At 51.8% G+C, this 54,493-nt stretch carries 80 protein-coding genes (1 of these 80 cut by a window edge); 74 read left to right on the top strand and 6 right to left on the bottom strand.

The genetic code is table 11. The features are described from left to right. The 27 genes from Q0785_RS19030 to Q0785_RS18900 form a co-directional block, all read left to right on the top strand. A protein-coding gene (locus Q0785_RS19030) for a DUF5309 family protein (RefSeq protein ID WP_366522851.1) crosses the window boundary here: on the top strand, positions 1-488 show its 3' portion. Its footprint begins 451 nt before the window's first position; the window shows 488 of its 939 coding nt (coding positions 452-939); its start codon lies beyond the left edge, outside the window; the stop codon is at positions 486-488. A 65-nt stretch (positions 489-553) separates the two neighbouring features. After that, positions 554-790, top strand: a complete 237-nt coding sequence (locus Q0785_RS19025) for a hypothetical protein (RefSeq protein ID WP_298833971.1) — start codon at positions 554-556, stop codon at positions 788-790. A 13-nt stretch (positions 791-803) separates the two neighbouring features. Further along, positions 804-1,196 carry a hypothetical protein gene (locus Q0785_RS19020; RefSeq protein WP_298833968.1) on the top strand — a complete coding sequence of 131 codons (393 nt, stop codon included), beginning with the start codon at positions 804-806 and terminating at the stop codon, positions 1,194-1,196. Continuing rightward, positions 1,197-1,517 (top strand): hypothetical protein, encoded by a 321-nt coding sequence (locus Q0785_RS19015; RefSeq protein WP_298833965.1) that lies wholly within the window; start codon positions 1,197-1,199, stop codon positions 1,515-1,517. Then, the gene (locus Q0785_RS19010) at positions 1,517-1,933 is read left to right on the top strand and encodes a hypothetical protein (protein ID WP_298833962.1); all 417 of its coding nucleotides are present in this window, start codon (positions 1,517-1,519) and stop codon (positions 1,931-1,933) included. Before Q0785_RS19015 ends, Q0785_RS19010 begins: the two co-directional genes overlap by 1 nt. Positions 1,934-2,079: 146 nt before the next feature. Further along, positions 2,080-2,505, top strand: a complete 426-nt coding sequence (locus Q0785_RS19005) for a hypothetical protein (protein WP_298833959.1) — start codon at positions 2,080-2,082, stop codon at positions 2,503-2,505. A gap of 18 nt (positions 2,506-2,523) precedes the next feature. Beyond that, positions 2,524-3,564, top strand: a complete 1,041-nt coding sequence (locus Q0785_RS19000; protein WP_298833953.1) for a phage tail sheath subtilisin-like domain-containing protein — start codon at positions 2,524-2,526, stop codon at positions 3,562-3,564. Between the two features lie 13 nt (positions 3,565-3,577). Further along, the gene (locus Q0785_RS18995) at positions 3,578-4,003 is read left to right on the top strand and encodes a phage tail tube protein (RefSeq protein ID WP_298833950.1); all 426 of its coding nucleotides are present in this window, start codon (positions 3,578-3,580) and stop codon (positions 4,001-4,003) included. Between the two features lie 100 nt (positions 4,004-4,103). Beyond that, positions 4,104-4,475 carry a hypothetical protein gene (locus Q0785_RS18990; RefSeq protein WP_298833947.1) on the top strand — a complete coding sequence of 124 codons (372 nt, stop codon included), beginning with the start codon at positions 4,104-4,106 and terminating at the stop codon, positions 4,473-4,475. 189 nt (positions 4,476-4,664) lie between these two features. After that, positions 4,665-6,749: a hypothetical protein gene (locus tag Q0785_RS18985; RefSeq protein ID WP_298833944.1), complete on the top strand. Its 2,085-nt coding sequence runs from the start codon at positions 4,665-4,667 to the stop codon at positions 6,747-6,749. Next, entirely contained in the window at positions 6,749-7,429 is a 681-nt protein-coding gene (locus Q0785_RS18980; protein ID WP_298833941.1) for a LysM peptidoglycan-binding domain-containing protein, read from the top strand. The genes Q0785_RS18985 and Q0785_RS18980 overlap by 1 nt, the downstream gene beginning before the upstream one ends. Further along, positions 7,429-9,396: an NlpC/P60 family protein gene (locus tag Q0785_RS18975; protein ID WP_298833938.1), complete on the top strand. Its 1,968-nt coding sequence runs from the start codon at positions 7,429-7,431 to the stop codon at positions 9,394-9,396. Before Q0785_RS18980 ends, Q0785_RS18975 begins: the two co-directional genes overlap by 1 nt. Positions 9,397-9,408: 12 nt before the next feature. Beyond that, positions 9,409-9,750 carry a DUF2577 family protein gene (locus Q0785_RS18970; protein WP_298833936.1) on the top strand — a complete coding sequence of 114 codons (342 nt, stop codon included), beginning with the start codon at positions 9,409-9,411 and terminating at the stop codon, positions 9,748-9,750. Then, a complete protein-coding gene (locus Q0785_RS18965; RefSeq protein WP_298833933.1) occupies positions 9,750-10,178 on the top strand; it encodes a DUF2634 domain-containing protein in 429 nt (142 codons plus the stop codon). Before Q0785_RS18970 ends, Q0785_RS18965 begins: the two co-directional genes overlap by 1 nt. Beyond that, positions 10,179-11,249 (top strand): baseplate J/gp47 family protein, encoded by a 1,071-nt coding sequence (locus tag Q0785_RS18960; RefSeq protein WP_298833930.1) that lies wholly within the window; start codon positions 10,179-10,181, stop codon positions 11,247-11,249. Then, positions 11,236-11,922: a putative phage tail protein gene (locus tag Q0785_RS18955; protein WP_366522850.1), complete on the top strand. Its 687-nt coding sequence runs from the start codon at positions 11,236-11,238 to the stop codon at positions 11,920-11,922. Before Q0785_RS18960 ends, Q0785_RS18955 begins: the two co-directional genes overlap by 14 nt. Further along, positions 11,919-13,946: a hypothetical protein gene (locus Q0785_RS18950; RefSeq protein WP_298833924.1), complete on the top strand. Its 2,028-nt coding sequence runs from the start codon at positions 11,919-11,921 to the stop codon at positions 13,944-13,946. The genes Q0785_RS18955 and Q0785_RS18950 overlap by 4 nt, the downstream gene beginning before the upstream one ends. 87 nt (positions 13,947-14,033) lie before the next feature. Beyond that, positions 14,034-15,431 (top strand): O-antigen polymerase, encoded by a 1,398-nt coding sequence (locus Q0785_RS18945; protein WP_298833920.1) that lies wholly within the window; start codon positions 14,034-14,036, stop codon positions 15,429-15,431. Positions 15,432-15,517: 86 nt separating this feature from the next. Further along, positions 15,518-16,360, top strand: coding sequence for a phage tail protein (locus Q0785_RS18940; protein ID WP_298833917.1), 843 nt, complete (start codon positions 15,518-15,520; stop codon positions 16,358-16,360). Between the two features lie 15 nt (positions 16,361-16,375). Next, positions 16,376-16,774: a hypothetical protein gene (locus tag Q0785_RS18935; RefSeq protein WP_298833914.1), complete on the top strand. Its 399-nt coding sequence runs from the start codon at positions 16,376-16,378 to the stop codon at positions 16,772-16,774. Further along, positions 16,767-16,898 (top strand): XkdX family protein, encoded by a 132-nt coding sequence (locus Q0785_RS18930; RefSeq protein ID WP_298833911.1) that lies wholly within the window; start codon positions 16,767-16,769, stop codon positions 16,896-16,898. The genes Q0785_RS18935 and Q0785_RS18930 overlap by 8 nt, the downstream gene beginning before the upstream one ends. Before the next feature lie 12 nt (positions 16,899-16,910). After that, entirely contained in the window at positions 16,911-17,261 is a 351-nt protein-coding gene (locus tag Q0785_RS18925; protein ID WP_298833908.1) for a hemolysin XhlA family protein, read from the top strand. Then, positions 17,258-17,761, top strand: coding sequence for a hypothetical protein (locus tag Q0785_RS18920; RefSeq protein ID WP_298833905.1), 504 nt, complete (start codon positions 17,258-17,260; stop codon positions 17,759-17,761). The genes Q0785_RS18925 and Q0785_RS18920 overlap by 4 nt, the downstream gene beginning before the upstream one ends. A 1-nt stretch (position 17,762) precedes the next feature. Further along, positions 17,763-18,044 carry a phage holin family protein gene (locus tag Q0785_RS18915; protein ID WP_298833902.1) on the top strand — a complete coding sequence of 94 codons (282 nt, stop codon included), beginning with the start codon at positions 17,763-17,765 and terminating at the stop codon, positions 18,042-18,044. Position 18,045: 1 nt separating this feature from the next. Then, positions 18,046-19,104: an N-acetylmuramoyl-L-alanine amidase gene (locus Q0785_RS18910; protein WP_298833899.1), complete on the top strand. Its 1,059-nt coding sequence runs from the start codon at positions 18,046-18,048 to the stop codon at positions 19,102-19,104. Positions 19,105-19,193: 89 nt separating this feature from the next. Next, positions 19,194-19,613, top strand: coding sequence for a hypothetical protein (locus Q0785_RS18905; RefSeq protein WP_298833896.1), 420 nt, complete (start codon positions 19,194-19,196; stop codon positions 19,611-19,613). Between the two features lie 31 nt (positions 19,614-19,644). Next, on the top strand, positions 19,645-19,821 hold the full coding sequence (locus Q0785_RS18900) for a hypothetical protein (protein ID WP_298833893.1): 177 nt from the start codon (positions 19,645-19,647) through the stop codon (positions 19,819-19,821). Positions 19,822-19,936: 115 nt separating this feature from the next. On the opposite strand, the gene Q0785_RS18895 is transcribed toward Q0785_RS18900, so the two are convergent. Continuing rightward, a complete protein-coding gene (locus Q0785_RS18895; RefSeq protein ID WP_298833891.1) occupies positions 19,937-20,188 on the bottom strand; it encodes a helix-turn-helix transcriptional regulator in 252 nt (83 codons plus the stop codon). Positions 20,189-20,441: 253 nt separating this feature from the next. Between Q0785_RS18895 and Q0785_RS18890 the strand changes: the two genes are divergently transcribed. The 18 genes from Q0785_RS18890 (at position 20,442) to Q0785_RS18810 (ending at position 30,988) form a co-directional block, all read left to right on the top strand. Continuing rightward, entirely contained in the window at positions 20,442-20,609 is a 168-nt protein-coding gene (locus tag Q0785_RS18890; protein WP_298833888.1) for a hypothetical protein, read from the top strand. A 140-nt stretch (positions 20,610-20,749) separates the two neighbouring features. Continuing rightward, positions 20,750-21,292, top strand: a complete 543-nt coding sequence (locus Q0785_RS18885) for a MerR family transcriptional regulator (RefSeq protein ID WP_298833885.1) — start codon at positions 20,750-20,752, stop codon at positions 21,290-21,292. A 322-nt stretch (positions 21,293-21,614) separates the two neighbouring features. Then, on the top strand, positions 21,615-22,412 hold the full coding sequence (locus Q0785_RS18880; RefSeq protein WP_298833882.1) for a helix-turn-helix domain-containing protein: 798 nt from the start codon (positions 21,615-21,617) through the stop codon (positions 22,410-22,412). 168 nt (positions 22,413-22,580) lie between these two features. Then, positions 22,581-23,246 (top strand): hypothetical protein, encoded by a 666-nt coding sequence (locus Q0785_RS18875; RefSeq protein WP_298833878.1) that lies wholly within the window; start codon positions 22,581-22,583, stop codon positions 23,244-23,246. After that, a complete protein-coding gene (locus tag Q0785_RS20400) occupies positions 23,225-23,572 on the top strand; it encodes a helix-turn-helix domain-containing protein (RefSeq protein ID WP_366522849.1) in 348 nt (115 codons plus the stop codon). The genes Q0785_RS18875 and Q0785_RS20400 overlap by 22 nt, the downstream gene beginning before the upstream one ends. A gap of 322 nt (positions 23,573-23,894) precedes the next feature. Continuing rightward, a complete protein-coding gene (locus Q0785_RS18870; protein WP_298833875.1) occupies positions 23,895-24,308 on the top strand; it encodes a hypothetical protein in 414 nt (137 codons plus the stop codon). Next, a complete protein-coding gene (locus Q0785_RS18865) occupies positions 24,305-24,610 on the top strand; it encodes a hypothetical protein (protein ID WP_298833872.1) in 306 nt (101 codons plus the stop codon). Before Q0785_RS18870 ends, Q0785_RS18865 begins: the two co-directional genes overlap by 4 nt. A 109-nt stretch (positions 24,611-24,719) precedes the next feature. After that, positions 24,720-24,896 (top strand): hypothetical protein, encoded by a 177-nt coding sequence (locus tag Q0785_RS18860; protein ID WP_298833869.1) that lies wholly within the window; start codon positions 24,720-24,722, stop codon positions 24,894-24,896. Continuing rightward, positions 24,893-25,264: a hypothetical protein gene (locus Q0785_RS18855; RefSeq protein ID WP_298833866.1), complete on the top strand. Its 372-nt coding sequence runs from the start codon at positions 24,893-24,895 to the stop codon at positions 25,262-25,264. Before Q0785_RS18860 ends, Q0785_RS18855 begins: the two co-directional genes overlap by 4 nt. A gap of 21 nt (positions 25,265-25,285) precedes the next feature. Next, on the top strand, positions 25,286-26,062 hold the full coding sequence (locus tag Q0785_RS18850) for an ATP-binding protein (protein WP_298833863.1): 777 nt from the start codon (positions 25,286-25,288) through the stop codon (positions 26,060-26,062). Next, positions 26,062-26,262 (top strand): hypothetical protein, encoded by a 201-nt coding sequence (locus Q0785_RS18845; protein ID WP_298833860.1) that lies wholly within the window; start codon positions 26,062-26,064, stop codon positions 26,260-26,262. The genes Q0785_RS18850 and Q0785_RS18845 overlap by 1 nt, the downstream gene beginning before the upstream one ends. Then, complete coding sequence (locus Q0785_RS18840; RefSeq protein WP_298833857.1) at positions 26,252-26,620, top strand: hypothetical protein; 369 nt, start codon at positions 26,252-26,254, stop codon at positions 26,618-26,620. The genes Q0785_RS18845 and Q0785_RS18840 overlap by 11 nt, the downstream gene beginning before the upstream one ends. After that, positions 26,614-26,985 carry a hypothetical protein gene (locus Q0785_RS18835; RefSeq protein ID WP_298833854.1) on the top strand — a complete coding sequence of 124 codons (372 nt, stop codon included), beginning with the start codon at positions 26,614-26,616 and terminating at the stop codon, positions 26,983-26,985. The genes Q0785_RS18840 and Q0785_RS18835 overlap by 7 nt, the downstream gene beginning before the upstream one ends. Further along, positions 26,982-27,683 (top strand): hypothetical protein, encoded by a 702-nt coding sequence (locus tag Q0785_RS18830; RefSeq protein ID WP_298833851.1) that lies wholly within the window; start codon positions 26,982-26,984, stop codon positions 27,681-27,683. The genes Q0785_RS18835 and Q0785_RS18830 overlap by 4 nt, the downstream gene beginning before the upstream one ends. Then, on the top strand, positions 27,680-27,874 hold the full coding sequence (locus Q0785_RS18825) for a hypothetical protein (protein WP_298833848.1): 195 nt from the start codon (positions 27,680-27,682) through the stop codon (positions 27,872-27,874). Before Q0785_RS18830 ends, Q0785_RS18825 begins: the two co-directional genes overlap by 4 nt. A gap of 339 nt (positions 27,875-28,213) precedes the next feature. Next, complete coding sequence (locus Q0785_RS18820; RefSeq protein ID WP_298833846.1) at positions 28,214-29,551, top strand: DnaB-like helicase C-terminal domain-containing protein; 1,338 nt, start codon at positions 28,214-28,216, stop codon at positions 29,549-29,551. A gap of 65 nt (positions 29,552-29,616) precedes the next feature. Then, positions 29,617-29,985: a hypothetical protein gene (locus Q0785_RS18815; protein WP_298833843.1), complete on the top strand. Its 369-nt coding sequence runs from the start codon at positions 29,617-29,619 to the stop codon at positions 29,983-29,985. Positions 29,986-30,022: 37 nt separating this feature from the next. Next, positions 30,023-30,988, top strand: coding sequence for a toprim domain-containing protein (locus Q0785_RS18810; RefSeq protein WP_298833840.1), 966 nt, complete (start codon positions 30,023-30,025; stop codon positions 30,986-30,988). A gap of 153 nt (positions 30,989-31,141) precedes the next feature. Here Q0785_RS18810 and Q0785_RS18805 read toward each other — a convergent pair whose 3' ends face one another. Both Q0785_RS18805 and Q0785_RS18800 read right to left on the bottom strand, forming a co-directional pair. After that, positions 31,142-31,351 carry a helix-turn-helix transcriptional regulator gene (locus Q0785_RS18805; protein ID WP_298833996.1) on the bottom strand — a complete coding sequence of 70 codons (210 nt, stop codon included), beginning with the start codon at positions 31,349-31,351 and terminating at the stop codon, positions 31,142-31,144. Between the two features lie 16 nt (positions 31,352-31,367). Continuing rightward, the gene (locus tag Q0785_RS18800) at positions 31,368-31,571 is read right to left on the bottom strand and encodes an XRE family transcriptional regulator (protein ID WP_298833837.1); all 204 of its coding nucleotides are present in this window, start codon (positions 31,569-31,571) and stop codon (positions 31,368-31,370) included. 129 nt (positions 31,572-31,700) lie between these two features. Between Q0785_RS18800 and Q0785_RS18795 the strand changes: the two genes are divergently transcribed. The 20 genes from Q0785_RS18795 (at position 31,701) to thyX (ending at position 47,840) form a co-directional block, all read left to right on the top strand. Next, positions 31,701-32,849: an AimR family lysis-lysogeny pheromone receptor gene (locus Q0785_RS18795; protein ID WP_298833834.1), complete on the top strand. Its 1,149-nt coding sequence runs from the start codon at positions 31,701-31,703 to the stop codon at positions 32,847-32,849. Positions 32,850-32,862: 13 nt separating this feature from the next. Further along, on the top strand, positions 32,863-33,021 hold the full coding sequence (locus Q0785_RS18790; protein ID WP_298833831.1) for a hypothetical protein: 159 nt from the start codon (positions 32,863-32,865) through the stop codon (positions 33,019-33,021). Positions 33,022-33,285: 264 nt separating this feature from the next. After that, positions 33,286-33,846 (top strand): sigma-70 family RNA polymerase sigma factor, encoded by a 561-nt coding sequence (locus Q0785_RS18785; RefSeq protein WP_298833828.1) that lies wholly within the window; start codon positions 33,286-33,288, stop codon positions 33,844-33,846. Between the two features lie 37 nt (positions 33,847-33,883). Beyond that, positions 33,884-34,090: a hypothetical protein gene (locus Q0785_RS18780; protein ID WP_298833825.1), complete on the top strand. Its 207-nt coding sequence runs from the start codon at positions 33,884-33,886 to the stop codon at positions 34,088-34,090. Next, positions 34,087-34,629 (top strand): hypothetical protein, encoded by a 543-nt coding sequence (locus tag Q0785_RS18775; protein WP_298833822.1) that lies wholly within the window; start codon positions 34,087-34,089, stop codon positions 34,627-34,629. The genes Q0785_RS18780 and Q0785_RS18775 overlap by 4 nt, the downstream gene beginning before the upstream one ends. Positions 34,630-34,872: 243 nt before the next feature. Beyond that, positions 34,873-35,019, top strand: a complete 147-nt coding sequence (locus tag Q0785_RS18770) for a hypothetical protein (RefSeq protein WP_298833819.1) — start codon at positions 34,873-34,875, stop codon at positions 35,017-35,019. A 786-nt stretch (positions 35,020-35,805) separates the two neighbouring features. Next, positions 35,806-36,579, top strand: coding sequence for a hypothetical protein (locus tag Q0785_RS18765; RefSeq protein ID WP_298833817.1), 774 nt, complete (start codon positions 35,806-35,808; stop codon positions 36,577-36,579). Further along, positions 36,579-37,004, top strand: coding sequence for a hypothetical protein (locus tag Q0785_RS18760; RefSeq protein ID WP_298833814.1), 426 nt, complete (start codon positions 36,579-36,581; stop codon positions 37,002-37,004). Before Q0785_RS18765 ends, Q0785_RS18760 begins: the two co-directional genes overlap by 1 nt. A 194-nt stretch (positions 37,005-37,198) precedes the next feature. After that, a complete protein-coding gene (locus tag Q0785_RS18755; RefSeq protein WP_298833812.1) occupies positions 37,199-38,188 on the top strand; it encodes a hypothetical protein in 990 nt (329 codons plus the stop codon). A 38-nt stretch (positions 38,189-38,226) separates the two neighbouring features. Continuing rightward, positions 38,227-40,365, top strand: a complete 2,139-nt coding sequence (locus tag Q0785_RS18750; protein ID WP_298833810.1) for a DNA polymerase — start codon at positions 38,227-38,229, stop codon at positions 40,363-40,365. Beyond that, a complete protein-coding gene (locus Q0785_RS18745; RefSeq protein ID WP_298833807.1) occupies positions 40,362-40,643 on the top strand; it encodes a thioredoxin family protein in 282 nt (93 codons plus the stop codon). The genes Q0785_RS18750 and Q0785_RS18745 overlap by 4 nt, the downstream gene beginning before the upstream one ends. Continuing rightward, the gene (locus Q0785_RS18740; RefSeq protein ID WP_298833805.1) at positions 40,643-41,137 is read left to right on the top strand and encodes an HNH endonuclease; all 495 of its coding nucleotides are present in this window, start codon (positions 40,643-40,645) and stop codon (positions 41,135-41,137) included. The genes Q0785_RS18745 and Q0785_RS18740 overlap by 1 nt, the downstream gene beginning before the upstream one ends. Continuing rightward, complete coding sequence (locus Q0785_RS18735; RefSeq protein ID WP_298833802.1) at positions 41,134-42,147, top strand: hypothetical protein; 1,014 nt, start codon at positions 41,134-41,136, stop codon at positions 42,145-42,147. Before Q0785_RS18740 ends, Q0785_RS18735 begins: the two co-directional genes overlap by 4 nt. Next, a complete protein-coding gene (locus tag Q0785_RS18730) occupies positions 42,144-42,668 on the top strand; it encodes a hypothetical protein (RefSeq protein WP_298833799.1) in 525 nt (174 codons plus the stop codon). Before Q0785_RS18735 ends, Q0785_RS18730 begins: the two co-directional genes overlap by 4 nt. Next, a complete protein-coding gene (locus tag Q0785_RS18725) occupies positions 42,665-42,829 on the top strand; it encodes a hypothetical protein (protein WP_298833796.1) in 165 nt (54 codons plus the stop codon). The genes Q0785_RS18730 and Q0785_RS18725 overlap by 4 nt, the downstream gene beginning before the upstream one ends. 151 nt (positions 42,830-42,980) lie before the next feature. Continuing rightward, positions 42,981-43,334 (top strand): class Ib ribonucleoside-diphosphate reductase assembly flavoprotein NrdI, encoded by a 354-nt coding sequence (nrdI, locus tag Q0785_RS18720; RefSeq protein WP_298833794.1) that lies wholly within the window; start codon positions 42,981-42,983, stop codon positions 43,332-43,334. Next, positions 43,327-45,426, top strand: a complete 2,100-nt coding sequence (nrdE, locus tag Q0785_RS18715; RefSeq protein ID WP_298833789.1) for a class 1b ribonucleoside-diphosphate reductase subunit alpha — start codon at positions 43,327-43,329, stop codon at positions 45,424-45,426. Before nrdI ends, nrdE begins: the two co-directional genes overlap by 8 nt. 17 nt (positions 45,427-45,443) lie before the next feature. Then, positions 45,444-46,412 (top strand): class 1b ribonucleoside-diphosphate reductase subunit beta, encoded by a 969-nt coding sequence (gene nrdF, locus Q0785_RS18710; RefSeq protein ID WP_298833783.1) that lies wholly within the window; start codon positions 45,444-45,446, stop codon positions 46,410-46,412. 62 nt (positions 46,413-46,474) lie between these two features. Continuing rightward, positions 46,475-46,912 carry a dUTPase gene (locus tag Q0785_RS18705; RefSeq protein WP_298833780.1) on the top strand — a complete coding sequence of 146 codons (438 nt, stop codon included), beginning with the start codon at positions 46,475-46,477 and terminating at the stop codon, positions 46,910-46,912. Positions 46,913-47,063: 151 nt separating this feature from the next. Continuing rightward, positions 47,064-47,840: an FAD-dependent thymidylate synthase gene (thyX, locus tag Q0785_RS18700; RefSeq protein ID WP_298833777.1), complete on the top strand. Its 777-nt coding sequence runs from the start codon at positions 47,064-47,066 to the stop codon at positions 47,838-47,840. Positions 47,841-47,864: 24 nt separating this feature from the next. Here the strand turns inward: thyX and Q0785_RS18695 are convergent, their stop codons facing one another. After that, positions 47,865-48,083, bottom strand: a complete 219-nt coding sequence (locus tag Q0785_RS18695; protein ID WP_298833775.1) for a hypothetical protein — start codon at positions 48,081-48,083, stop codon at positions 47,865-47,867. 90 nt (positions 48,084-48,173) lie between these two features. On the opposite strand from Q0785_RS18695, the gene Q0785_RS18690 reads away from it, so the two are divergent. Both Q0785_RS18690 and Q0785_RS18685 read left to right on the top strand, forming a co-directional pair. Beyond that, positions 48,174-48,950 (top strand): N-6 DNA methylase, encoded by a 777-nt coding sequence (locus Q0785_RS18690; protein WP_298833772.1) that lies wholly within the window; start codon positions 48,174-48,176, stop codon positions 48,948-48,950. 467 nt (positions 48,951-49,417) lie between these two features. Then, a complete protein-coding gene (locus tag Q0785_RS18685; protein ID WP_298833993.1) occupies positions 49,418-49,669 on the top strand; it encodes a DUF3310 domain-containing protein in 252 nt (83 codons plus the stop codon). Here Q0785_RS18685 and Q0785_RS18680 read toward each other — a convergent pair. Then, a complete protein-coding gene (locus Q0785_RS18680; RefSeq protein WP_298833769.1) occupies positions 49,641-50,063 on the bottom strand; it encodes a hypothetical protein in 423 nt (140 codons plus the stop codon). The two genes, Q0785_RS18685 and Q0785_RS18680, sit on opposite strands and share 29 nt — an antisense overlap. A gap of 83 nt (positions 50,064-50,146) precedes the next feature. Between Q0785_RS18680 and Q0785_RS18675 the strand changes: the two genes are divergently transcribed. The 7 genes from Q0785_RS18675 to Q0785_RS18645 all read left to right on the top strand — a co-directional run bounded on the left by Q0785_RS18675 (position 50,147) and on the right by Q0785_RS18645 (position 53,906). Continuing rightward, the gene (locus Q0785_RS18675; protein WP_298833766.1) at positions 50,147-50,845 is read left to right on the top strand and encodes a site-specific DNA-methyltransferase; all 699 of its coding nucleotides are present in this window, start codon (positions 50,147-50,149) and stop codon (positions 50,843-50,845) included. After that, entirely contained in the window at positions 50,842-51,186 is a 345-nt protein-coding gene (locus tag Q0785_RS18670) for a sigma factor-like helix-turn-helix DNA-binding protein (protein WP_298833763.1), read from the top strand. The genes Q0785_RS18675 and Q0785_RS18670 overlap by 4 nt, the downstream gene beginning before the upstream one ends. Continuing rightward, positions 51,183-51,422: a hypothetical protein gene (locus Q0785_RS18665; protein WP_298833760.1), complete on the top strand. Its 240-nt coding sequence runs from the start codon at positions 51,183-51,185 to the stop codon at positions 51,420-51,422. The genes Q0785_RS18670 and Q0785_RS18665 overlap by 4 nt, the downstream gene beginning before the upstream one ends. Then, the gene (locus Q0785_RS18660) at positions 51,422-51,826 is read left to right on the top strand and encodes a hypothetical protein (protein WP_298833757.1); all 405 of its coding nucleotides are present in this window, start codon (positions 51,422-51,424) and stop codon (positions 51,824-51,826) included. Before Q0785_RS18665 ends, Q0785_RS18660 begins: the two co-directional genes overlap by 1 nt. Positions 51,827-52,046: 220 nt before the next feature. Beyond that, complete coding sequence (locus Q0785_RS18655; RefSeq protein WP_298833754.1) at positions 52,047-52,928, top strand: hypothetical protein; 882 nt, start codon at positions 52,047-52,049, stop codon at positions 52,926-52,928. Positions 52,929-53,274: 346 nt separating this feature from the next. Beyond that, positions 53,275-53,433: a hypothetical protein gene (locus tag Q0785_RS18650; RefSeq protein WP_298833751.1), complete on the top strand. Its 159-nt coding sequence runs from the start codon at positions 53,275-53,277 to the stop codon at positions 53,431-53,433. A 95-nt stretch (positions 53,434-53,528) separates the two neighbouring features. Further along, entirely contained in the window at positions 53,529-53,906 is a 378-nt protein-coding gene (locus tag Q0785_RS18645; protein WP_298833748.1) for a phBC6A51 family helix-turn-helix protein, read from the top strand. 370 nt (positions 53,907-54,276) lie between these two features. On the opposite strand, the gene Q0785_RS18640 is transcribed toward Q0785_RS18645, so the two are convergent. Beyond that, the coding region (locus Q0785_RS18640; protein WP_298833745.1) for a hypothetical protein at positions 54,277-54,493 on the bottom strand (217 nt) is incomplete at its 5' end.

Below are 54,493 nucleotides of genomic sequence, written 5' to 3'. Positions count from 1 at the left end.
CTGACGGCCTTGTTCGTCAAATGGGCGGCGTACGTAACTTCATCGGAACGAACGTTGTTGACGCTTCTAATGGCGCATTGAACGACGAAATGATTAACGACGCGATGCAGAAGATGTACGAAAAAGGCGCATTCAACAGCGGCGGTAACTTCAAGATCATGGTCGGCGCTAAACAGAAACGCGCTATCTCTAACTTCGAGAAATCAGCTATCCGCATTGATCGCGCTGATAACGGACGCGGTAAAGTCGTTGACCACTTCGTATCTGACTTCGGTAACGCTGAAATCGTATTGAACAACAACTTGGGCGCAGGCGAAGTATTGATCGTCGATACTAACCGCATGGCTGTTAAACCGTTGACTGGCCGTAACTTCACGCATGAGTACCTTGGTAAGCAAGGCGACTACTACGCTGGACAAATCGTCGGCGAATTTACGCTTGAGTTCCACCAGGAGAAAGCGCACGCTCGCATTAAAAACTTGGCATAAGCCACGCATTAAATTAACGCTCGCCGGCGCATTGCTGGCGGGCATTTCTTATGGAGGTGTTTAGATTGGCAGTATTCGAATCGAAGTACGCCGGCTTCAGCTTCTACGCTAAAGACGGATTAAAGACGTTTAAGAACGGTCGCTATGTAACCGACGACAAGGACGAAATTGCAGCGCTGGAAAAGGCGGTCGACGCAACACGAACCGACAAGCCAGCCGCGCAAGAAGCACCCGCAGCACCGAAACAAAAGCAAGCGGAGGACGCGAAACCAGCAGCCAAGCGTAAGCCCTCCGCAAAATAAGGAGGCGCTATAAATGACGCTATGGAATCTCGAAGAAGCATCGCAGTATATCCTACTCAATACGCTCGACAACGAAGATTTTAACGACGCCGACGAAACGCGCAAGCAAGCGCTGATGAACGTTGCCAGCCGCACGTTGACGCGCAAGTTTGCGACTTACTTAGTGCCCGCCGAAGCGGTGTACCTGTTTGCGGCAGTCCTTGCGTCAGCTTATAACGATACGAACAAGCTGCAACAGCAAGGCGTCGCCGGGTTCAGCGTTAAGGGCATTTCGTTTACCTTCAAAGACTGGGCGAAAAAAGGCCTCGACGCATTGATACCGGAAGAAGCGGTCGAGCTTATTAACGACGCAAACCCCGACGCTGATTTGTCGACGAAGCCAGTCGTACGTTGGACGGTGTTGTAAATGGCGGTACTCCCGTTAAAACAACTCGTAACCATCATACGCGAAGGCGAAACGGACGAATGGGGCAACGGTGACGCGCCGATTGAGTTCGTGAAGAAATGCCGCATTGACGAAGGGGCGAAGATCGTAGCCAGCGCGCAGACGGCCGACGAAGTAACCAGCTCGGCGTCGATTCTGTTCGACAAGTTGCTCGAAATTCGCCTAACCGATGTCATTATTTACGTCGACGACAACGGCATTAGCCGCACGTACCGCCCGATCGCAGTAAACGTTATCCGGGGTCTGAACGGCAAGGCAATGCTGACGGAGGTGAACGTATAATGGCCGGTAATTTCAATAGCCAAATGCGGCGCTTTATACAGGCGCTCGAAGAAATGCCGCGCGCTGCTGAAGTCGGCGGCGAACGCGCATTGACCGATATCAAAGACGACTGGGTGCTCGAATCCCGCGACGTGGCGCCATTGGCCGACGGTAACTTAAGGCGTCAGATTGACGGCGAAGTCAGCGACAACACGCTAGTAGTATCGGCAAACGCCACTAACAGCGGGCGCTTTAACTATGCCTACTACATCCACGAACAAGACGCAGGAGGTCACGGCTTGAAGACGACGGGAACCGTAAAGAAGTTCCTCGACGAGCCGGCTGAACAGCGCAAAGATACATGGCTCGATTGGATCGAAGAAGAAGTGGACGCCGAACTACGGCAGGGAGGTGTCAACGTAACATGGCAGCGATAAAGGACGACATTCTAGCGCTACGCACAGTTGCCGCGACACTACTGCCGGCAGCTACGAAATTCTACTTGCAAGACGTTCCCGAAACGCCCGCACCCGGCGCACTGGCTATCCGCTTAGCGAATCAGTCGTCGTCGGACTTGTCGGCGTTGCACGTAAAGGTCGAACGGATTTATCAGCTTATTTACTTTGGCAAAACGAACATCGACGTCATTGACGCGGTGGATGCGTTGAGCCGCGGCTTTTCCAAACAAACGACACTCGGTACTGGCGCGGGGCACGTTACGCTCGGCGCCTTTTCGATGTCGCAGCCGTTCAAGACGGAAAGCGGCATAAACGCAGTAATTTGTATACTGCCCGTTTCATTCCACGACAACCGCGACGCACCTGTTTATACGAAAGTTGACCGCGTGGTACTCGATTTCACTGTCGACGATTTGCAGGACTTCAATACGTTTAACGACGTCACGATGACCGGCAGCACCTTCGACGAATTGGCGGAATCGACGACTATGGACGGCTTGACTGACGCAGAACTAGGCCGCGCCCAACATACGCAAGACATTACGAAATAAGAAGGAGTGACGGAAGATATGGCAGGACAATTCGACTCGGCTAACTTACCGATTCGCCCCGACGTCTACATCAACTTTGTAAACGCGGCATCGGATCAAATCGCCGGCGGCACACGCGGCACAGTAGCGATTCCCTTAGCTACCTACGAGGGTACAGCAGAACCTTCGCAATTCTACACGATTACAGCCAATACGCTGTCAAACGCAAAGGCGCTATTCGGCGACGCGAACATTCAATCGGTTAAATTCGCACTGCAGGCCGGCGCGAAAGAGGCGTTAGTCTACACGCTGCCGACTGTAGCAGTTTACGCAGATGTATACGCAGCATTTGAGGCGCGTCCGTTCAACGTATTCGCATTTGACGGCGAAGTATCGGCGGCTGAACAAGACGCGGCATTAGCGTGGTGCAAAGTGAACCGCGAAGAAGGCAAACACTTTACCGTCGTGTTCGGCGGCACTGCAGCGGACGACCAGGACATTACGCTCGGCAACGCGCGCACGACGCAGTTACTTGACCCATACGCGGTTAACGTGGCGAACGGCGTTGTCATTGGCGACACCGAATATTCCAGCGGCCAGTTTGCGCCTTACATCGCAGGGCTAATCGCAGGGACAGCAATCAACGCGTCAATTACGTATACCGAGTTACCGGTCGCAGACGTTACCAAACGCTTGCGCAACAGCGAAATCAAAGCGGCTCTTGAAACCGGCACGCTTGTATTAACGCATGACGGCGACAGCGTACGCATCGAGCAAGGCCTAACAACGTCGGCTAGCAAGATTCGCATTCAGCGCGCGCGCCAGGCGGTCAGCACCGACATTACGAAGACCGCCCGCAAGAGCTACATCGGCAAGCTCGACAACAGCGAAGCCGGTCAGGTGACGTTGATTAGCGCTATCGAAGCGTATTTGCGCGGCTTGTCAAACGACAATGTACTCGCTGAACCTTCCGTAACGCTTGATTCAACGCGCGAAAGCGTCGGCGACAGCGTGTTCCTAGCGGTTAGCTACGTAGAACTCGATTCGATGGAACGTATTTTTATCACTATAAACGTATAAGGAGGCCGCATAAATGTTAGATTCGAAAACAATCGTAAACGGTACGTTCTGTAAGGTTTACCACGACGGCCAATGGCTGTTCAACGTTACCAGCGCAGAGGTTTCCGTAGCAATCAGCAAAGAAGAAGTAGCACGCGCCGGCACACGCTGGTTAGGCGACAAAGTAACGACGTTGAAAGGCGAGGGGTCGTTCAGCGGCTACCGCGTCAACAACGACTTACTTTCATTAGTAGGCCAAGTACAGCGTGGCGAAGGTACATGGGCGCCATTCGTAACGGAACTCGTTATGGAAGTCAACGACCCGGAAAGCCCGCAAGCCAAAACGTTCATCACGCTTCAAAACGTCAGCTTCGATAATATCGCGTTGCTGAACTTCGAAGTCGGCTCGCTTGTCGAGGAAGAATGGAACTTCACATTTAGCGGTTACAGCCGCAAGTAAGCAATACCGCGCCTCCTAATCGGGGCGCTTTTCTTTTTAATAGCGAGCACAACGCGCGAGTGCTTGCGACAAAAATACGCTACTCAAAGGATGGATTAAATTGACGAACAAGCCAAACGCATTAGACGCATTACTGACAGCAGAATTAGAAACGGTTGAAACGGTACACATTAAACGCTTGGGCGTGGACTTCACGGTTAAGGCGATTACAAGCGACGAGTTAAACAAAATCAACGAACAGTCTAAAGGCCCGAACGGCAAAGTCAATGAGTCGGAAATCAACGGCTTGCTAGTTGCGGCGGCTTGTATTGATCCGAGTTTCAAAGACGCAGGCTTGCGTGAGCGTTATGACGCAGTAACAGCGGCGGACGTTGTAAACAAAGCGTTGCTAGCCGGTGAAGTTGTTAAATTAACGCAGACAATTATGGAAATCAGCGGATTCTCAGACGACACAACGAAGATAAAAAACTAATAAAGTCGGGCGGTGAAGCGTATCTACTACATCGCATATACCAAGAGCACCACATACCGCCCGACGAGGTATATCAGAAAGAACTCCGCCACCGCATGTTCATGTACGCAAGCGAAGAACTCGTAATGGAGGCGGAAGAAAAACAGCGCAAGGCTGAGAAGCGGAAAGCGTAGAAAGGAGAATACGTAAATGGCATTCGACTTAACCGCAATATTAAACTTGCAGAACAACATGAGCGACAGCCTGCGTAACGCAATACGCGACTTGAACAGAACGTCGTCAGAAACAACGAACTTGACCAGCAACACCAGCAAGTTAGGCGACACGGCGAAGAAGGTCGGCGGACTATTAGCCGGCGCGTTTGCCATCGACAAGATTAAAGACCTCGGCGTCAGTATGATTGAGTCTGCCGGCGAAGCACGGGCGATGGAAGCGCAATTCTCGACGGTGTTTGGTGACATGGAAGGCGAAGCATCGAAAAAACTAAGCGCAATCGGCGACGAGGCGTCTATCTTGGATAACCGCATGAAAGGCAGTTTTACGAAAATCGCGGCATTCGCTAAGACAGGCGGCATGGACACGGCAGACTCGCTAGACTTGGCCGACCGATCCATGCGAGCTGTTGCCGACAGCGCGGCGTTCTACGATAAGTCGCTCGAAAGTACGACGGATAGCTTGCAGTCATTTCTAAAAGGAAATTTTGAAAACGATGCTGCACTCGGATTATCGTCTACTGAAACGACACGAAACGCCGCCGCAAACGAGCTTTACGGTAAGTCCTTCAAGGAGTTATCGGAAGCGCAGAAACAGCTAACGTCGCTGCAGATGGTTGAAGACGCAAACAAGCTGACCGGCGCAATGGGCCAAGCATCACGCGAGGCCGACGGCTGGGAAAACATCATCGGTAACTTGAAGCAGTCGTGGACGGATTTCAAATCGGCTGCAGGCGAACCGCTACTAGACGCTGCCAGCGAAAGCATTCAGCAGTTAAGCGGCTGGCTCAGCAAGCTCGATACGCAACCGCTTGTCGATGGACTTCAGGCAATGTCCGATAAGTTCCTGGCGTTTAAAGACGCAGCTTTGCCGGTGCTGATTGTCGTTATTAACAAAGCGAAGGAAATCGCTACAACGATTAAAAATAACTGGGAGCCGATCAAGGCGGTAATCGCAGGAGTCGCAGGCGCGTTTGTTGCGTTTAAGGTAATCGTAATGAGCATGATGGTCATGTCGAAACTGAACGCTATGCTGCGCTTATACCGCGTAGGTATGCTCGGCGCTGCAACAGCAACGGCAATAATGAACGCAGTGGCGGCGCTTAACCCGTTCGTACTAATTGCGCTGGCAATCGGCGTATTAGTCGGCGTGCTCGTATACCTAGTCCGCAACACCGACTGGGCGCGCGAAGCATTCGACAAAGCGTGGGCGGCGCTCAAGACCGGCGCAACCATCGTCATGGAATGGCTACAGCCGTATATCACGACGGCGATGGCCGGCATAAAAGCGGCGTTCGCAACCGTATCAGCGTATATCAGCGAAGTTATGCCGTTGATTCTAGCGGTCATACAAAACGTCTGGTCAATTATTGGCCCGATATTTACGACGGCACTGACCGCGATTTGGGAAGCCGTGAAGTTTGCGTTCAATACGATTAAAGACGTAATTTCGGTGACGCTGAATTTGGCGATCGGCATTATTAAAACGGTGTGGGGCGTTATTTCCGGCATCTTTAAAGCGGCGATGCAACTTCTAACCGGCGACTTTTCTGGCGCATGGGACACGATGAAAGAGACGCTAGGCAAGGCGATTACTAACATCGGCGACACTCTGACGAAATGGGTCGACGGCGCGAAGAAACTAGGCGAGAATTTCGTGCAAGGTATTATTGACGGATTCCTCGCGATTTGGGATTCGCTACTTTCGACAGCAAGCGACATTTGGGACTCGGTGACGGGCATCTTCGATAAGAAGAAAACGATCGACGTCGACGTTAATCGTAACGTAAGGACTGGCGGCGTTGGCGGCTCGGCACAAGTCGACGGATCGCATTACAACGGCTTAGACCGCGTGCCCTATAACGGCTATACGGCTCGACTCCACAAGGGCGAGCGCGTTATGACGGCAGCAGAAAACAAAGCGTATTCAGGCGGCGGCAGTAACGTCGTCAACTTGACCGTCCACTACAACGGCGGCCAAAAGCTCGATGAACAGGAAATGTCGAGGTTCACGAATTACCTCGTTAAAAATCTAGCATCAGCAGGGGCGGGAGGCGCATAATGGCAGGCAACGTAGAATTTTGGTTATCGTATGACAGCGGCGCGGAACGCCTGCGCCTGCCGGTCAATCCCGAATCAATCAGCGTCAGTTCGCCGTTTGGCATGACCGACGTAGCAGTATCGCAACTCGGCGAAGTATCCATCTTCGGCACGCGCGGGCTGGCGGAACTTTCGTTCAGCTCGTTCTTTCCGAATCACTACAACCCGTCGTTTTGCGAATACCGCAACTTTAAAGAGCCTTGGCTCAACGTCGAGACCATTGAACGGTGGCGCGACTCAAAACGCCCGATACGCCTAATCGTTACCGGCACGCGCATCAACTACGCAGCTACCATTCGCGAGTTTGCGCTTGACGTCGAACGTGCCGGCAACATTGGCGACATTTACTTTTCGATGAACTTAAAAGAATACCGCTTCATTGACTTGCGCGTACAGCGCGTTACGACCGGCGCAGGATCAACCGGAAGCAAGAAGACGAAACCATCGCGGCCAGCAACGCCCAAAGCGGCGGCCAAAGGCGCCAAGTCGCACACGGTCGTACGCAATGACACGCTGCAGAAAATCGCCAAGAAGTACTACGGATCGGTCAACGACTGGCGCAAGATTTACAACGCCAACAAGGCGGCCATTGGCGGCAATCCGAACGTCATTAAGGCGGGGCAGAAGTTGGTGATACCGTAATGGCTGAAACCTACGAACAGGCGTTATACAACGGCAATCGACCGGCGGTAGACGTGCAAATCTACGATGGCCAAAACGTTACGCACCTGAACGACTTGACGACCGGCGTAACCGTCAGCGGCGACGTGGCGCAGGCTTGCCGCAAATGCGAAATAAGCCTCGCCAACAGCGTCGACGGCGAAGTGCAGCGGTTTTCAGTGTCGATGGGATTCGAGGTGCGCGTCTATATCGGCAGCGACGAAGTATTTCGCGGGCCCATATTCGCGTACAACCTCGACGACCGCGGCATGGGTACGATTGTCGCCTACGATTACAACTACTACTTAACGAAGACGGCCGACAGCCTGCGCTTCGACGGCAAGAAAGCGTCGCAGATCATTATGGCGCTGGCGGGCAAGTTTGGCATCGACATTGGAGCCATTACCGACACCGGCTACATTATCCCGAAGCACATTTACCGCGACAAGACGCTCTACGACATGATGATTATTGCGCTGACTGAGACGGAGAAGAAGAACGGCCGCAAGTTTTCGCTAGTCAATCGCTGGGGCAAGTTATACGTGAAAGAGCGCAAGGAAGAACTGCGGCGCGTCGTCATTGAGAACGGCCGCACATTACTGTCGGCAAGCTACTCGAAGTCGAACGAAGACCGCAGCACAACCGTTAAGCTCGTCGGTAATGCAGACGTAAGCCCAATCGCAGGCACGGCGAAGTCAGCCGACAGCGTAAAGGCATACGGCACCATGCAGCATTACGAGATTATCGACGAACCGTTGAACAAGGCGCAACTCGACGCAATGGCGCGAAAGATACTTGAAACGCTGGACGTAACGAAGGAAGAATACAGCGTCGAAGCGTTGGGTCTATTTGACGTTATCAGCGGCACGGCGATTGTCGTCAATGACCGCATGTCGAATATGTACGGCGCGTTTTACGTTGACCAAGATACGCACACGTTCGACGTTAGCGGCTTGCACACGATGTCACTGAAACTATCGCGCACGCTCGACATTCCGCGCGAAGATTACGAAGAACCTGAGAAAGCGGCAGCCAAGTCGACAAGCAGCGGCGGCACAACTACGACGACCGGCGCCAAGTTGATGCCAAGCGGCGACTATCAGAAAGGCTTCGTAGCCACTGCGTATGACCCGGTACTCGGCGGCATCAACGCAAACGGCGACCCTGGCAATACGGCAACCATGACGAAGCCGACCGCAGGACGCACGATTGCAGTCGATCCACGTGTTATTCCATACGGATCAGTCGTCGCAATCAAAATACCGTCAATGCCGAAGTACAACGGCTTGTATCTCGCTGAAGATACCGGCGGCGCTATTAAGCAGAAGCGCATCGACATTATCATCGACGGACGCACAGCCGCAATGAACTTCGGCCGGCGCGACGTTGAGGTTGCGATAATTGAACGGGGTAAAGGGCCTGCGGACGCGCGCGCCAAATCTAAGTCATGGTCGAAGTACGAATCGAAGCACATCAAGACGGTTACGAAGACGACAGTTACGCCGACGTCCGCAAGTTCCGGCGATACGCAATCGAAAGTTGTCGCAGGCGCGCGCAAGTACCTCGGCAAGCTCAAGTACAGCTTCGGTGGCGCAAACATACCGGGCGGTTATGGCGATTGCTCATCTTATACGCAGTTCATCTACAAAACGTATGGCAACTTCACGATGGGACGCGATACGTTATCGCAAATCAAGGTCGGCCAGAAGATTTCGAGCAGCAAAGCGCGAGCGGGCGATTTGATATTCTTCAAAGGCACATACCGCGCAGGCGTTTCACACGTTGGTATTGTCACAAAACCCGGCATGTTTATCAACTTAGCTGGCGGCGGCTGTTACGAAGCGTCGTACGTAAGCGGCTACTGGGCGAAGCATTATATGCAAATCAACCGCGTATTGAATACGAAACTAGAAGACGGATCAGTTGTACCTCCGTCATGGTTTAGATAAGGAGGCGGCACGATGGACAAACGCACAGACTTAACCGGCGGCGACAACGCCAAGCTCGTTCAGCTTATCCGTAAGCTCGGGCACAACGTTGACGTCGACATTCAGCTCGGCACCATTTCGTCACCGCCTCCGGCAATTGCGCTGGTGTTGGACAACGACGGCATGGAACTAACCGCAAGCGACTTAATTGTTGCGCATCACCTGACGGAGCACACACGCAACATCACGCTAGCAGGCGTTGACGCAACGGCGCTAACGATACACGGCGGCTTGGCGAATGGCGACCGCGTGCTCGTCGCTTGTATGGACGCCAAAATGCAATACGTCGTACTCGATAAGGCGGTGACTTACTAATGGCATTGACGCCTGATATATACACATCGCCTGAACTGGCGGAACTGGAAGCCGAAGCGATCGAGCAGCAAGTCGAAGCGCCGAAGCGGACATGGCGGCTAGACTTTGAAAACGGCCGCATTAGCGAACAGATTACGGACTTCGAGGCGTTGCAGCAATACGTACGCAAAGCGCTGGTGACGGCACGGTCGCGGTTTTTAATCTATACCGACGACTACGGCTGCGAACTGCGCGATCTTATTGGCGACGACGTGACGCGGGGCTATCTCGACAGCGAAGTGCCGCGCATGGTTCGCGAGGCGCTGGTGTACCACGAATATATAAACGACGTAACGGATATCACATACGAAATTGACGGCGACAAGCTGCGCATTTCGTTTTCCATAGATACGATTTACGGCGAAGCAAGATCGGAGGTGTTGTTGTAAATGTACGAAAACAGATCATATACGGACATACACGCAGAACTACTCGCATCTATTAGCGATGAAATAGACAAACGCGAAGGCGAAGTGGCCTACGATTTAACGGCGCCGGTCGCAATGTCGGGCGAATCTTTATACGTCGAACTCGACTCGGTGCTGGCGCTTGGCTTTGCCGACACGGCAGCAGGCGATTGGCTCGAACGGCGCACGCGCGAACTCGGGGTCGAACGTAAGCCATCGGAACAGTCGCGCGGCATCGTAACGTTAACAAGTGCCGAGGCGGTCACAGTACCGGCCGGCCAGCGCTTAGTTGCGCAGCTTGACGACGGGCCGTTTTACTTTACAACGCTGGCCGACGTGGTACTCAACAGCAGCAGCGCGGACGTAGGCGCACAGGCCGAACTCGGCGGTAACATTGGCAACATTCGCCCGGGCGCTATCGCGTCATTCGCGGAAGGCACAAACTACTTCGGCACGGTCGGGGCATCCAACGCACAGCCGTTTACAGGCGGCCTTGACATCGAAGAAGACGTGTCGCTGCTCGAACGCTATTACGCACGGGCACAACGTCCATCGACGTCAGGTAACGCATCGCATTACGAAGAGTGGGCGCTAGAGATTGCCGGCATCGAACGTGCGCGCATCTACCCTACGTGGGCTGGCGGCGGCACGGTGAAAGTCGTCTTACTGTCGACGGAAGGACGCGCGCCGACGCCTGAAAAGGTCGAGGAAGTTGCGGCACATATCGAAGAAGAACGCCCGGTCGGCGCTACTGTAACGGTTGTACCGGCGGTGGAACAAGCGGTCGCAGTATCGGCCAGCTTAACGTTGGCTGAAGGCGCCGTAATTGAAGACGTACAAACGGCGTTTACCGAAGCCTTTTCGACCATGCTCGGCGCGCAGGCGTTTGCAGACGATATTGTGCGATATAGCCGCGTGGCCAACTTACTGCTCGATCAGGCAGGCGTTATTGATTACGCAAACCTGCTAGTCGACGGCGGCACGGCTAACGTTGTGCTGACGGGCGACGAAGTTGCAGTGGCGGGGGCGGTGACGTTCGATGTGGCAGTCTAATCGGCGGCAACACATGTTCGACGCCATGCCCGGCTATTACCGCGAAAACGTAGAGGCGAAAGCTATCGTCGACGCCCACGCTGACTTGCACAACCGCATTGCTGGCGACACTCAAGACGTGCTAGCGCAATTCTTCGTCGAGTCGGCAACGTGGGGGCTGGCGCACTGGGAGCGCATATTCGGTATACCCACGGACGAGGCGAAATCACTCGGCGAGCGCCGATCGGCTATCTACGCACGGATGCGCGGCGTCGGCACGGTGTCAAAACGCATGATAAAGAACGTGGCCGAATCGTGGTACGGCGGCGAAGTTGATGTCGTTGAAGTGCCGGGCGAGTTTCGGATTGTCATACGCTTCGTCAGCTCGTACGGTATTCCGCCCAATTTAGGCGACGTTGAGCGTGCGTTGCGTCTATTGATGCCGGCGCATTTGTTCATCGAGTTCGAATTTAAATATACGACATATAACGATATTCGCGCTAAGTATGCGACGTACGACGACATTATTGCGGAAGGCATCAACTACTACGGCTTGATGGGCGACTCTACGGAGGGCGCCGTCTACAACACGTTTGACGACTTAACAGCGGCGGGCATTACGTTTAGCCAATTGCGCGCAAGCGGCATTTCGATGGATAGCATCGTGTTTACGAATTTAGGAGGGCTTAAATGACAACGAATAAATTAGGATTACCGGAAGTCGCCGGATCAATGGCGGCTGATGTGCCGTTGGTTGTAAACAACCTGGCGCAAGCAATCGACGCAAGAGCGGGCGTGGCCGGAGGGCTTGCGTTGCATGACGCACTTACCACCGCAGAGGATTTAGCGTTGAAGGCGGACAAGACGGCGCTATCAACCAAAGCGGAGCAGGCGGATTTGGATACCACTACCCAACAGTTGGCAGAAACAGCGAACGGACTATCGTTCACGCGCGCTGAAAATTTAACGCTTGGCACGTTTGTGGCTAGTGACCCACGTTATTTAGATAACATTGGTGACGGCTATCTATATGGAAGTAATTCACGCAGTCTCTACCGTGCAACTTCCGAAAATGGACCGTGGACATTAATTAAAGCGTTTACCGCGCAAGATGCTATAACCGGAATCCGTCAACTCGGTGACGGCGAAGTGATATTGGCACGCTCGACTGACGGATTGTGGAAATCCACAGGGTGGGCGACAAATCCAGCATCCGCCACATGGCGACAGGTTTTAGTGACGAATGGCAAAGTAACGCAATTTAGTTTTGACGCTGATCCGGTTTCGGGTTGGGTGTCAGTCACCACTTATATTAATGGGGATATGACAAACTCACGTTATGTATGGCTTTCAAAAGACAACGGAAATACCTTTACGCAGATTTTCGATATGTTGGATTATGAGCCGACAATCAATAAGGTACATTCACACTTTCATATTGCAACACTTGATCCGTATTGGAATAGCGCGACACCCCGCATCTGGATAAGTTATCACAAAACGAACGATGACCCGACAGAAAAAGCAGACCCGAAAAAGCGCATCAAGTATTCCGATAACAGCGGCGTAACATGGGTTGACTTCTCAAATACAAACTATCAGCCTGTTGTAGCGATTGCTACACCTGAAGGGATGTTATTCGGTTCAGATGAAGGGCTTGTGGGTGTTTACATTGTTAAACGAACACCAAACCCTTCAGATATGAAATATGAATTATTCTATGCGTTCCGTGAGAATATAGATGGTATTTTTGGGTGGGCAGTCAAGGGAATTAAAGGCGCAAATGGAGCCTATCACATGGCTTTCCGTTCTGCTACTGCTGGGTATTCCGCGCGTATCGTAACAAGTGATGGAAGTAAAATAGAAGAAACTCTTGTTATTCCGCCAAAAACAGCATCCGATACTGTAGATATTTCAGATATGGTCGAATATAAAGGACGGTTGATTGGTGTTTACTACAATACCGTAACAGGTGCAGGTGTAGCGCATAAATTTTCAGCAGACGCACCTTCCCGCGGCGTTCAGCAAGATTATCGCACAGGGGCATTAGAAGGTGGCGTGGCGGAACCGTTAGGAACTTCAGCGGGCTTTAAATCAAAAGCGGATATTCGCGGTACAGCGGTCGGATCTAACAGTCTTTCGGCATTGCGCGGAGTGGCTGTAGGAGAACAGTCGGTTGCGGGTTCGGAAGGTACTGCGGTTGGTTCGGTTGCGAAAGCGACTGGCAACGGCACTGCGATAGGTAAATCCGCAACTACTGAAAACGGGGCAGCTTTCGGCAGGAATTCCGTTTCTGCTGGTGACGGTGTAGCGGTTGGACCTACTGCGAAAGTCGCGACAGACAGCGTAGCGATTGGCGCATTTTCAAGTGCTGAAAAAGTACAGACAACTGCTGTCGGCAAATCAGCATTAGCAAGCGCTGATTACGGTATTGCGATTGGTACACTCTCACAGGCGACAGCCATAGGTTCGCTGGCTATCGGCAGGAATGCGAAATCGACACACGCGTTCTCTGTAGCATTGGGGTACGGTTCAACGACAACCGCACCAAATCAGTACCAAGTCGGGGCAGCACACATGGAATTGAAAACCGTTGCAGCACCTCCGAATCCATCGGATGGTACTAGGTTATTTTCGAGATTAAACGGTGCAGGAAAAACTGAACTATGTGCGATATTCCCAACAGGAACGGTCGTGGTTATTGCTGCAGAGATATAAAAAATTCTTTTATTTTAAAACATTGTATTATTATGGATAAACAGCCTATAATAATAGCTAATGTCAAATAAAAGAGGATTAAAAGAAATGAAATATTCGTACGCTAAAGTATATACAGGATTTATGCTAGTAATGTTTTTTGGGCTATTACTCCCTTTAATTTTTACAAAAGGTGATTATGTTTCGGGCATGTTCATCTACTATTTGGTTGGAATATATTCAGTTTTTAGGTTGGCAACCATAGTTTTAGGTGGAAAATTAAAGTTACTCGAAGTCACTTTTTTTGTTTTTGTTTATGTTTTCCTTAGTATGGTCCCTCTTCTCCAGGTTTTACACAATACTTTTCCTTGGATAGGCAGTTATGATGCCAGCCAAATATTCTTTGCCGGTTTAATGATTGCCCTGGGGTTAGTTGGATATGAAATCGGTATTTATAAAGGAAATCAAAAAGTAGAGTCTGCAATAAAAGTAAAAGAACTCAAGATTCGCTTATTACCTCTATTTATTTTTGGCATACTAAGCTTTCTGGTAGCAACGGCGGGGTTGGGAGGAATATCTAACCTATTTCTTCCCCGCAACGAATTAACACTAGCAATTGCTACTAATGATTCTACGTCTAACTTAATACTAAACAGCCTTTTAAGGACGCCAGTATTTATCGCTTTGCTTTATGCTCTGTATACGTGGGTCTATAGAAAACAAAAAGGCTTTACAAAACGGAATGCGACCGTTCTATTAATGATCCTTGGTTTATTTTTAATAACCGCAGTTGCAAGTAACCCAATTTCAACCTCTCGTTACTGGGTTGGTACAATTTATTTAAGCGTTGTTTTTGTGGTACTGAGGTGGAAGAAAATGACCCAATCCCTGTTAATAGTGGGTATGTTGCTTTTAATATTGGTTATTTTTCCGTATGCTGATGTTTTTAGGAATGCTATAGAATTTAATGTGGAAATTGAAAGCGTTAGTGAAACATTTACTCAAAATGGAGACTTCGACGCATTTCAACAGTTTTTAAATGTTCAAATGTATAGCGAAGCGAATGGATTGACTTACGGCAAGCAACTTTTGGGTGTGGCGTTATTCTGGGTGCCTAGGAGTGTATGGCCGGATAAGCCGATAGGTACTGGTGCAACTACATCTGAGTTTTTGGGATATAATTTCACTAATGTTTCAGCTCCACTTTGGGTTGAGTTCTATATTAACTTTGGTTTAATAGGGATATTCCTACTGTTTATCGTTTATGGTTGGGCGTCCGCTAAAATGCAGAATAAATTTAATGCAGCGCGTGAAGCTAGAAAGATTACCTTTTATCAAATATTCGTTCCAATATTCGCTGTATATCAAATCTTTTTATTAAGAGGCGATCTATTATCCTCTGTTTCTAACATGGCTCCAGTAGTTATCTTCACCATAATCGGTTTAAAGTTAGCGAAGAGAGAAAGGAAAAACAGAAGAAAATTGGTAATTTCAAGAGCGCAGTAGGTGCATACTGTTGGGTAAACAAACAATATAAATAAACGATTAGAGCGTCCACTTGGGCGTTCTTTTTTATTTCAAGGAGGGCTATAATGGCGACGAATAAATTAAACCTGCCGACAATCACGCATAACCAAACGGCCGACGTCCCGCGCGACATGAACGCACTGGCTAACGCTATCGATGCGCAAGCGGGCGCAGCTAACGGCCTATCAACGCTCGGCACTGACGGTAAAGTCCCGCCGGCACAACTGAACCTAACCGGCAAAGTCGACAAGACGGCGCTCGGCGCGGCTGGCGGCGTAGCAACGCTCGGCACCGACGGCAAAGTACCGGCAACGCAAATAGCCGTCGACCTCACCGCAATCGAATCGGCCGCAACTGCACACGCAGCAACCGCAGCAACCGGCACTCGTTTGGGCCACGTCACGCTATCGTCGGCAACGGACAGCAACGACAGCATGAAGGCGGCCACGCCGTTAGCGGTTAAGCGTGCGTACGACCGGGCCGACGCGGCTTTTACGTCAGCCAGTAACGGCAAGGCAGTCGTTAAGCAAGCCGTTACTGGCGTTGATCCGCGCGTAGTCATGCCGACAGATCCGACGTTCAGCCAGCTCGCTACGGCGGTCGGGCAAATCGAAACAGGCAAACGCTGGGCTAAGGGCAACGTTGGCACTAGTAGCGCAAATGACTTAACGGTGGCCGGGCTGAACTTCAAGCCGCGGCTTATTTTAGTTGGCGTAATCGGCCAAGAGGCGCAAGGACTCGCTCATACGTTTTGGTCGAACGACCTCGACCCGACACGCGGCTATCTCGGCGGAACGAGCGAGGCTTATACGCTAAGCAGCTTAGGTCATTACGTCGAGTCCGGCGGCTTTAAACTGAAGCGCAGCCAAGCTAGTTTGTTTCCGGCGTTTTGGATTGCGTATGAATAAGAAGGAGGCTACACGATGAAATTTGGCAGACGAATTTATTACGAAGTTAGCACCGGCCGCGTGCTGGTCGATACGGGCGAGCGCGAAGGTAGCGTAGTCGCGACGACAATCGCGCAAGACATCGCAACTTATAACGAGCTGACCAAGCGCGTGCGGTCGACGTTTGACGTGCTAGAGCTGGCGTTCGGCGCATACGCGCAGGACTTCCGCATGGCAAAAGGCTACAGCGTCGTGCCAGCCACGAAGAAGCTAGCGTTCAGCTACGCAGACCAACCGGCTCAAGCCGCACCAGTTGCGCCGTTGTCGGAAACAGTCGACGGCCTGCGCGTGGAAGTCGACGCACTGCAAGACGAAAACGCCACGCTGATGATGCGTCTGGCAATGCTCGAAATGGGCGGTGGCGGCGATGTATAACTCGATTAAACGCTACTTCGACACCGCGCGCTACACGGCCGAAGACGTGCGCGTATTCGTCAAGGCACGCTGGATAACCGCCGAGCAATACGAAGAGATAACTGGCGTACCGTATGCGGTGTAAGGAGGCGGCACCATGCCGGATTCAGGATTAAACGGAATATTTGAACGCATGACACGGATAGAAGCCGAGAAAGCGGAGCTGCGCACGAAGTTTGACGTGCTCGAACGCGAGGTGGCGGCAAAGCTCGAAGTCGTCAAGGAAGACCAGCGCAAGAATGACCGCCGCGTTGACGAGGTAAAAACGGAACAAGCATTAAGTAATCAGCGTATGTCCGCCATCGAAAAGTCGCTCGAAAAGATCGACGAAAACACCACGTACACACGCCGGCAAATGACCGGCATTATTGTGGGCGCGGTGGCAACGGGCATAATTGGCGGCGCCATTGCGCTGATATACGGAATAATCGGAGGTGGTATCGTATGAAACTAGGCATCACGCCGCTGAGTATAATGAATTTCTTTTTCATGCTCGGCGCCACCGTTATACTCGCGGTGCAGAAAGACCTTTTCGTCAGCAGCGATTCGAAAGTATACGCGTTCATGGGCGAAGTTATGCCGCAGGGCGGTTACGCAATGGCGGCGTTTGCCACGGCGACTATCCTGTTTATGGCGTTTGTGCTGCGCAATCGGTTCGTCGAGGTCGTCGGCTTATTTCTTAGCGGCACCTTCGTACTGTTTGTGCTGTGCGGCTATTTGCTGAGCTTTCCGAACATCGCCAGCATTACCTACGCCGTGTGGACGCTAGCTACTTTCATGTCAATCGTCGAAGTGCTGAACGCTATTCAGGACGACAAGGACGAACGCGCGGCGACCATCGAATGTGAACGGGCAACCCGCGCAACGCAGCTCGATCAACTATCGCGCGAATCAACGTTGCAGGAAGAACGCGCGGCACACGATCACCACAACGAAGGAGGACGTTAATATGAAAATCAACTGGAAAGTAAGACGACGCAATCCGCTATTTTGGCTGCAGGTGTTTCTAAGCGTAGCCGTACCGGTGGGCGCATACTTCGGACTAACTGGCGCCGATATGACGTCGTGGCCAGCGCTCGGCAAAGTAGTCGTCGACGCTGTATCGAACCCATACGTATTATTTACCGCAGGTATTAGCCTGTACAACGCAGTAAGCGATCCGACTACCGGCGGCTTCAGCGACAGTCCGCAGGCATTGCGCTACCACCAACCGAAGAAAGGCGGCAATTAATATGGCGAAAGCTAGCGACTACTTAGTTGCGATGTGCGACGGTCATGGCCCGAACACAGCCGGCAAACGCACGCCTTACATTGCGTCACTTGGCCGGTCGATCCGCGAGAACGAATTCAACAAGCCCGTCGTCAATATGCTCGAAGGCGAACTCAAACGCTGCGGCTTCCGCACACTGCAGACGGCACCCACCGACGCCGACACGGGGCTAACCGCACGCACCAACGCAGCCAACGCAGCCGGCGCCGACATTTATATCAGCGTACATTTTAACGCAGTCAGCCATTCGTTTGGCGCGTCGACGGCGCAAGGCTTCAGCGTGCACATTCAGGCAGGCTCGTCGAACAGCAGCAAGGCGTATAAACTGGCGAAGCTGGCAGTCGATGAACTAGCGAAAGGCACACGTCAGATAAACCGTGGCGTCGTCAAGCAGAACCTTGCTATTACGCGCCAAACTCGTATGCCGGCGATTCTTGTCGAAGGCGGCTTTATGGACGACGAGCGTGAGGCGTTACTAATGATCGACCCGGCGTTTCAGCGTGAAGTGGCGCAAGAACTAGCGCAAGCAGTCTGTAAATACTTCGGCGTGGCATACGTTGGCGGTGGTTCGCTGAGCACGACCAAGCCGGTTACAGTTGCGCGCGACTACGTCATGGAAGACGACCGCGGGCCGGCAGTTAGCGCCATGCAGTCGGACTTAAACAAAGCGGGCGCGTCGCCGAAGCTAGTAGTCGACGGTATATTCGGCGCAGCATCGACGCGGGCAGTCAAGGCGTTTCAGACGCGCTACAAGCTGACGCCCGTAGACGGCATTTACGGCGTGAAATCAGCGTCTAAGATGGCGCAGGTACTTGCGCCTGCCCCACCCGAAAAGGAGGCTAATACCGTGGCTGAAACTACGTATAAACGAGTGGCGCAAGCAAGCGCAAGTCTCGCCGCCGGGCAGGAATGGGTTATCGAAAACGCCATTAGCGACGGCACATACCCCGACCGACCGCTGACGCGCGCCGAGTTCTGGGAAACGTTACGCAGATATAACGCAACTTACGTACGAAAATAATTACGCGTAAGGGCGCGAAAGCCCTTGCGTTTACATAACGCATGATGTACGATAGAGTAAATCAGCACGCTAGAAAGGCGGAGGTACGGATGGGATTTTGGTCAAACGCAATGAAAACGAAGTATCGAATCGAAGTAACGGCAGGTGCACGCTTCTTGGAGCCACGGCTTGATAACGTCAGAATGGTCAACTTGGTAGCGGGCGACGAACGCGGCGACATATCGTTTGAAGTGCCGATGGGCTGGAAGAAGCCTGCGCGTCTCATTGACATTGCGTGGGAAAACGAGACTTATACGCGATCAGCCGGCAAGACTGCGGCAGGTGCTATCGTGGGTGGTGTAGTTGCGGGGCCAGTCGGCGGCATTATCGGCGGAGCAATGGGCGCTAAACGCAAGAACGAGTCGAAAGCTGCGTTGCTTTGCCAAGACGTCGATGGCAGCGAGTTTGAAGTCGTGATTAAATGCGACGCGAAGTTGTTCCGTAATATCGAAAATTTAGTCGCAGTGTAATCGCACATCAGATGGAAGAGGAGTGGTGAAATTGGGAGACGAAAAGCTGTTTAGAGTTAGAATCGCACTTGATGAACTTTACAAACAAGGTGAGGCAATTGTTTTAATAGGGGATACATTCCATGCGGTGGGGAATATGCTTGATTGTTTGAAAATCGAATATAAGTTCGAAGCATCAAACGAGAATTATAATCGAATTTATCTATAAGGCAATTTTGAGCCGCATTCACAAAGTACGAGGGAATAAAAAATAAGTGCTGAGACTGTGGCTTAAATGAAAGTCCGCGCATAAAGCGCAATAGTAAATATATAAAACAAACGCCCTAACCTTCGCGGTTAGGGCGTTTTTCTGCGTCTACGGGCGACGCCTCTAACGTTATCAATTCGTTTATATCCGTAATACCCAGCACGTCAGCAATGCGCTCAATGTGGTCGATCGTCAGCCGATCCACGTAGCCACGCGTCAAGTTGCTGATGGCAGCCGGCCGTATTTCGGTTAACTCGGCGAGCTTCGACTGCGCCATGCCGCGTTCAGCTAATTGCTCGCGCAGCTTAATACGTATGCGTTTCTTCATATAAGTACCTCCGTTCTTACTGCGTTCAGTATACCGCATATAAACTAATGCGTAAATAGGTGTTGACGTAATTACGCTTATGCGTTATATTTAACGTAATACAAAACGCAAAGGGGCGCTCACACATGCAAGCACTACGTAAACTTGACGACTACTTTATCGGAACTAACGATGGTACGCCGGCTGATCGCGTGTGGTTCTACGGAACATATACGCTAACAGCCTTAATTGCGCTTGCAACGATGGCGGCACTATGACGCACGACGAAAAGCTGGCCGAACTGGGCCGCATTGCCGCGTCGCTGATTGAAGCGTCGATTAACCAACCGCACAAAATAACGCCGGCATTTGTGGCGAATATGCTTTACGTTGAATACGACCGGCTGGAACTAAGCGTGCCGACGCAACTTACCGCTAACTAGTCGGGGCCATGCGCCGCGGCTTTTTACGTTATATACGCCGATCGTAGCCACTGACGCGCGCCTGCGGTTGCCTATATGACGCCATTAACGTATACTTGTCGCATAGGCGGACGAGCGCCAAACGACAGGAGGGCGAACACATGACGGACAAAGCGGATTACATGCCGGCCATTACGAATACATACCGCACCAGCGACTTGGCGCAGCTTTTAAACATTAGCGCAGCCAACGTGCGTCGACATGCTGCGGCACTGGAAGCCGAGGGCGCGGCCATTACGCGTGACGAACGGGGCGAACGTATATTCAGCGAGCAAGACTTGCTGGCGTTGAAGCACATGCGCAGGCAAATCGGTAAAGGGGCGACGTTGGTTGATGCGGGCAAGGCTGCGGCTGGGCTATTAACGCAAGAACGCCAGGCGCGTGCCGATGCAGGCGAGGTTGTTAAGGCGGCCGACCGCGAAGTGTTTATGGCGATGGTGCAGAAGCTCGACGAACAAGACAAGTTGCTGCGCGCTGTGCTCGATGATAACGAATACTTGCGCGGACAGATCGGGCGAATGATTGCCGGTCAGCAGCGAATCGAAATGTTAATGGAAGAAAAGGCGGCTGAGCCAGCGCCAGTGCAAGACGAAGAAAAACCCGACACAAAGCGGCCGTGGTGGCGCCTGTTCGGGGAACGATAATAATTAGTATTGCGAATATTTACGTTTAAGTGTAGTATACTATGTAACGAAAAAATAACGGAATAGCAAAAGGTGCAAAGCTTGTTAAGAGGAACGCCAATTCCTTCTAACCGGTGACGTCGGAACACACCCGACATGCACCACTTGCCTCGCACCTTTTTTATTAGATACCCTGATTATATCGAATATCAGCGGTAATGTAAAGAGGTACACGCTAATATGTCGCAAACAAGCGAGTGTTAGTAGCAGGCGGTGGTCATGTCGTGATTGATGCGATATGACTGCCGCCTTTTTACGTTCCTTCAAAGGGAGCACGCCGACAATGAAAATACTAACCGATCATAAAACGTTTACCACTACCGCCGACCTCAACGATTCCATACGCCAGCACTTCTATACGCATCAGTTCGCAATGAACGCTACTACTAAACGCCTGCTCGAAGCGGTTGCGCGTCACGCCGTTAAATACACGGGCGCTGCGTGGCTCAAAGCCGACACACTGGCGGGTCTGCTCGACGTCAACGTTAAGACGGTACGCCGCGGGCTGTCACGCCTGCAGTCGCTAGGCATTATCGAAAAGCGTTCAACACTACGTAAAATCAACGGCGGCTACGGCGCTAATATCATCGTCATATTGCCGGTTAAAAGCGCTAGTGTCCAGTCGCAAGTGTCCACTCGGTCAGCACGCGTGGAGCCTACGGTGCGTAAGGCGCAACCGGCGTCACAGCCAGCCGAAGCTACTATCTTTATAAACAAACCGATACAAACCTTAAAGGGAACGTTACCAGCAGCGGAAAAAGCGCCCGCAACGTTCTATGAACATTTGAAATCGTTAATCAGCGACAAGAAAGAACGCCGCGAATACTTCGTTGCATTCAAAAAGCAAGTAGCGTCGCTACTACGGTTCGACATCTACGCAGACAAAGGCGAGTTGCTTGAAACACTGGCGGTTAGAGCGTTGTATTCAGCGTTGAAACGTCAGCAGGCCGGCACGGTTGGTAATGCGGTGGGCTATTTCTACGGCACACTGCGCAATCAAATAGAGAAAGCGTTGTTTAGCGACCTGGGCGAAGTGTACTCGGCTGATCCCGACGAGTTGCTGGCGTGTTTGCCGTACTGAAAAACGCGGAAACCCTTAGATAATATGCTACATACGGGGAATTGCGTTTTCAGAGCGAGTGCGTAATACGTGTTTTAGCGAAGTTCGAATTAATTTCGCAAATAACTCCCCACTTCGACTGTCGGCGGCTAGATAGTTGTATAAGACATCGAAATGGAGGCGGTGATCGTGGAATTAGACGAATTAACCTTCGGAACATTCGGCGATGATAAGTTGTATATGTACGATGCTAATAACGATATACACTCGAAAGAATGCCGAGAATGTAGGCGGGTTCGATTGGCGACTGAGTTTAGCAAGAACGCAAGCGGATTCGGTAAATTAGGTTCGCAATGTCGTTCGTGCATGGCGATGCTCAAGCGAATTAAGTACTCCGCCGATCCAGCGCACGTTAAATCAATTAATGACGCTTGGCGAAAGAATAACCCGGAAAAGGCTGCGTTAATTATGAAGCGGTCTACCGCACTTCGTAAAGCACGTATGGTAGCATTGCCTGCGACACTTACCGGCGAGCAAATGGCGTCAATGTATAAACACTTCAATAGTAGCTGCGCACTTACCGGTAGTACGACGGATATTCATATTGACCACGCTATTCCGATCGCAATTGGTCACGGTGGCACTATCGTAGAAAACATGATTCCGTTACGAGGCGACTTGAACATATCGAAGAGTGCTCGCAATATCTTCGAATGGTTCGTCGGTATAAAACCGAGGTTGAATCTACCGCAATCACGTTTCGACTTTACAATCGCATACCTCGCTGACCTGAACGGCATGACGTCCGCTGAATACCGCGACTACGTTTATGAATGCCACGGCAAGGTTGTATGACGTCCGATATATTCGTCAAGTTTCACGTCGACGCCGTACGCAGCGGTTTACTACGCGAACTCGACCCGCGGTTGTGGGCGACACTTTGCGCACTGGCTACGTATATGGACGCGAAAGGCGAATGCTGGCCGACGCAGGAACAAATAGCGTATCTGCTCAACGTTAAGCGGCCGACCGCCGGTAAGAACATTCGCGACTTGGCTGCGTTTCGGCTGAAGGCGACGGGCGAGCCGGTGTTGCTGGCGCGAAAGGTGCGTAACAATAACGGTACATTCGAGAATACGGTGTATACGATATTGTCGGCCAGCGGGCTTACCATATTTTAGGCTACCATGTCTACTTTAACCGTCACGGTAAAACCGATCACTAAGGAGAACCAAGTACTAAGAAGAACCATAGTTCAAGATATACTGCCGCATTCGCGTCAGGCGATTATACGTCAAGTAACTCCGTATATAAGTACAGACGCAGATTACCGATTAATCGTAAATAACCGTATTTAGTCGCAAATATCCGTATATACAAGAACGCCTGCATTAACCCCAGTAAGTCACCCGCAACGCCCCGAACGACTCAACGCTCGACCAACTCCGTAAGACGGCGTACACACGCTGAAAACAGGCTTAAACAGGAAAGGTGGACGTTAGTATGAAATACATCGTTAATAAGCGCGAATATAAGGAAGTCGACCGCTTACCAATCGCTGGCGATAAAGTAGTGTCGAATATCGACTTTTACGGCGGTAAGGTTTCCGTAGGTGACATCATAGAAGTAGATTACGTCAGAGCTGAAGACGACGATCATTACGTTAGCTTTCAACAAAACGGATTGTGGTGCTTCTCGTCGCCAACCGATTATCAGGTTATCGAGCCGACGAATATCCCGATTACATTTGCGCAGGAGATAGCGCTGTTGGAAGACGAACTCGACCGCAACAACGAATATATCTCGAAGTTAGAGCGTCGCCTCGACGCTCAGCAAGAAACGATTGATTCGCTAGTAAAGGCGGTCGAACCGATTAACTCATTACGCCGTCTGCTAAACGGAGGTGCCAACGCATGAACATCGAAATAAACGCCGACTACCGCCTAACAAGCGACCCGCTGAACATCTTCGTCATGTACCGCAAGGTAAGCGATCCGACGAAACGCCCCGGCTTCGACGCAAGTAAGCACGACACAACGCCGAAGGAAACGTGGGTAACACTCGCCAATTGTCGCGACGTAGCACACGCGCTGAACTGGTACGTCGACCACCGCGTCAAGACGTCCGAAGCAACCACGCTAGTCGAATTACGCGACGTTATTGTCGAGTTTCAGAACGAAATAGCGTCGCTGTACCGCACCCGAACGACAGGCTCGTAATATCGCCTAGTTTGAGCGTGTGTGCGGCGCAGTAGCATCGAAGTAGGGTAAGCGTGAGGGCGGCAGCTAGAACGCCTAATACGCGGTGAAAACGAAGGAGGACTAACGTATGGATTACAAGGAAGTCGCCGCTGTGGCAGACGCGATAGCAAGTTGGCAAGAAGCGTTGATGAATGCACAACTACGACAAGCGCAGGCAGAAGCGGATATTATTACGGCAAAGCTAAGTTTATCGTCATATGAGGCGAAATTTACGGAGCTGTTAGCGAAGGAGGACGCAAAATGACGGACACAAGCGAAAGCACGAAGCCACTAACCGACTGGAACGTGAAGGATTTTCACACGTATATGCAGGCGGAACACTTACGGCTATTCAACGTCGACTACCGGCCGCAAGCGTCATGGGGACGCGAACAAGGTTTATTAGGCGGCTTGATCGGCACAGCACGCAAGCCAGGAACCGCCGACAAAGCGCTGGTCAAGGCGTTCATCGACGAATGTTTTGCAACGTATAAGCCGACGGCAATGTATCCCGGCACAAGCTTCGGCTTCAGCTATCAGTACCGCAGCAACGTATGGCAACGGCTGCAGCTTGACGCTAAGTTGGCGGAAGGCCGGTCGGATGTAGACGAAGATAATGACGGATGGTTTTAACCAACGAAAGGAGCGTCGCCAATGACGAATGAATCACGCTGCCTATTAGCGGCCGAATGTCGCCTCGCCGGTCAGCCTGCGCATTGTAACAATCACTGCACGGCGTTCATCGCAACCCGCGGCCGCAGCAACAGCGCCAACCTGCCGCAACGATATCGCCTTACCACGCTGGGAAACAGCCCCGCAGCCGCCGACCAAGCGCCAATCTACAAGCAGCTCGCGGCATACGCAGCTACGTTCGACCGCCAGTACCCCGACGCCATGCAAGCGCGCGTCGACGAGTTAGCCGCGAAAGGCATCGACGCCGAACGCGCGCAAGTCAAGTCGATGTACTTATGGTCGCAATCGCCCGGCACCGGCAAAACCACGACGGCCGCCGCCTTGCTGAACGAATGGCTGCGCGCTAGTTTAATGGGCGCCGTCAAACGCGGCCGACAAGCGCCACAGCAGCCGGCAATGTTTCTCGATATCAACGAATGGCAGTCGGACTACAACCTCGCGACCATGACGAATGACGACGCAGGCATGGCGCAAGTGCAGGCGACGTTGAAGCGTGCGCAAGCCGTTGATTTTCTGGTAATCGACGACATCGGCATACGCGACGCAACGCCGGCTTTTAAAGCGTATGTACACGCAATTATTAACGCAAGATGTGCGGGCGCCAAGCCGACGGTCTATACGTCAAACCTGCCGCTGGAACAAATGGAGCGCGTGTTTGACGCCCGACTGTTCGATCGTATGCGCGACATGTGCACCGTCTACAAATTCGAAGGCACGTCGCATCGAGGCGGTAAATAATGCGGCCGACGTTGGTAGCCGACTTGCCGCTGGGCGCAACGTTCTATGCCGACGAATACAATAGCGACTGCACCGTCGTGCTGTTCTTCGGCGTGCGCGCGTTGCGGTTGGCACACAACGGAAACCTCGTGCTGACAGGCGCATGGCCGCGATTTACGCTGACAACTGACTACGAAGGAGGACGTATAAATGGTGATTAAAAAGCAAACCGTAGTATTTTCGCTACTATTCAATACGGAGGAAACTTACGCAGAGTCGGGCGCAGACGCCATTTCGCATTGCCTTTTCAATGAAGAAGGATTTATCGAATGGGACTACAAGGTGACGCATGAAGAATCACTATCAGCGGACATTGACGATGCAACGCTGGAGCAGGCGCAGAACTTCGACGGTGAAGCGACGTTAAACTTTCTTAACGATACCGGTAGTATTCTCGTCGACTATGACGGAGAAAATACCGTAGAAGGTTTACGCAGTCTTATCGACGAGGTAGCTGGCAGGATCGACGCAATCCGCAATAATAAAATCGCTGAATACGAGGATGGTTCCAAATGGTAGAGATAATCTACACGCGGAAGCAACTACAAAAACGTCTGGACTACTGGCAACGCCGCCTGCGCCTACTCGATTGGCATTTGACGATTGCGAAAGAACGCCGCAAGAAGATGCCGAACGAAGCGCAGGCGTATTGTCAGACGAACCGCGCCTCTAAGATCTCCCACATCGGCATACTCCACGAAAGCGACTACGGAACCAACACGCCTACGCCGCAGGATATGGACTGGTCGATTGTACACGAGTTGCTACACGTTCATATTAGCGGCATCAAGGCGGAAGAGTTCGAGTGGTCGCTGCAAGAAGAACAAGCGATAGACGCGATGGCATATGCGTATATTACGTTAGATCGGGAGGCAAACGCATGAACCGTAATCTCCTAACGCACATCACCGCAGTAATAACCGCGCTACTAACCGTTCAGGTACTCGCTAAGAAGACGCCGCCGATACCGCCAGGCCGCCTTAACGCCGCACCGTTCAACATTGGCGATTTGGTCGCGGTCGAGGGCTACGACGGCCAGCTCTACTACGTCGACTGCATGACGGAAACACGCCAAACCGACGATATTGCCACGATTGAAGACGTGCATTTCGACTTAACGTGTGCCGCATCGGGCGACTACGAGCTTGCGTATATGGACGACATCACGCTGGTGGCACGCGCTGCCGACGCTGAAGACTACCTCGCCAACCACGAATACTTGCCCGCGCCGCCTGCCGCTGACTACAACTTTCCGATGGGAGCGATACCTATGCCGAAGCAAACTCCGAAATCGCCGCGTGAACTATCTTCAATCGAAGCGGCAACCCGCAAGCAAGCGCACCAGCGCAAGGCCACGTTAACCGACCGCCTGCTAGATCAACGCCAACAATACAGCGACCTCGATGCGTATTTCGGCGGAGGCTATGCCGGCAACTTGGCGCAAATCGACGAAGACTTGACCGACTTGGCGCCGCGTGAATCGCCGCCGGCCTTTATGATGGACGCCGTGGAGCTGCGGATTGAGCAACGCACGAACCACCGGACGTATGACGTGCCGTTGAAGGAGGCTGACGCAGAATGACGTTCTTAGAATTAACGAAGCACCTGCGCGACAGCAACAAAGCGCGGTTCGACGCTACAGCCGACGCGTTATACTACTGCAACCATTCGAAGAAGTCAGCGCGGCTGAAACGGAAGCTGTCGCAACAATTAGCGCTGGTGCAGTTTTACGACGATATGCTGGCGAGATTGACGAAGGAGGCGAGCGAATGAGACGCATTATATTAAATACCGGGTTGCTCATACTAAGATTCGAGGAATGGCGGCTACTTCGTTATAAACGCAGGCTTGAAAAAGCGCTTATTGAAACTAACGCCGAACTCGCGGAGCTTGACAGCACCCTAACTACGAAATAATAACGGAGGAGGCTACCGATGTGGATTATCACGCACATTTAGAACGCATGTCTAAACTAGGCGCACCAGCGAACGAACTACGTATTAACGGCGCAGTAACTAATCGGCGGACATTCCACGCGGTAGACTCCGCGCTGTTCGTTATAAACGACTACGCCGCGATTGAGCGAGAATTAACGAAGGAGGTTGACGCCGATTGAACTACGGAATGCTACTACTCAATAAGATCGTCGAGCAGGACGACGTTAAAGCGATTGCCCGCCACGGCTTGGAGCCGGCACACTTTGCGACAGAAGGCGAGCGCCAGGCGTTGCAGTTTATCCGCGACTATGCCCGTGCGAACGGCGGCAAAGCGCCAAGTTATGCCGTCATGGTCGAAGAGTGTCCGACGTTTGACTACGTGCCGCAAGTCGACGACAACTACGCTTATCTAACCGGCCAAGTCAAGGCGCACGCCGCCAAGACGCAGCTAATGGCGTACTTGCAAAACGACTTCAGCACGGCATTTAACGGCGAACGCGACGGGGCGAAGCTGCTAGACCGCCTGCAAGACAAGGTGGCGGAGCTGAAGCGATCGACGACAACCAGCGCCAAAGTCGGCCTAAGCGTTAAAGACGACAACGACGTATTTCGCGCCGAATATGCTAAACGCAAAGCAGGCGAGTCGAGCCGTTACTGGCGGTCGAAGTATTCGATTATCAACGACGGCGCCGGCGGCTATGCTTCGTCGAACATGTACGTCATATACGGCCGATCGGGTCGCGGCAAGTCGGCAGTAGCGCTCGACGAAATGGTTGAGTTAGCGTTCCAAGGCGCAACCTGCCTCGTGTGGTTGATGGAAATGGGCTGGTTCGAAGGCATGGTGCGGCTGTACACGTATATTAGCGCCCGCACCGGCGTGGTCATGGCGGCCCTCGACGGCGTGAACTTCGACGCTGGGTTCAATTCGCGCGACATGCGCAAAGGCGAGTTTGCCGACGATTTCGAGGCGAAGTTTATGGCGTTCCTGGACGAAATTAACGACATACTACCCGGCAATATTATACTGCGCGGCGTCGACGACGATAACTTTACCGATCGCCACCTGAGCGCGCTTGAAGCCGACGCCATTAACACGAAGGCCGACGTTGTGTTGGTTGATCCGTTCTATTATATGGACTACGAGGTCAACACGTCGAAGACCAGCGGCGGCGATGCGGCCAATACGTCGAAAGGATTGCGCCGGCTGACGGGCAGCCTCGACGTGGTAATGTTCGCCATAACGCAGGCAGACGAAACGGACGAAGTGTTGAACGACGAAGGGACGCGTGAGCTTGCGTTGCCGAAACGGAAAGAAGTATCGAAGACCAAGGCGTTGCTGCAGGACGCGGCGGTACTGATTGCGGTCGATACGATGTACAAAGAGTCGCGCGGCATTATCGGCTTGAACAAAGGGCGCGACGGCGGCGAGGACGAGGTTTGCGAAATCGTGTTCCTGCCGCAAGTTGGCGTGATTAAAGAGGCGGTAGTTGCGCCGGATCAGTTCGGGTTTTAAGTGCGTTATATTGCGCGTAGTTTATTGCGTGTTATAATGTTGTAAAAGAATGGAGGAATGGTAGTATGGCAATGCGAGAATTGAGTAAAAAGGATTTCGAGGTAGGGCAGTCTGTCGCATTACGTCTTCAAGGGAATCGCGCTAGACACGCAGAAAAAGGAGAGATGTCATATGTATTAGGCACGGTGCAGAAGGTAGGTCGTAAGTATATAACAGTTGATGGGATACAATTCGACACCAGCTCAGGTTACGACAAATCGGATTATTCCGCAAACTACCAATTATTCGAAAATGAAGAATTGCTTTTGGAAATATTGGAGAAAGAGCAGCTTTATGATAAGTTACGTACGACATTTGGCAGTTATTCCAGTGGAAGCGGTGTTTCATTCACAGTGGATCAATTACGTAAAGCCTGCGAAATATTGAACATTTAAGCGCGCCGCTAGCTTAAGTAGAAAGGAGCACGCCGCTATGCCGTTAATCAACGTACGCCAACAGCAAATCGACGTCGACATTACCGCCGAACTCGAACAATACGAGTGGACGCGCCCGCGCTGGACTGCCGACAAGCTGTTAGCCGGCTCACCATTCCGCCATGACCAAACGCCGAGCTTCTTCGCCAACCTCGATTCGGGCGGCTGGTCGGACGCAGGCTTTTACGACGCAGACTTCGCCAAAGGTAATTTCGTCAAGCTGCTGGCGTTTCTGCGCGACGAGCCGACGGTCGACACCGAAGACTACTTGCTGGCGACGTATGGCGGCTTCGGCTATGACGACGAACTAACGCTCGACTTGAACCGTTACCGCGCCAAGCAGCCGCTGGTTGTGCTCGACGAGGCGGTAGTGCCACCGTTAGCCCAGCGCGGCGCTGACTACTTGGCAAAGCGCGGCATTCATCCGGCTGTTACAGCGTTGAACGGCGTCGGCTATGACGCTGGTAGCCAGGCGGTGGTTATCGGCTGGCGCGATCCGCAAGGGCGTTTGGCTAACGTTAAGTATCGCCAGGTGTTCGGCAAGACGTTTTGGTATGCGAAAGGTGGGCGTTCACTGCGGTCGTTAGTATGGGGCGCCGACATCGTATATAAACGCGGCATCAAACGGGCGGTATTATGCGAGGCTGAATTCGACGCCATGACGTGGCAGTCGGCGGGCATTGCGGGGCTTGCGGTTGGGGGCGTGACGTTTACGCAGCAACAGGCGGACATCATTAAGCGATCGACTATCGAGGTTTTGATACTCGGCGGCGATAACGACAAGGCGGGCGCTAAGTTGAACGCGGAGGTCACACGGTTGTTGGGCGGCCATGTGCGATTACTGGCGCCAGTGTGGCGGAATTGTGAAGGTGCGCCGAAAGACGCGAATGAGGCGGGTGTTGCGGCGTTGCGGGCGCTGAGTTACACCGAAATAACGCCCGTGTTTAACTTCGGATGTGACTAAAGGACTACGGAAATGGCTTGCGAAGGAAAATAACGGCGAAAAAACAGTCCGGAAGACTGGCGGAATTTAGTAGACTTCCGACCCCTAAGTCGCTAAACTTACGTAGAACGCTCGTTCGCTACGTGAACCCACGTAAGGGTGGCCGCGAGGGGTTTAATCCTCGCCCGACGGCAGCCACTCGTATAGGTCGTCGATCGTGCAGCCGAGCACCTGCGCAATAAAGCGGGCGTTTGGCAGCGTCAAGACGAACCGTTTGCGAGCGATGTCGGATATACGCTGCTCAGACAAGCCGGTACGTTGCGAAAACTCTCGCCGAGAAAGTTTGCGCTCGTCCAGGCGTCGTTGTAAGAGACAGCGGCCCACGCGTTCCAATTGCGGATCACTCCTTCGCTCGGATTACTTGCACAACCTTTTCGATTGGCACGTCGAGCACCGTGCAGATACGTTCGATTTGCATCAACGTCAGTAACTCATTGCGGTTAATCGCCGCGACAATCGTCGGATGTACGCCGTGCTTTCGTAAATCGCTAATATTCCAACCCTTTTCGAGCAGCGTGCGTTTCAATGGCTCGTATGTTATCACAACTTATACCTCCTTAAATGTAAATTATTATAAAAAATGTTCGACTTATTGAACATATAATGCTACTATCTAATTAAGCCATAAAACACAGATAAAGTCACGGAAAACTTTTAGTCGGGGGTCATTACTTTGAATGTACAAACTATCATAGAACAAGCGATGCAAACAAGCGCCACAACCACTACGTATAAAGACATCGCCCAACACACTGGAATCGACCGCACCTTGATTTCTAAGTTTTTCGCAGGCAAAGCTGAATTAACGCTGTGCGACGTACTTAGTGTAACGCGATACGTCGCCCCAGCAGACGAAAAGGAAATCGTACTCCTACTAGTCGACGACTTAATCCATGCACCAAAGCCGGCCAATGTCAAAGTGGCGCTGCTATACCTTGTGAATAATGGCATGTACGAAGAAATGGAGGAGTTGGGCCAAGCAATACCGAAGACGCACAAGGCCAACATCGCGTGGTATAAACTAATAGAAGCATTGGCGTTGCATAAGCGTGGAGAAGTCGTCGGATTCAATATGGTATCGTCGATATTCGCCTTAAACTTTGACTCGCCGGAATTCAATGCGTTGAAGACTGCGTTATTCGCGCAGGGAAGCTACACCGAGGGCGACTTCAACCACCTCTTTAATTTCCTCGCAGATGCGGAATTGTCTGCCACCGAAATCAAAAGCGACTTTCTACGTAGGTCGATTCGCAATTATATCGCCGAATTAATGACCAACGCGTACTTGTTCCGTAAGAACGATCCGAAGAAATGCCGATTCTATGCGAATACGATCCGTGGAAACTGTTTGACGGGGCCGATTACGCTAATCAACAACGAATATACAACGGGTGTGTCGTATCTGTTCGAGGACTTCGACAAGGCGCTGATGCACTTTAATCGGAGTATCGAAGGCTGGCGTCGGCTAGGGCGGCATGATCGCGCCGTAGCAATCGAACGAGACGACATTGCGTTTTTACATAACTACTGGCGGAAAGAATTGCCGCAAGGTAGTGAGTTGGCGGATAGCGCAAGAGCACACGAATGTTTCGTACAGGGAGACGTCGAGCAGGCACAAACAATAGCGCTGTCATTGGGAATGAGCGCGTTCGACTTATTCGTTAAAGGCTTAGTATTCGCCGACGATGCGTTATTGCTTATGTCTGCGATGGAGTATCGCCTAAAGGGAAACAACTTCTTTGCTGCGTTGCCAATAAAGTTTATTCAGGCGGTTGGAATTAAAACCGCATATACAAATTCTATTAACTCAAAAACAGCGTAGGGGGAATTCATTCATGAAAAAATTAATCGCAAAACTACTTATCGTATCGGCATTGGTGCTAGCGCCACTTGGAGCGTCATTCGTACAGCAGGACGAACAGACTGCTTCTATTGAAGAGAAAGAAACAGAGTTCAATACGTCAGCTAAAGATCCAGGCGGAAATGGCGGTTGATAAATACTAATATACACGGCGGCCCTCCTAGCGGAGGGTCGCTTTTTTTGTGTCCAAAAGGATATCCGCAATGTTCAAGAAGGTGAACTTTTGCATCAGAAGTTTATTTTCTCACTTTTCCCATTTTTACGTGATTGCCGGTGTATACTCTGAATATAATAAATTAGGAAATAAAAAACATTTAAAAAAGAATATGAAATAAATTCCCCACTAAGGGTATCGGCGGCTAGATAGTATTGTAAAACAAAAACAGGAGGTAATGAATTGAAAACAACTGACATCTTAATAAGCGAATATCAAACGCAAGGCTGCGAGATAGCCTTTAACGAAGTTTACATGCAGTACAGCGACAAAGCATTCGCAATTGCACGAAGCCGGGCACGCTACTATGGCGTCGATCAGGCGGAAGCCGAGTCCGAAGCGAACATCGCACTTTACAAAGCGATCACCGCATACGACTTGGCAGGCGGCTTCGAACCATTCCTAATAAAACTCGTAAAGTTCTACGTTAGAGACTTAGGACGCAAGCAACTACGTCAGGCTACAAGAGACAGTGAATTCTCCGAAGACGCGGCAACGTCGACGGGTAACGAGCCGGAACTTGCGGCAATAAAAAAAGAGCAGCGCGAGCTACTCCGGAATTTAACCGATAGCACGAACGACAAGAGCCGGCAAGCCCTTGCAGCGTTCGCATCAACGAAAACTTTCTCTTTCCGCGAAGCCGGCAAGCTTCTCGGAGTCGAACATAAAACGGTTCAGAATCGCATCAGAAAGATATCGGCGGGCAGCCAACACGTTTCATTAAACGAATACATTACCGCTTAACCCAATACGCGCCACTGGCGCATAAGGAGGAACCGCTATGAAAACGTCCCTATTTTCATTATACACAACGGCGTCTCAATTGAAACAACGCGGCGGCCAAACGCAAAAAACGCTACTATCGACCGACAAACACACGTTCGTTCAGGCGCGTGGCGACGTCGACTTTAACTACAACGGTTGCTACAACGCCGACGACGATCACGCCGACTACGCCCACACGCTAAAGGCGGTGCGTATCGCATGACAAACGCCAAAACTACGCCAGCACGTTACACACCGTCCACACACGCAGTCGATCAGGTAAACATTCGCTTCGGCGTTGAGAAATCAAATGTACACGCGTGGATTATCGCAGAAATGGCGAAAGCTACCTACGTTATGTCGCGGCCAGCCGGTCGGTTAATTTACGAATCAGCCGACGCTCGTATCATCGTATCAGAAAACGCAGCTACGACTATTTCCGTCACGCCGATGCAAGACGACCTGCCGGTGCACGATAAAGTGCGCGCGCTGGTTCAACGCCAGTTAACGCAAGCAATCGCAGTACACCGCAAGCAGACCCGCGCTATTAACATCGAACGCGCGAGAAAAGACGTCGCAGTGGCGCAGTTACGGCTGAACCAACGCCTGGCGAAATCGCCGGTGGCACAGACGCAGATTGATCGGAAGATTGCGCTAGTACAAGCGGCGCTCGACCGGTTGACGTTAGACCAGCGCCGGGCTGACGAAGTGTTGGAAACTGAGCGTAGAGCAGCTCGCATGTATGGCGTGGTGAGCGTATGAAAACGATGTCGGTAATACCAAGCGGTTTCAATATTATCTCAATCACGGATTATGCGTTGGAATATAACTGGTGCGGAAAGCCCGGAACTGTGTCGCTAAATTGGAACGACTTAATCGGCATATCTTACGTTGAGGTCGCAAGCGTTCGTATTTACCTGCCGGAAAAGATGGTTTTACGGAGTATGTGCAAACACACGGCGACCTAACCGTCGCCCGTCAAGCTAGACGCTTGCCTTGCCGTGAATGCCTTCGATAGTAGTAGCGGCCGTTGCAATCGCGGCGGACGCAGCGAACCAAGTAACGCCAACCGGCACCAAGGCTGTTATCGAAGGCGTCCACGGCGGGGCGACTGACCGCCAATTCAAGCGTAATGTCGTGTCGTTCATATAAGGCTCCAGAAAGAGGAAGGTTGGATAATGCGTCTTTGACGTTGACTCCATAAAAGAGTAGTACGAAGGGGTTCGTTGCAAACACGGATTCCTTCGCAAGGGTGGTAACGCCCCCTTTCCTTCCCGCCAGATATAAACGGCATCGCGAACGACTCCGAAGATGGCGAAAGTTATAGCCTAGTAATGCGCCTTAGAATCGTGTGGCCCACGGTTCCGCCTCTGCTAACGCATAGTAACGAGTAGCCTGCGCGCACTTCGGGCGCTTGAATTGGCGGGTAGTTGACCGCCGACCATCGCTATTACGCCGACCTCGCGTGGGTAAACACCGCGCAGGCCTATGTTAGCGAAATCCAGTAGTGCATTGAAACTTGCGATAGCGATATGTCGCCTGCCCCGCGTCAGGGCCTTCGCCTAGAATCGGCTAGGAAAGGTTAAAAATAATTCCGAACGGGCGCTCTTTAGCGTCGTGACGACATGGCTTTGCACAGCCGCACAGTAGGTGAGTACGGTAATCACCGACGAGGTGCTGTTCCCTCCAATAACGAGCCGGCTCAACGTCGGCTAACGGTTACTTACGAGGTGAGAAAGGTTCCTCACGCGCTAGGTTATTAATACAACGCTAAGGCTGGCACCCGATAAAGCCACGGAGCCTAGTTACCAGAGATGCAGGCCCGCCGCCCTGCCGTAAGTAACCGTTAGCGGACGCTGACCCCGCAAGCTGACGTTGTGCACGACGTTAGGAAGCGCACGGTGTACCGCACATTAAACCGAAAAGGGGACGATTTGATTGAGTCAATATACTTCAGGGGCAGACGCATTAAATTCATTAAACGCAGTAAACGAGGGCGGCTCGTCAGGTGGCGCGGAATTCGCACCGCTGAAATCGAACACTTCGTATAAAGTCCGCGTGCAAGGCACCGACAATCTTATCCGCTTCTACTCGTACGGCATCTTCAAGGTACTCAACTCCTTCACCGCTAAAAACCCGTCTACTAAGAACGCCCGCGGCTTTGCGGAATCCAACTTAACGCCGTTCGACCTCGCGTCGAAATACTACCAAGACCTCAAGTTTAAAGCGGAAGACGCAGGCGATGCAGCCAGCGCCGACAAGTACGCAATTGAGGCGTCGAAATACCGCGCCAAGGAACGTTATGCGCTTGGCTTCGCTGACCTAGCGACTGGCGAACCGATCATCGTCGACTTGTCGAAGAAACAAGCGCAAGGCGTCATGGCGGTTATCACCAAGAACGTCAAGAAACTCGACAAGGTGGCGTTCGAGCTGTCGAAGCAAGGCGCAGGCACATCGACCACCGTCATGCTGTCCGTTATTTTCGATCTTGATGAAGACCTCGACGATGCTGAACGCGCTAACTTCGCCAAACTCGAAGGCGCTGCGTTTGATATGACGCTGTTTGACGGCTTGCTGTACGAAGCTGACGACGCCGAGCAAGTCGAAAACCTCGTCAAGGCTGGCTTTGACCCGGCGCTGATCGGACTGAGCAAGGCGCCTGCAGACGATCAATCACCGCCATTTGCGCCCGACCCAACGGAGAACTTCTAATGGCGCATAAATTCAACGTAATCGGCGCGTATGCCGAATTGATTGCGAGAGCTGCGTTGCACGCTAACGGATGGAAGTCCGTTGGCTCATGCGACGCCAGTGAGGCGCACGACATTCAGGCGCGACATCCGGTAACAGACGAGTGGCGAACGTTTCAGTGTAAGACAATTCATGTACGCGAAGACCGCCGCGGCGAATACAAGGTGCCCGGCAAGAAGTCGAACGGCAGCGTCTACACCAAGTCAGACGCCGATTTGTTTATCGGTGTATTGGTCGGCGATGGCGAAGGGCCGAAAGTCTGGACGTTTGCTAACCGCGAAATAACGGAATACTGGGGCCCGCAGTCGGGCGCCGGCAAGGAATGGACGGAGTTGCCGCTGAACCTCGACCGTGCGACGTTGCACCAAGCGGAGGTGGCGATGTGAACGACGAATGCGCAAATTGTGAACGTGGTATTACGACAGGCAATCCGTATATCGCCGACGAGCGCACCGACGCCGTTTGGTGTAGCCGTAGCTGCTTCAACGACTGGGCGGATGACAACGCGGAAGAGATTATCGCATTTTACGCGAAGCACTATACACACCGATTATAAATCAGACGAAATGGGGCGTTATAAATGGCGAAAATCACGATGGCAGACGGATCAACATTCGAAGGTACTATCTCGGAATGGGTGGAGTTATCGAAAGTCGCGGCGTCCGAGGCACCAACGCAAGTCACACGTCCAATTATAAGTTACGACGAGCTTGCGGTAGGTATGACGCTGAAATACGTAGCAGAAGGGTGTAGCACATTCACGGAAAACCGCGAGTATAAGGTTGTCGATACCGATGAAGACGGTGACTTCGTAGTATTAGACGATGATGGCGTTACTTACAACGTCAGCACTTACCACGTGTATGACGAGGGAGATAATTTCGTAATCGTAGGTGAAGCGCCGAAACAAGCCGAAGACGCGCCGCTGAAGGTTGGCGACTATGTGCGAATTATCGGAGGGAAGACCGCCGTTCAAAATCTGACAATCGGAAACATCGTTGAAATCGAATCTTGCGCAATGGCGTTTGACTTCCGCGTGAAGCGTGTAACCGATGGTGAGAAGGAGTTGTTCGATGCCGAAGACCTCGTCAAAGCAACCGACGCAGAAGTAGCCGCAGCAAAGGCGCCGAAATTCAGCGTAGGCGATTACGTTCGCCCTATGTCAGCCGGTCGTTTCGGCGGAGTTGACATCGTCGCACTAGGCGAAATTAGCAACGGGCCTGACCGCGATGGTGAATACCGCGTCGATGCGTTGGACGGTAGTGACCACGATTACTTTATGCCAGCGCAACTTGAGCGCGTAACCGACGCTGACAAAGCCGCCGCACAAGAGTCAGTCGCCGAAGCCGAACGCTGGGACGAAATTGGGCGCAAGGTGAACGAGTTTAAGGCGGGCGACATCGTGCGATACCTCGGAGGTGCCTCTACCAACGGCCAACTACGAGAAGTATCGCAGGTACCGCAAGTCGGTTTCGTAAAGCTTGTCGCTGGCCCATACGGAGTAACTACTGAGCGCGTTAGTAACGTCGAATTACTAACGCCCGTCGAAGACCGTTTCGACCGCGCATAACATAAACGCAACTACACCGGAAGCGGAGGCGGCACACGATGGAACTCAAACTAACGTTAAATGACGCAAGCAACGACCGTTTGCAAGCTGCGGCCGTCAAGCGCACGGCGCACGTTGAATCGCTCGACGAAGCATGGCTGCGTATATTGGCGATGAAGAACGCCGCACCCGATCAGGCGAAGTTACTGGCGGTGCGCGACGCAATGGCCGGCGGTCAGTTAGGCCGCGCCCCGACTAGCGCAGGTAAAAGGTTCAGCAAGGCGGAAGCGCTGCGTATGTATAAGGAGTTAGCGGCGTTGCAACGTGAGTCGAAGTTGGCGGCAATGGTCGAGGGCACGCCGGCGAATTACGTGCTGGTGCTCGATGAACAAACGCTTGCCAACGTAATTCGCGACGCATTTGCCGAGTCAGTTATAGCGGTCGATACGGAAACAACGGGGCTAGACGTGTTTGTCGACGTTATTGTCGGCGTATCTATTACAACGCCAAGCACCGATCGCCACTATTACATTCCGTGTACACCGACGAAAGACGAGCGCGTGCTACCGGCTGACGTTGTGCTGGCCGCGTTGAAGCCGCTACTCGAAGACGCAGCCGTCGGCAAGGTATTCCATAACGCCATTTACGACATTAACATGTTCAAGCGTCACGGCATCGAGCTGCGCGGCTTGGCGTGGGATACACAGCCGGCTATGGCGCTGCTCAACGAAAACGAGCCGTCATTCGCGCTGAAACGCCTGGCTACGAATTACCTCGGCGAGCCTAGCGATACTTTCGCTGAGTTGTTCGGTAAGGGCGCTCAGTTTGCCGACGTTCCGCTGGACATTGCGCTTGTATACGGCGCTAAAGATACCGACATTACCTGGCGCCTGTACGAGTTTCAACGCCTGCACCTCGCCAAGATGCCGAAAGTGCTCGATTACTATCTGACGGTTGAGGTGCCGCTGATCGAGGCGGTTATTGCGATGGAACGCACAGGCTTCGACATCGACGTCAAGTATGCCCGCGAATACGGCATTACGATGCAGGCCGACATTGCGCGGCTGGAAGGCGAACTACATGACGCGTTAGGCGGTATCAACCTTAACTCGCCGCCGCAGCTCAAAGAAGCGCTCGAACGCGTAACCGGACAAAAGCTCGAATCAACCGACGCCAAGCGCGTGCTGAAGCCGTTGGGCGCCAAGTATCCGATAATCGCCAACCTGCTCAAGTACAAAGAGCTGACGAAGCTGTACTCGACGTATATCAGCGTATTGCCCGAAAAGATTCATCCGGTGACAGGTAAGCTACACGCAAGGTTCAACGCTAACGGCACGGTGACAGGGCGCTTCAGTAGCGGTGGTAACGGGGTTAACTTGCAGAATCAGCCGTATGACGCACGCAAGCTATTCGTAGCACCTGACGGTTATGTTATCGTGGGCGCCGATTTTAAAGCGCAGGAAATCCGTTGTGCCGCCAACAAATCGCGCGAGCCGGTTCTGATAGACGCATTCGCCGACGGCGTTGATCCTTACGCATTGCTAGCCGCTAAGCACTTTAAAAAGCCGTACGACGAATGTTACAAGAACCCCGACGGCAGCGATACTGTGGAACGCAAGACAATGAAAGTCGTAATGCTCGCCGTTCTATACGGTATGGGAAGCGGCACGCTGTCATCCTCGCTAAAAATTACGATGGACGAAGCACGCAAGTTCCTCGCAGACTTCTTCGTATCATACCCCGCAATTGACGCATGGATTAAGGAAACGCAGACCTTCGCAAAACGCAACGGCTATGTATGGATCGGCGACGGCAAACGCAAGCGCCGACTACCTGAAGCCAAGCGCAAAACGACGGGATATGTGCCGGAAGTACAGCGAGCACTACGTCAGGGCCCCAACGCACAAATACAAGGCGAGTCAGCGATTCAGACGAAGACAACGCTCATTAACTTGCACCGGCTTTGTCAGGAACGCGGATGGCGGTTATATGCGACCATTCACGATGAAATGCTCGTATTGATGCCGGAAGACTTTACGCCGGCCGATATTGCAGCGTATGAGGCGGTAATGATTGACTCGTATCAATTCGGCGACGTGCCTAACGGTACAGACATCGAGGTGGCGAGAAGATGGGGCGAAGGCGTGCCGGTCGACGAATGGTTTAAGCAACGCAAATCGAAGGAGGCGATCTCATGACGCAACTAACCCTACGCAAGATATCGAAACCAAACTGCCGGCCATGCGCCGTGCTGACGAATTACCTTGAGAGCATCGCCGTCGACCTACTGGCGCTGGACGTTAACGTAGCTGAACACGACATTGCCGACGATCCTGCGTTAGTTGAGCGTTATAACTTATCGAGCGTGCCGGTGTTGGTGCTAGAACGCAACGGATACGAAGTTGGACGGCTAAACGGATTGGTATCGACGACGGAGATATTAGACGCGGTTAAGGCCGCTAAGGAGGACGTTTAATGACGATTGAAATACCTCTAACGCAAGGTAAAGTTGCTATCATTGACGCTGAAGATTACGCGTTAGTTAGTAAATATAAATGGTGCTTTTCCTCTTCAATAGGATACGCCGTTTCTCGACATTACGTCGACGGAATCAAAAAACCTCTACTACTACACCGCTTAATTATGAACGCGCCAGCTCATTTGGTAACGGATCATATAAACAGAATTCCTCTAGATAACCGCAAACAGAATCTACGCTTATGCACTAAAGCCGAGAATAATCGGAACATGCCCGTCAACAGAAAGAATAATAAGAGTGGATACAAAGGTGTCTACTTTTCGAAAGCTAGAAGTAAGTGGGTTGCTAACATCCGTAAAGATGATAAATCTATTTACTTAGGGATATTCGAATCGAAGAATGACGCAGCTCGTATGTATAACTTCTGGGCAGTCGACATGTTTGGTGAATACGCGAACTTAAATATTATAAATGAGGATGTGGTCAATTGAGTCAGCAAATGGCGGAACAAATCGCGAAAGACTTATCCGATTACCTTGACGAGTTTCACAAATACGACCAACCATACGACGATAAGATGGACGCTGAATTTTACGAACAGTATGCGCGAATACTGCGCGAACAAGCGAAGTGGGGTTACTTTAACTGGAAGACAGCGCCCGACGGAACGCCTCGCCCTACGTTTGGGCCTAGTAGTGCTGGTAAGTCTGAGCGTGAGCTGTATCAAAAGTCGATTAAATCGAAGAAGGACGAGCGCGAATGGACGATTAACCAGCGTGATTGGGTCGGTCTTGGCGGAAGTGTGGGCGGTTATATTCAGCGCGAGATAATGCTTGCGGAACGCCACTTCAAGAAACTTACAGGTAAAGAGCCTCGCTTTAAATTCGAGCGTACCGAACGCAATGAACCGGCATTTGAACATTTTAAAAAGGCGATGCACGAAGTCGAACATGACGGCGAGAAGTTCGCAATCCACGGCTTGCCTGATGGTATTCTCGAATATGTCACGGACGATGGCGAAATCCTACGTGTAGGACTCGAAGTTAAGTCGTTCCAAAAAGGTTGGTCGGCGTTTAAGGCCCACAAGGAAGCGAAAGAAGATCACGTGCTGCAGACGGTTTGCTACTCGGATATGTACGGACTTGACTACGTTGTCGTTCTGTATCACTTAACGTATGGCGTCGATTGGTTTAAGCATACGATTTCCCGCAATAAGATTTATGGCGTCCATATCACGGATGATATGCGCGATAACGTTAAAAGTAAGTTCGCCCGCGTGACGAAAGCTTGGCGCACTAAAGAGGCACCGCCAGTTGACCTGTTCGCGATGCGCTTTAATGATTACCGCCAAGCTATCGCCGAATCGTTATCAGACGATGAATTCGAAGACATCAAAGCACAGACTAAGCGGGTTATGAAGTCAGGGCTGCCGGAATGGAAGAAGCAAGGCGTATTCGATACGTATGAGTTCTTCCGTGAAGTTCGAGAGGCTGCGAAATGACGCGCGTATTGGCCTTCGACATAAGCATGACGTCGCCGGGCGCCGCTGTTATCGAAGTTAAAGCCGGCAAAGCGCGCATTACCGCATTAAGTAGCATCCGCCAAGACGCCAAACGCGACCACGGCTTGCGCGCCGACATTATCGAGTCGTGGGCCACGCTATTTATCGCCGAACACGTTGGCAAGCACGGCTTTGACGCCTGCACTCGCGAAGATTTCAACGGGCGCACGTCGGCGCAAAACTATCCGGTGTTCGCCGCCTGGTCGGGCATACAACGTGCTTGCGAAAAGTTCGACGTTCAGTTTACGCCGTGGGTCGAACCCGGCAAACGCGCGACGCTCGGCCCGACGCCATCGAAGGTGAAGCTAATAGTCGCCGGCAAGGGCAGCGCCGACAAAGACGAAGTGGCCGACGCAGTGCGCCGCTGGACTGGGTACGCTGGCACGTTCGAAAATGACGATCAAAGTGACGCGGCTGCGGTTGGGCTTGCGTATCTAATACGAAATGGGGCGATTAAATGAAAACGTACTTACTAGCGTTCGCTATCATTATTGCGCTGCACTTAGTAGCCGCGCTGGCTGACGCATTCACCGTACTAAGCAGCGACCAATACCTCGTCTATATTCTCGTCGGCATTGCGGCGTACGTCGTGGCTGAACGTCAGGTTGGTGGCGACGATTGAGCCTAACGCCTGCACAAGCGCTCGTATACGTCGAAGAACGCAAGGCCGAACTGCGCTACGACTTAGCCCGCGTCGACGAGCGCCGCAGTGAAATAAAAACGCAGTTGGCGACACTGAACGACCAGGCGAACGCCCTTCGCGGTGAGCTGTAATGCTCGTAGTTTACGCATCGCTGACCGGCAACGTACGGCGGTTTGTCGCATCGCTGGGCGAGCCAGCCGTTGAGTTTACCGCACAGTCTGCTGCAGCCGAGCCGTTTATATTCGTGACCTACACGATTGGCTTTGGCGAAGTACCCGCTGGCGTCGACGAATGGCTTCAGTCTAATCGCGCCAACCTGCGAGGCATAGTCGTTAGTGGTAACCGAAACTGGGGCGCAAACTTCGGCAAGGCTGGCGACATATTAGCCGCTCGCTACAACGTACCACTACTACGCAAAATCGAACTAGCTGGCACAGCCACGGACATACGAACGATAATCGAAAGGATGCGATTAATTGAGTAATACGCCAAAGTACGTCGAACTGAACAACGCAATAATGACCCGCGATGCCGAGGGCACGATTCAATTCGGCAAAGACGCTGCAGCCGCAAACTCCTACTTCCTAGACTACGTTAATCAAAACACCGTATTTTTCCACTCCCTGCGCGAAAAACTCGACTACCTGCTCGAAAACGACTACTACGAAGCCGACGTGCTCGATCGCTACACATTCGACGAAATCAAAGCCGTTTACCAGGCAGCGTACAGCTACAAGTTCCGCTTTCAATCGTTCATGTCGGCGTTTAAGTTTTACAACGACTATGCGCTGAAGACGAACGACGGCGCGAAGATACTCGAACGTTACGAAGATCGCGTGGCAATCGTGGCGTTGTTCTTCGGCAATGGCGACGCAGCCAAAGCGCTCGACTATGCCGGCCTAATGATGCGTCAGGAGTTCCAACCGGCCACGCCGACATTCCTCAACGCAGGTCGACAGCGGCGCGGCGAATTAGTGTCGTGCTTCCTACTCGAAGTTGGCGACAGTTTGAACGATATCAATATGGCGGAATCGACCGCGAAGCAATTGTCGAAAATAGGCGGTGGAGTTGCGTTGAACCTATCGAAAGTTCGCGCAAAAGGCGAGTCGATTAAAGGTATCGAAAACGTCACGAAAGGCGTCGTCGGCGTTATGAAGATGCTCGATAACGCTTTCCGCTACGCAGATCAGCAAGGCCAGCGGCCCGGTAGCGGCGCGGCGTACTTGACGGTGTTTCATGCCGATATACACGCGTTCTTGGACACGAAGAAGATTAGCGCTGACGACGACGTGCGCGTGAAGACGTTGAGCATTGGCGTGGTTATTCCTGATAAGTTTATCGAGTTAGCGCGCGAGGATCGCACGGCATACGTTTTCTACCCGCATACCGTTTATAAAGCATACGGCCAGCACCTCGACGAAATGGATATGGATGAAATGTACGACGTATTGGTTGATGATCCGCGCGTTCGCAAGGACGTTATTAAACCGCGTCAGCTGCTCGAAAAGCTTGCGTCGGTACGTCTTGAATCCGGCTATCCTTATATCATGTTCGCCGGCAACGTGAATAAAGTGCACGCGCTAGAAGGTACGGTGAAGTTTTCGAATCTTTGTAGCGAAATTTTGCAGCGGTCGGAAGTTTCGTCGTACACCGACTACGGCGAAGAGGACGTGCTCGGCTATGACATTTCCTGCAACCTTGGCTCGCTGAACATTGCGAACGTCATGCGCCATAAAACAATCGGCGATAGCGTTGGCTTATCTGTAGACGCCTTAACGCGAGTTGTCGACTTCACAAACGTAACCAACGCGCCAGCAGTTGCGAAAGCTAACCGCGAAATGCGTTCGATCGGCTTGGGCGCAATGAACCTGCACGGCTACCTGGCGCAAAACGGCATTGCGTATGAGTCCGCCGAAGCTATCGACTTCGCTAACGTATTCTTTGCGGCGGTTAACTTTCACACGCTGCGACGTTCGATGGAAATAGCGCGCGACACCGGTGAGACATTCCGTGGCTTTAAAGAGAGCGCCTACTCAGACGGCACATACTTCGCCGACTACTACGATCTCGAAACCGGCTTCCTACCGCAGACACCAAAAGTAGCAGCGCTGTTTGCAGACGTTGAGTTGCCGACGCTGGCCGATTGGATGGCGCTCGCCGACGATATCATTGACCACGGTTTATATCACTCATACCGCCTTGCAATTGCTCCAACCGGCTCGATCAGCTACGTGCAATCGGCGACCGCGAGTGTGATGCCGATAATGGAACGCATCGAAGAACGCACATACGGAAATTCGAAGACGTACTATCCGATGCCCGGCCTGTCGCCTAAAACGTGGTTCTTATATAAAGAAGCGTATGACATGGATATGTTTAAAGTCGTCGATTTGATTGCGACAATTCAGCGTCACGTCGATCAGGGCATTAGCTTTACGTTGTTCCTACGCGACACCGTGACCACCCGCGACATTAACCGCATTGACTTATACGCACACCACAAAGGTATTAAAACGCTGTACTACGCACGTACGAAAGATACGACGCAAGACGATTGTCTATCCTGCACGGTCTAATCGAAAGGGGCGCTCACATGACGCAGACATACACCGCGGCGAACTGGTCGCAAAAAGACGATAACTTTACGCAGTTGTTTTACGAGCAAAACGTCAAGCAATTTTGGCTGCCGGAGGAAATTGCGTTAAACGGCGATTTGCTAGTCTGGAAGTCGATGTCACACGCCGAGCAAACGACCTACATGCGTGTGCTTGGCGGGCTGACTTTGCTCGACACGGTACAAGGAAACAACGGTATGACGGCAATCAGCGATGCCATTGAAGGTCACCAACGCAAGGCCGTGCTGACGTTTATGGCGATGATGGAGAACGCCGTACATGCGAAATCCTACTCGAATATCTATCTGACGCTTGCCACTACATCGGAAATCAGCGCAACGTTCAACTGGGTTGAAACTAACCCGCAGCTACAGCGCAAGGCGGCGCTAATAGACCGATACTATGCCGAAATAAACGACGGTGAGATGTCGTTATACAAAGCGTTGGTTGCGTCGGTCATGCTCGAAAGCTTCCTATTTTATAGCGGCTTTTATTACCCGTTGCTATTAGCGGGGCAAGGTCGCTTGACGAACAGCGGAGAAATTATCAACTTGATTATTCGCGACGAGTCGATTCACGGCGTTTATGTCGGCCTGTTGGCGCAGGAAATCTACAACCGTCAGCCGGACGCTGTACAAACCGAGCTACATGAATGGGCAGTCGAATTGCTGCGGGAGCTTTACTCTAATGAAGTCGTTTATACGGACGATTTGTACAGCGAAGTTGGGCTGGCGCACGATGCTAAGCGGTTCCTACGGTATAACGCAAACAAGGCGTTTAGTAACATCGGCTTTGCGGCACACTTCGACGAAGAGGCGCAGAATCCGATCGTGATTAACGGGCTGTCGACGAAGACGAAATCACACGACTTCTTTTCGCAAAAAGGTAACGGCTATAAGAAAGCGACAGTTGAGGCGTTGCGTGACGAGGATTTTATTTTCGCGTAATTCCCCAAAACGGGTTTCGCGGCTAGATAGTAGTGTAAGCAATTAACGAAGGAGGCCGACGCATGAATAACCCGACCGAACGACGCAATTTAGGCAACGGTATTGTCGCAACATCGCCAGCACGGCGCCGAGAGGCGCAACCAGCCGCCAACCTACTCGCTGAAATGTACGCAAAGCAAACGGAACTAGACACGCGAATCATTACGGAACGCCTAGTCGATAAATCTGTAGACGAGTGGGTGATCGGCTTAACTATCGCAATGGAGTCGGAACTCGACGAAATCCGCCGCGAGGTCAATTGGAAGTGGTGGAAAAACGCCAAGCCAATCGACAAGCCGGCGCTGCGGGGCGAAGTTATCGACATGTGGCACTTTATGCTGTCGCTGTCGCGCGTAGTTGGCTTAGAGCCTGCGGACATTCACCGTTTGTATATGGAGAAGAACGCCGAGAATCACGTAAGGCAGGACGGCGGTAGCGCGAAAGAAGGATACGCCTTATGAACGCCTACACGTTTCTTGCGATTCACAACACCGTCCTGTGCGCAATGACAGCCGCAGCAGTATACGTAACCGAAAGCCTATGGGCGTTGCTGCCGCTGGTGTTTATTAGCACGGCGGTTACCGCGAAGGTACAACCGAAGGAGGGCGCTAAATGAACGTAACACTGATGGCACACACACAGTTAAGCGAAGGCTACAGTAACTCGATATACTACACGTTTAAAGACTCGGAGGAACTAACTGACGAATTTACCAGCGGCCAGGCTATCGCACTGAGCGCAATTCGAACGTGCTACAGCGCCAACAAGCCGTCTGAAATCGTCGCCAAGGAAGGCGCGAAATACTTCGGCAACAAAGCGACTGACGGCGCAGCAGGCACGGAAGCCGACCGCTTGATTCGCCAAATTGTCGCATCTAAACACTTATCGACCGTCGAGCACCTAACGTTTACCTTCGCAGTAGAAGGCGTCAGCCGAGCGCTACTGGCGCAGCTCACACGGCACCGAGTCGGATTTAGCTTCAGCGTTCAGAGCCAGCGTTATGTGCGGTTCGGTAGCGCAGATCGGTCGGGCGGGTTCGATTATGTGACGCCGGACAGCGTAGAGAAAAGTGACAAGCGTTACGAATTTGATCCGCTTCATGGCATTGACGCATCTGTAACGCAGGTATTCGACAAAGTAATGCGTGATAGCCAAGAAGCGTACGACTTACTGCGCTCTCTCGGTATTCCAGCCGAAGACGCACGCGCAGTCCTACCGCAAGCAGCCGCCTGCAACTTAGTTATGACGGCTAACTTACGCAGCCTGCTCGACTTCTACGTTAAGCGCAAGGCTGGCAATGGCGCGCAGGGCGAAATAGCTGCGTTAGCTGAACGCCTGAAAGACGAAGTGGTCGCGGTCGAGCCGTGGACGGAATCGTTCTTTAAGTAAGCGCAAATAAAAAAAGCCGCCGACTTAGTAACTGTCGATGGCCCACGTGATATTTCCGTATTGTGATCGGTCGCCGTTCGCGATGATGATTTCAACGCCGTATACTTCGCCCGCGCTGTCCGTTGTAAGTTCGATGTGGTCGGCGCTTCCAGCCATAGCTGCTGCGTAATTACATGTGTCGTTCATACTTGCGACTGCAAAGCCGGCTTTCTTTAAGCGTTTGATTGCGGTAGTTAATTTCATCCGTATCAGCTCCGTTTCATTTATTAACGTAATCTTACCACTTAATAGCGCAAATGTCAACGATTATTATAACGGAGGTGCACGCATAAAATGACGAAACCAACCACGCAGGAAATAAACGCAATGCTCGGCATTACGGACTCGTATCAAGCGCCAGCCGCGCTAATGGCGATCCTCTACGACAAACCCCGCCGCGAGCTACTGTTCACCGCCATGCTTGAGGCGCATAGATTCGACGTAACCTACGACTGGTTTACGGATTACTTTCAAGACGAGCACGCTGACCGTAAGACGCAGAAGCAAGACTTTACGCCACGATCCATCAGCACGTTGCTATCGCATTTAGTTGGCGAAACGGCGTCAGGCGACGGCTCTTATTACGAACCAGCGGCCGGTACTGGTGGCATTACCATTACGCAGTGGCAAAACGACCGCATTCAGCACAGCCCGTTCGACTTTAAGCCGAGCTGGTACATTTACACCGTCGAAGAACTAAGCGACCGCGCTATGCCGTTCTTACTGTTCAACCTCATGATTCGCGGTATGAACGCAGTAGTCGTGCACGGTGACGTACTAACTCGCGAGGCTAAGGCGGCATATTTCGTACAGAATGACCGCGACGACCATTTGACATATAGCTCGCTGAATCGCCTACCGCAGAACGATGCTACGGCCGAACTATTGGCGGTCACATGGGCGAACGCTTACGCATTTGCCGAACACACAGAAAGCCCTGTCGTATGGCACGGTATGCCAGCGTTCAACCCCGACAGACCCGAACGCGGCGAAGTTAGCGATTTCACTAAAGCGATATATGCGCTATGTGGCGACACTAGCTATATTACGGAAACGGAGGCGTTAAAATGAGCGCAATAATTGAGCATGAAGGCGTTAAGTATCGGAAGGTTGGCCGGGTGGCGCGCGACGGAGAGTTGATTCAGATGGAAGTGGACGATTATATGAATGATTACGATAAAGGCGACATATTCACGGTACAAGGCGGTGCGTTCGTCGATAAATCGGGAGATTACCGGTCTATACACATGCATAAAAACGCCGTACTCGAACCCGTGCCACACGCCATGCCGAAGCTAACCGACGCCAAGCCGGGCGACACTGTGCGAATCACTAACGCTAATGACGTCGCCAAAGCCGGCTATCGGACATGCGATACATTCGAAGTGGCGCTCGTTTGGGAAGACTGTAACGGCGTTGATGCGCTTGATGCTCGCGGTAATTGTCACGAGCTATACGCAGAAGAATTCGAAGTAGTGACGCCGCCGCACAACGACAGCTTCGGCGAACAGCTTGCGCAAAGCCTCGAACAAGCCGCGCTGCTGGCCGAAGCATATGACGCCGACAACGTAAAAAAGCCCGCGCATTACACGCAGGGCGGCGTTGAAACTATCGAATACATCGAACAAGTCACCGCAGGCTACACGGACGGCTTCGTTGCACATTGTGCGGGCGTCGTTATCAAATACGTCAGCCGCGCGCCGCATAAGCACGCAACGCCGACGGAAGACTTACGGAAAGCTCGCGAATACTTAAACTTCGCTATTGCTCGGCTCGAGTCGCAAGCTTAAACGCCTGCCAGCTACGTCCGTCGGCATCTACGTCGCCTATCGACTCAAAGCGCCACGGCCCGTCGTCCTGGTTGAGCGCAAACTTAGCGTATAGCCACTTGCCGCTTATATAACCGCGCTTGTCGACTTTAAACAGCTTAGCGCGTGGTGTAGATTCAACTTCGTCATACTTGCGCAAGGCCACGACTTGGTTTACCGGATCAACCGACACGTAGACGCGGCCTGCCGTCTTGTAAATACCGAGGCGATTCGTTACAGCGCTACCAAGGCGCAGGCGGCCGAACCGGTCGAGGCCCAGCGTCATAGCGCCGGTGGCCGCGCGCAGCATGTCGGCGTCGGTGACGGGTTGTAGCGTAATGCGGGCGTGGTTGCCCGCCGAGTTTAGATTAGTCATAGCGTAATTACCTCCGGTGCTGTTTACGCATAGTATACCGCAGCAGGACGTTAATAGCAACGTATAGAAAGGGAGGCGTTAATTTGACGATTGAATTAAACCGCGTGTACCAGCAAGACTGCCTCGAAGGAATGGCGCAACTGCCCGACCATAGTGTCGACTTACTCGTATGTGATCCGCCATACGGCATCGACTTTTCTAGTAACTACCGTAAGCATTCGGTGTTAAAAAGTACCGGCGGAATTGCAGGCGATGGGTTGGATAACACCGACTTCCTGGGTCGGGTAATAGCCGAAATCGACCGCGTACTAAAGCCCGGCTCACACGTTTACTGGTTTACGCGGTGGGATCGTGTGCACTTGCAACAGCCGCTGTTAGCCGAGTATTTCACGATGAAGAACGCGCTCGTGTGGATGAAGAATAACTGGTCGATGGGTGATTTAGCCGGTAGTTATGCGGGCCAATACGAAACGATCCTATTCGCGCAAAAGGGACGCCGCACCCTTAACGAAGTTGGCGGGCGAAAACGCCACACCGACATCCTGCAGTTCGACCGCATTTCCCCTCAAAAACTACGTCACTCGCATGAAAAACCCGAAGACTTAATCGAATTTCTACTAAGTAAGTCGTCAAACGAAGGCGACGTCGTGCTTGATCCGTTTTGCGGGTCGGGGACAACAGCCGCGGTAGCCGCACGACTTAACCGCCAATTTATTACGTTTGAACTCGACGCCGATTACGTGGCTATCGCAAATCAACGTCTAGCGGAGGTGGCGCAATGACCGCAACTACCGCAAAAGCAGCGCTTCAACAAACTGGCCAAGCCCGCGCCACTTTGCAGGCCTACCACGCGCTAACCGAACGCCAGTATAAAGGCGACGTCGACGCAATCGTGGCGCTGGCTGACCTTGCTGTGGCGGTCGAACGCGCTAAGCTGACCGCAAGGCAGGCCGAGGCGTTACGGCTGGTGTACGGCGCTGATATGACGCAAGCCAGGGCGGGCGCGGCGATGGGCGTGACGCGAGAAGCCGTGTCGATGACTGTCACCCGCGCGACTGAACGAATACAAGCAGTATACGACGAATGGCAAGCGAAAGAAATCGAATTGGAGGCGGTCGAATGATTATTGTTGAGCGACAGATAACGATTGACGAAGACGAGATGCGCGCAGGATTGACGTTAGAAATTGACGGTAAAATGATGTTTAACGTTAGGGACGGAGAATCGGAGGATAGATTGTTGTTCCGGGATTTCCATGACTGTTACGCAATAAAAGAGTTACTCAAATACGCGTATGAAGCCGGTAAAGCAGGCGAAGAGTTTGAAATCGAAGTTATTAAGGAGGTGGAAGACGTTTAATGACGATTATTCCGCAGTATACCCCTCATATTGCGCGCACACAGGCGCATGAACAAATCTCCTTACTATGGACGTTAGCTAAATCCGCTAAAAAGGCCGGCAACCCCTCGCTAGTCGGCGATATTGTCTCTAAAACGGCTGAAATCACCGAACGCTACTACGATAACTGCGGCAAACACGCGCCGGCTGATGTTTTAGAGCGTTTGGCTTCGCTAATATTGTTCGATGACATCACCGATCCGCACCCGGACAAGATGACTCGCGAAGAATATCCGATAATGAGCGAAAGTCAGCGCGACGAACGCCTTGCCGACGAGGTAAGCGACGTCTGGGCCGATGCTGTTGCGACAGATGGCCGTGATTATTCGCTACCGACGCGAGAAAACCGTAGAAAGTTGCGATAGTAACGTTACGTTTTAAGGCGTTAGTTGGCTATACCTTATAGGAAATACTTTACAGCGCGCAAACTCCGTTAACCACACGGCAAGGCGCGCTCTTTCTATTTAACTGAAACGTGTAAATATGCCGGTATTGTATCAGGATGTTTGTAGGGGAAACGCATGAGTCGGGTATACTCCGGCCGCCCTTACGTATTTTTTAATTATACGGAGGTCTTGCGCATTTATGGTTAATAACGCAATCGAACGATATACAGACGACAGTGGCCGCGACATTGTATACGGCTATGCTGACGAAGTTTCTATACAAACGAACGATACGCTTGAAGAGTGGGCGGAAGCAAAGCGTCTGCGTGAGTTACGAGAGTCAGGGCCAACGCGCTACTACGTTAATTGCTACCACGATACGGCGAAGCTATTAAGTGAAACGCTGAAAGTAACGGAATTAGGCGCACTTATGAAGCTAGTACCTTATTTGCGTATTAACAGCGGTGGCAGGCTTTATCACAAAGGCAACCGCATGACAGCCGCAGCAATTGCGGGCGTGCTCGGTAAGGGTAAACGCACCACGGACGCTATTCTTAGCGACTTGGCGGCACACGGCGTATTGACCACAGAACGCAACGGTCGGTACGTTGTTTACGGCATTAACGAGCATTACCACTCGATCGGTAAGCACGTCAGAAAAACGTATTATACGAAGGTGTATCAGGTGAAAACGCGCACGGACATCGCTAATTTGACGATTCAAGCAGCGGGGTTACTGTATAAGATGATTCCGTATTTCAACTTCGAGTATTGCTGCTTATGCGTTAATCCTAACGAAACGGATCAGGAGAAACTACGTTATATGTCGCACATTCAACTGGCGCAATTAATCGGCGTCGACCGCAAGTTTGTCGATAGGTATACGAAAGAGCTGCGCAAGTACGGCTTCATATCGTCGATGCTGTTTTATGAGGCGGAATTATACGTCATAAATCCCGATGTCATGTACCGCAAGCGAGACGAATATACGCAGTACGCTGAAATGCTACGAGGCTTATTCGCAATGGGTGAGCGTTGTGCTGACCAAGTAAACGTTAAACGCGGCGACCTGCCGTATTAGCGTTGGGTCAAATACTGCAATCTAACGGCTATTTTGGGTCAAATACTGCAATCCATTAAAGCGGGCTGCGCCCTACGGAGAGTAAGCACGGAGGCACTTTTAGGGGTGAAAATCCTCTTCTCTTGTATAGGCGAAAAGCAGGCGTTAAAGGTATATACGTTAATAAGCGGTACTAAGGTCAAGTACGCTGCCGCATTTAAAAGCATGCGTCAGGTAGTTTAGTTAACGTTGATCCTGGGCGTTAGCACAGGCAGGTCTTAGTTACTTTATATACGCTAATAAAAGCCTTGTCCCGGAAAGTATGCGTAATTGGGGACGAGTTATAAACGGAAGGAGCTGCGCAGTTATGGCGAAGAAAGTAACGTTCACTATGTCGGTTACATACGACGATTACGAGGTTGGCGCATTAGCCGCAATCGAGAACGCAATGCTTAATATTGACGGAATATACGAATGGACTAGCGAAGAGTTATCCGTAGAAGACGTTGAATACGAGCAAGAGTAACGAAAGGGGCAGCGCACCAATGACGGAATTAGACGTTTACTACGACAGAGCATTCGTCACACAGACGCAGTTAACCGGAGAGGAGGAACGCAACAATGGCGAAGAGATTATCGGAGTTACAGATCGCAGCAATCGAGCTACTAAGCCGACCGAAACGCGACGGCAAGACGTTTAAACAAATCGCCGAAGAAGTAGGCGTTGTGGAGAAGACGATTCACCTATGGCGTAAGGATGACCGCTTTAATGACGAATTGAAGCGTGAGATTGTCCGCAAGACGCTCGATAGACTACCGGAAATAATGGAGTCGATACCCGATCATATTATTAACGATGGTAATGCGGCACTGTTTCGCACGCTACTACAGGCGCACTCATTGTTAACGGACAAAGTCGAGGTTGAGACGAAGGGTGATAGCGTTGATATTGCGACCATTAAGGCGCAGATAGAACGGATGCGAACAGACCGCGACTAACATACGTGTATGTGGCGCCTATTATATAGTAGAAACTCAAACGCAGGTATGTGCGTAGGGTACAGTATAGGCGGCTAGTAGGACGCAGGTAGCATCGTGAGGGCAGGCGTGTAGTACGCATAGGGCACCGGGCATACACCGGGTGCAAGCCATCAGCGCGCGTGACCCTAAACGCTTTGACCATCGCACCAACCACGCTCAACTAACGCTATTAATATACACGATCTTATACATTCAGCGCTGATATTGGCGATATAAGAACGTTGATATAGCGCATGTTACCGAGTGCATAAACGCTTGGTGTTACATACGATGGTGCGAACGTTGATATGACGCTGTTCTCAGTGTATCATAAGCGCATTAAGTAACATTAAATATACAACGTAATGATTAACGTATACAACGGCGTATATAATTTAATTTGCGGATTTATTTTCACGCTGACCCCAAAGCCCACATACGCAGATCGTCGCTCCTTGGCGGTCTCATACGCGGATTTCAAAATATCGCTTTGACAAATAAAAATCATAAACGAGTGCCCGCATGTGCTGGCGCTCTTTTCTTCGTGGAAAAATAAGGAGGATGAC

The sequence above is a fragment of the uncultured Planococcus sp. genome (genome assembly GCF_947501725.1).
GTDB classification, from domain to species: Bacteria; Bacillota; Bacilli; order Bacillales_A; family Planococcaceae; genus Planococcus; species Planococcus donghaensis_C.
This window is presented reverse-complemented; position numbering and strand designations above follow the sequence as displayed.

Coding starts and splice junctions, on each gene's coding strand:
- Q0785_RS19020 (WP_298833968.1), top strand. CDS start 804: ATGACGCTATGGAATCTCGAAGAAGCATCGCAGTATATCCTACTCAAT.
- Q0785_RS19015 (WP_298833965.1), top strand. CDS start 1,197: ATGGCGGTACTCCCGTTAAAACAACTCGTAACCATCATACGCGAAGGC.
- Q0785_RS19010 (WP_298833962.1), top strand. CDS start 1,517: ATGGCCGGTAATTTCAATAGCCAAATGCGGCGCTTTATACAGGCGCTC.
- Q0785_RS19000 (WP_298833953.1), top strand. CDS start 2,524: ATGGCAGGACAATTCGACTCGGCTAACTTACCGATTCGCCCCGACGTC.
- Q0785_RS18995 (WP_298833950.1), top strand. CDS start 3,578: ATGTTAGATTCGAAAACAATCGTAAACGGTACGTTCTGTAAGGTTTAC.
- Q0785_RS18985 (WP_298833944.1), top strand. CDS start 4,665: ATGGCATTCGACTTAACCGCAATATTAAACTTGCAGAACAACATGAGC.
- Q0785_RS18980 (WP_298833941.1), top strand. CDS start 6,749: ATGGCAGGCAACGTAGAATTTTGGTTATCGTATGACAGCGGCGCGGAA.
- Q0785_RS18975 (WP_298833938.1), top strand. CDS start 7,429: ATGGCTGAAACCTACGAACAGGCGTTATACAACGGCAATCGACCGGCG.
- Q0785_RS18970 (WP_298833936.1), top strand. CDS start 9,409: ATGGACAAACGCACAGACTTAACCGGCGGCGACAACGCCAAGCTCGTT.
- Q0785_RS18965 (WP_298833933.1), top strand. CDS start 9,750: ATGGCATTGACGCCTGATATATACACATCGCCTGAACTGGCGGAACTG.
- Q0785_RS18960 (WP_298833930.1), top strand. CDS start 10,179: ATGTACGAAAACAGATCATATACGGACATACACGCAGAACTACTCGCA.
- Q0785_RS18955 (WP_366522850.1), top strand. CDS start 11,236: ATGTGGCAGTCTAATCGGCGGCAACACATGTTCGACGCCATGCCCGGC.
- Q0785_RS18950 (WP_298833924.1), top strand. CDS start 11,919: ATGACAACGAATAAATTAGGATTACCGGAAGTCGCCGGATCAATGGCG.
- Q0785_RS18945 (WP_298833920.1), top strand. CDS start 14,034: ATGAAATATTCGTACGCTAAAGTATATACAGGATTTATGCTAGTAATG.
- Q0785_RS18940 (WP_298833917.1), top strand. CDS start 15,518: ATGGCGACGAATAAATTAAACCTGCCGACAATCACGCATAACCAAACG.
- Q0785_RS18935 (WP_298833914.1), top strand. CDS start 16,376: ATGAAATTTGGCAGACGAATTTATTACGAAGTTAGCACCGGCCGCGTG.
- Q0785_RS18930 (WP_298833911.1), top strand. CDS start 16,767: ATGTATAACTCGATTAAACGCTACTTCGACACCGCGCGCTACACGGCC.
- Q0785_RS18925 (WP_298833908.1), top strand. CDS start 16,911: ATGCCGGATTCAGGATTAAACGGAATATTTGAACGCATGACACGGATA.
- Q0785_RS18920 (WP_298833905.1), top strand. CDS start 17,258: ATGAAACTAGGCATCACGCCGCTGAGTATAATGAATTTCTTTTTCATG.
- Q0785_RS18915 (WP_298833902.1), top strand. CDS start 17,763: ATGAAAATCAACTGGAAAGTAAGACGACGCAATCCGCTATTTTGGCTG.
- Q0785_RS18910 (WP_298833899.1), top strand. CDS start 18,046: ATGGCGAAAGCTAGCGACTACTTAGTTGCGATGTGCGACGGTCATGGC.
- Q0785_RS18905 (WP_298833896.1), top strand. CDS start 19,194: ATGGGATTTTGGTCAAACGCAATGAAAACGAAGTATCGAATCGAAGTA.
- Q0785_RS18895 (WP_298833891.1), bottom strand. CDS start 20,188: ATGAAGAAACGCATACGTATTAAGCTGCGCGAGCAATTAGCTGAACGC.
- Q0785_RS18890 (WP_298833888.1), top strand. CDS start 20,442: ATGACGCACGACGAAAAGCTGGCCGAACTGGGCCGCATTGCCGCGTCG.
- Q0785_RS18885 (WP_298833885.1), top strand. CDS start 20,750: ATGACGGACAAAGCGGATTACATGCCGGCCATTACGAATACATACCGC.
- Q0785_RS18880 (WP_298833882.1), top strand. CDS start 21,615: ATGAAAATACTAACCGATCATAAAACGTTTACCACTACCGCCGACCTC.
- Q0785_RS20400 (WP_366522849.1), top strand. CDS start 23,225: ATGCCACGGCAAGGTTGTATGACGTCCGATATATTCGTCAAGTTTCAC.
- Q0785_RS18870 (WP_298833875.1), top strand. CDS start 23,895: ATGAAATACATCGTTAATAAGCGCGAATATAAGGAAGTCGACCGCTTA.
- Q0785_RS18865 (WP_298833872.1), top strand. CDS start 24,305: ATGAACATCGAAATAAACGCCGACTACCGCCTAACAAGCGACCCGCTG.
- Q0785_RS18860 (WP_298833869.1), top strand. CDS start 24,720: ATGGATTACAAGGAAGTCGCCGCTGTGGCAGACGCGATAGCAAGTTGG.
- Q0785_RS18855 (WP_298833866.1), top strand. CDS start 24,893: ATGACGGACACAAGCGAAAGCACGAAGCCACTAACCGACTGGAACGTG.
- Q0785_RS18850 (WP_298833863.1), top strand. CDS start 25,286: ATGACGAATGAATCACGCTGCCTATTAGCGGCCGAATGTCGCCTCGCC.
- Q0785_RS18845 (WP_298833860.1), top strand. CDS start 26,062: ATGCGGCCGACGTTGGTAGCCGACTTGCCGCTGGGCGCAACGTTCTAT.
- Q0785_RS18840 (WP_298833857.1), top strand. CDS start 26,252: ATGGTGATTAAAAAGCAAACCGTAGTATTTTCGCTACTATTCAATACG.
- Q0785_RS18835 (WP_298833854.1), top strand. CDS start 26,614: ATGGTAGAGATAATCTACACGCGGAAGCAACTACAAAAACGTCTGGAC.
- Q0785_RS18830 (WP_298833851.1), top strand. CDS start 26,982: ATGAACCGTAATCTCCTAACGCACATCACCGCAGTAATAACCGCGCTA.
- Q0785_RS18825 (WP_298833848.1), top strand. CDS start 27,680: ATGACGTTCTTAGAATTAACGAAGCACCTGCGCGACAGCAACAAAGCG.
- Q0785_RS18815 (WP_298833843.1), top strand. CDS start 29,617: ATGGCAATGCGAGAATTGAGTAAAAAGGATTTCGAGGTAGGGCAGTCT.
- Q0785_RS18810 (WP_298833840.1), top strand. CDS start 30,023: ATGCCGTTAATCAACGTACGCCAACAGCAAATCGACGTCGACATTACC.
- Q0785_RS18790 (WP_298833831.1), top strand. CDS start 32,863: ATGAAAAAATTAATCGCAAAACTACTTATCGTATCGGCATTGGTGCTA.
- Q0785_RS18780 (WP_298833825.1), top strand. CDS start 33,884: ATGAAAACGTCCCTATTTTCATTATACACAACGGCGTCTCAATTGAAA.
- Q0785_RS18775 (WP_298833822.1), top strand. CDS start 34,087: ATGACAAACGCCAAAACTACGCCAGCACGTTACACACCGTCCACACAC.
- Q0785_RS18770 (WP_298833819.1), top strand. CDS start 34,873: ATGCCTTCGATAGTAGTAGCGGCCGTTGCAATCGCGGCGGACGCAGCG.
- Q0785_RS18760 (WP_298833814.1), top strand. CDS start 36,579: ATGGCGCATAAATTCAACGTAATCGGCGCGTATGCCGAATTGATTGCG.
- Q0785_RS18755 (WP_298833812.1), top strand. CDS start 37,199: ATGGCGAAAATCACGATGGCAGACGGATCAACATTCGAAGGTACTATC.
- Q0785_RS18750 (WP_298833810.1), top strand. CDS start 38,227: ATGGAACTCAAACTAACGTTAAATGACGCAAGCAACGACCGTTTGCAA.
- Q0785_RS18745 (WP_298833807.1), top strand. CDS start 40,362: ATGACGCAACTAACCCTACGCAAGATATCGAAACCAAACTGCCGGCCA.
- Q0785_RS18740 (WP_298833805.1), top strand. CDS start 40,643: ATGACGATTGAAATACCTCTAACGCAAGGTAAAGTTGCTATCATTGAC.
- Q0785_RS18730 (WP_298833799.1), top strand. CDS start 42,144: ATGACGCGCGTATTGGCCTTCGACATAAGCATGACGTCGCCGGGCGCC.
- Q0785_RS18725 (WP_298833796.1), top strand. CDS start 42,665: ATGAAAACGTACTTACTAGCGTTCGCTATCATTATTGCGCTGCACTTA.
- nrdI (WP_298833794.1), top strand. CDS start 42,981: ATGCTCGTAGTTTACGCATCGCTGACCGGCAACGTACGGCGGTTTGTC.
- nrdF (WP_298833783.1), top strand. CDS start 45,444: ATGACGCAGACATACACCGCGGCGAACTGGTCGCAAAAAGACGATAAC.
- Q0785_RS18705 (WP_298833780.1), top strand. CDS start 46,475: ATGAATAACCCGACCGAACGACGCAATTTAGGCAACGGTATTGTCGCA.
- thyX (WP_298833777.1), top strand. CDS start 47,064: ATGAACGTAACACTGATGGCACACACACAGTTAAGCGAAGGCTACAGT.
- Q0785_RS18695 (WP_298833775.1), bottom strand. CDS start 48,083: ATGAAATTAACTACCGCAATCAAACGCTTAAAGAAAGCCGGCTTTGCA.
- Q0785_RS18690 (WP_298833772.1), top strand. CDS start 48,174: ATGACGAAACCAACCACGCAGGAAATAAACGCAATGCTCGGCATTACG.
- Q0785_RS18680 (WP_298833769.1), bottom strand. CDS start 50,063: ATGACTAATCTAAACTCGGCGGGCAACCACGCCCGCATTACGCTACAA.
- Q0785_RS18670 (WP_298833763.1), top strand. CDS start 50,842: ATGACCGCAACTACCGCAAAAGCAGCGCTTCAACAAACTGGCCAAGCC.
- Q0785_RS18665 (WP_298833760.1), top strand. CDS start 51,183: ATGATTATTGTTGAGCGACAGATAACGATTGACGAAGACGAGATGCGC.
- Q0785_RS18660 (WP_298833757.1), top strand. CDS start 51,422: ATGACGATTATTCCGCAGTATACCCCTCATATTGCGCGCACACAGGCG.
- Q0785_RS18655 (WP_298833754.1), top strand. CDS start 52,047: ATGGTTAATAACGCAATCGAACGATATACAGACGACAGTGGCCGCGAC.
- Q0785_RS18650 (WP_298833751.1), top strand. CDS start 53,275: ATGGCGAAGAAAGTAACGTTCACTATGTCGGTTACATACGACGATTAC.
- Q0785_RS18645 (WP_298833748.1), top strand. CDS start 53,529: ATGGCGAAGAGATTATCGGAGTTACAGATCGCAGCAATCGAGCTACTA.